Annotated in this window: 56 protein-coding genes and 1 riboswitch (1 of these 57 running past the window's edge); of the genes, 23 read left to right on the forward strand and 33 right to left on the reverse strand. The window is 57.0% G+C overall.

The features are described 5' to 3' along the window. Positions 1-77: 77 nt before the first annotated feature. A complete protein-coding gene (locus BLV81_RS15205; RefSeq protein WP_092357741.1) occupies positions 78-1022 on the reverse strand; it encodes a methyltransferase domain-containing protein in 945 nt (314 codons plus the stop codon). A 345-nt stretch (positions 1023-1367) separates the two neighbouring features. Between BLV81_RS15205 and BLV81_RS15210 the strand changes: the two genes are divergently transcribed. The 3 genes from BLV81_RS15210 to BLV81_RS15220 all read left to right on the forward strand — a co-directional run bounded on the left by BLV81_RS15210 (position 1368) and on the right by BLV81_RS15220 (position 3090). Further along, the gene (locus tag BLV81_RS15210) at positions 1368-1916 is read left to right on the forward strand and encodes a ComF family protein (protein WP_255365243.1); all 549 of its coding nucleotides are present in this window, start codon (positions 1368-1370) and stop codon (positions 1914-1916) included. A gap of 65 nt (positions 1917-1981) precedes the next feature. Beyond that, entirely contained in the window at positions 1982-2464 is a 483-nt protein-coding gene (trmL, locus tag BLV81_RS15215; RefSeq protein ID WP_092357743.1) for a tRNA (uridine(34)/cytosine(34)/5-carboxymethylaminomethyluridine(34)-2'-O)-methyltransferase TrmL, read from the forward strand. A 149-nt stretch (positions 2465-2613) separates the two neighbouring features. Next, entirely contained in the window at positions 2614-3090 is a 477-nt protein-coding gene (locus BLV81_RS15220; RefSeq protein ID WP_092357745.1) for a copper chaperone PCu(A)C, read from the forward strand. Positions 3091-3159: 69 nt separating this feature from the next. Here the strand turns inward: BLV81_RS15220 and rfaE2 are convergent, their stop codons facing one another. From rfaE2 to BLV81_RS15240, 4 genes are all read right to left on the reverse strand, one after another. After that, a complete protein-coding gene (gene rfaE2, locus BLV81_RS15225) occupies positions 3160-3639 on the reverse strand; it encodes a D-glycero-beta-D-manno-heptose 1-phosphate adenylyltransferase (RefSeq protein ID WP_092357747.1) in 480 nt (159 codons plus the stop codon). A 124-nt stretch (positions 3640-3763) separates the two neighbouring features. Next, positions 3764-4624, reverse strand: coding sequence for a ferritin family protein (locus BLV81_RS15230; protein ID WP_092357749.1), 861 nt, complete (start codon positions 4622-4624; stop codon positions 3764-3766). A gap of 253 nt (positions 4625-4877) precedes the next feature. Further along, on the reverse strand, positions 4878-5582 hold the full coding sequence (locus BLV81_RS15235) for a PhaM family polyhydroxyalkanoate granule multifunctional regulatory protein (protein WP_092357751.1): 705 nt from the start codon (positions 5580-5582) through the stop codon (positions 4878-4880). A 49-nt stretch (positions 5583-5631) separates the two neighbouring features. Next, positions 5632-6876: a branched-chain amino acid ABC transporter substrate-binding protein gene (locus BLV81_RS15240; RefSeq protein ID WP_255365265.1), complete on the reverse strand. Its 1245-nt coding sequence runs from the start codon at positions 6874-6876 to the stop codon at positions 5632-5634. Positions 6877-7043: 167 nt separating this feature from the next. Here BLV81_RS15240 and BLV81_RS15245 point away from each other — a divergent pair, with 167 nt between their 5' ends. The 4 genes from BLV81_RS15245 (at position 7044) to BLV81_RS15260 (ending at position 10854) form a co-directional block, all read left to right on the forward strand. Beyond that, entirely contained in the window at positions 7044-8171 is a 1128-nt protein-coding gene (locus BLV81_RS15245) for a DUF3108 domain-containing protein (protein WP_092357755.1), read from the forward strand. A 72-nt stretch (positions 8172-8243) separates the two neighbouring features. Continuing rightward, positions 8244-9005: a DUF3108 domain-containing protein gene (locus tag BLV81_RS15250; RefSeq protein ID WP_092357757.1), complete on the forward strand. Its 762-nt coding sequence runs from the start codon at positions 8244-8246 to the stop codon at positions 9003-9005. A 64-nt stretch (positions 9006-9069) separates the two neighbouring features. Further along, positions 9070-9780 (forward strand): 7-cyano-7-deazaguanine synthase QueC, encoded by a 711-nt coding sequence (gene queC, locus BLV81_RS15255; RefSeq protein ID WP_092357759.1) that lies wholly within the window; start codon positions 9070-9072, stop codon positions 9778-9780. Positions 9781-10227: 447 nt separating this feature from the next. Then, a complete protein-coding gene (locus BLV81_RS15260) occupies positions 10228-10854 on the forward strand; it encodes a M48 family metallopeptidase (protein WP_255365245.1) in 627 nt (208 codons plus the stop codon). An 85-nt stretch (positions 10855-10939) separates the two neighbouring features. Here BLV81_RS15260 and BLV81_RS15265 read toward each other — a convergent pair whose 3' ends face one another. Next, the gene (locus tag BLV81_RS15265) at positions 10940-14575 is read right to left on the reverse strand and encodes an indolepyruvate ferredoxin oxidoreductase family protein (protein WP_092357763.1); all 3636 of its coding nucleotides are present in this window, start codon (positions 14573-14575) and stop codon (positions 10940-10942) included. Positions 14576-14949: 374 nt separating this feature from the next. Continuing rightward, entirely contained in the window at positions 14950-15858 is a 909-nt protein-coding gene (phhA, locus tag BLV81_RS15270; protein WP_092357765.1) for a phenylalanine 4-monooxygenase, read from the reverse strand. 143 nt (positions 15859-16001) lie between these two features. Here phhA and BLV81_RS15275 point away from each other — a divergent pair, with 143 nt between their 5' ends. Continuing rightward, entirely contained in the window at positions 16002-16520 is a 519-nt protein-coding gene (locus BLV81_RS15275) for an Lrp/AsnC family transcriptional regulator (protein WP_092357767.1), read from the forward strand. A 10-nt stretch (positions 16521-16530) separates the two neighbouring features. On the opposite strand, the gene BLV81_RS15280 is transcribed toward BLV81_RS15275, so the two are convergent. From BLV81_RS15280 to BLV81_RS15295, 4 genes are read right to left on the reverse strand one after another with little or no spacing between them, the layout of a single operon-like run. Further along, a complete protein-coding gene (locus BLV81_RS15280) occupies positions 16531-17250 on the reverse strand; it encodes a GNAT family N-acetyltransferase (RefSeq protein WP_092357769.1) in 720 nt (239 codons plus the stop codon). A gap of 36 nt (positions 17251-17286) precedes the next feature. After that, a complete protein-coding gene (locus tag BLV81_RS15285; protein ID WP_092357771.1) occupies positions 17287-18513 on the reverse strand; it encodes a multifunctional CCA addition/repair protein in 1227 nt (408 codons plus the stop codon). A 31-nt stretch (positions 18514-18544) separates the two neighbouring features. Next, positions 18545-19240 carry a glutathione S-transferase family protein gene (locus tag BLV81_RS15290; protein WP_092357773.1) on the reverse strand — a complete coding sequence of 232 codons (696 nt, stop codon included), beginning with the start codon at positions 19238-19240 and terminating at the stop codon, positions 18545-18547. A 57-nt stretch (positions 19241-19297) separates the two neighbouring features. Next, the gene (locus BLV81_RS15295) at positions 19298-21292 is read right to left on the reverse strand and encodes a lytic transglycosylase domain-containing protein (RefSeq protein ID WP_092357775.1); all 1995 of its coding nucleotides are present in this window, start codon (positions 21290-21292) and stop codon (positions 19298-19300) included. A gap of 37 nt (positions 21293-21329) precedes the next feature. On the opposite strand from BLV81_RS15295, the gene BLV81_RS15300 reads away from it, so the two are divergent. Further along, a complete protein-coding gene (locus BLV81_RS15300) occupies positions 21330-21923 on the forward strand; it encodes a 5-formyltetrahydrofolate cyclo-ligase (protein WP_176992858.1) in 594 nt (197 codons plus the stop codon). On the opposite strand, the gene metF is transcribed toward BLV81_RS15300, so the two are convergent. From metF to metK, 5 genes are all read right to left on the reverse strand, one after another. Then, positions 21918-22760 carry a methylenetetrahydrofolate reductase [NAD(P)H] gene (gene metF, locus BLV81_RS15305; protein ID WP_092357779.1) on the reverse strand — a complete coding sequence of 281 codons (843 nt, stop codon included), beginning with the start codon at positions 22758-22760 and terminating at the stop codon, positions 21918-21920. The genes BLV81_RS15300 and metF overlap by 6 nt on opposite strands. Positions 22761-22780: 20 nt before the next feature. Next, on the reverse strand, positions 22781-23125 hold the full coding sequence (locus BLV81_RS15310) for a phage holin family protein (protein WP_041742591.1): 345 nt from the start codon (positions 23123-23125) through the stop codon (positions 22781-22783). Positions 23126-23200: 75 nt separating this feature from the next. Next, positions 23201-24652, reverse strand: coding sequence for an adenosylhomocysteinase (gene ahcY / locus BLV81_RS15315; protein WP_092357781.1), 1452 nt, complete (start codon positions 24650-24652; stop codon positions 23201-23203). Between the two features lie 26 nt (positions 24653-24678). After that, positions 24679-24753, reverse strand: a riboswitch (S-adenosyl-L-homocysteine riboswitch). Positions 24754-24841: 88 nt separating this feature from the next. Next, entirely contained in the window at positions 24842-25933 is a 1092-nt protein-coding gene (locus tag BLV81_RS15320; RefSeq protein WP_092357783.1) for an AI-2E family transporter, read from the reverse strand. 219 nt (positions 25934-26152) lie between these two features. Continuing rightward, positions 26153-27313, reverse strand: a complete 1161-nt coding sequence (gene metK / locus BLV81_RS15325; RefSeq protein ID WP_092357785.1) for a methionine adenosyltransferase — start codon at positions 27311-27313, stop codon at positions 26153-26155. Between the two features lie 305 nt (positions 27314-27618). Between metK and BLV81_RS15330 the strand changes: the two genes are divergently transcribed. From BLV81_RS15330 to dapF, 3 genes are read left to right on the forward strand one after another with little or no spacing between them, the layout of a single operon-like run. After that, complete coding sequence (locus BLV81_RS15330; protein WP_092357787.1) at positions 27619-28482, forward strand: lysophospholipid acyltransferase family protein; 864 nt, start codon at positions 27619-27621, stop codon at positions 28480-28482. Next, a complete protein-coding gene (locus tag BLV81_RS15335; protein WP_092357789.1) occupies positions 28479-29387 on the forward strand; it encodes an LpxL/LpxP family acyltransferase in 909 nt (302 codons plus the stop codon). Before BLV81_RS15330 ends, BLV81_RS15335 begins: the two co-directional genes overlap by 4 nt. Before the next feature lie 24 nt (positions 29388-29411). Then, positions 29412-30266 carry a diaminopimelate epimerase gene (gene dapF / locus BLV81_RS15340; RefSeq protein ID WP_092357790.1) on the forward strand — a complete coding sequence of 285 codons (855 nt, stop codon included), beginning with the start codon at positions 29412-29414 and terminating at the stop codon, positions 30264-30266. Positions 30267-30271: 5 nt separating this feature from the next. Here the strand turns inward: dapF and BLV81_RS15345 are convergent, their stop codons facing one another. Further along, the gene (locus tag BLV81_RS15345) at positions 30272-31876 is read right to left on the reverse strand and encodes a tetratricopeptide repeat protein (RefSeq protein WP_092357792.1); all 1605 of its coding nucleotides are present in this window, start codon (positions 31874-31876) and stop codon (positions 30272-30274) included. A gap of 639 nt (positions 31877-32515) precedes the next feature. Between BLV81_RS15345 and BLV81_RS15350 the strand changes: the two genes are divergently transcribed. The 5 genes from BLV81_RS15350 to BLV81_RS15370 all read left to right on the forward strand — a co-directional run bounded on the left by BLV81_RS15350 (position 32516) and on the right by BLV81_RS15370 (position 37428). Beyond that, entirely contained in the window at positions 32516-33697 is a 1182-nt protein-coding gene (locus BLV81_RS15350) for a porin (protein WP_092357794.1), read from the forward strand. Positions 33698-33881: 184 nt separating this feature from the next. Beyond that, positions 33882-34547 carry a DUF484 family protein gene (locus tag BLV81_RS15355; RefSeq protein ID WP_092357796.1) on the forward strand — a complete coding sequence of 222 codons (666 nt, stop codon included), beginning with the start codon at positions 33882-33884 and terminating at the stop codon, positions 34545-34547. Positions 34548-34567: 20 nt separating this feature from the next. Further along, positions 34568-35551: a tyrosine recombinase XerC gene (gene xerC / locus BLV81_RS15360; RefSeq protein ID WP_092357798.1), complete on the forward strand. Its 984-nt coding sequence runs from the start codon at positions 34568-34570 to the stop codon at positions 35549-35551. A 125-nt stretch (positions 35552-35676) separates the two neighbouring features. Then, the gene (locus BLV81_RS15365; RefSeq protein WP_092357800.1) at positions 35677-36276 is read left to right on the forward strand and encodes a Fur family transcriptional regulator; all 600 of its coding nucleotides are present in this window, start codon (positions 35677-35679) and stop codon (positions 36274-36276) included. A 96-nt stretch (positions 36277-36372) separates the two neighbouring features. Beyond that, a complete protein-coding gene (locus BLV81_RS15370; RefSeq protein WP_092357802.1) occupies positions 36373-37428 on the forward strand; it encodes a CobW family GTP-binding protein in 1056 nt (351 codons plus the stop codon). 25 nt (positions 37429-37453) lie between these two features. Here the strand turns inward: BLV81_RS15370 and BLV81_RS15375 are convergent, their stop codons facing one another. Beyond that, entirely contained in the window at positions 37454-38029 is a 576-nt protein-coding gene (locus BLV81_RS15375) for a hypothetical protein (protein WP_143036346.1), read from the reverse strand. Positions 38030-38048: 19 nt separating this feature from the next. On the opposite strand from BLV81_RS15375, the gene dksA reads away from it, so the two are divergent. From dksA to hslU, 6 genes are all read left to right on the forward strand, one after another. Beyond that, entirely contained in the window at positions 38049-38453 is a 405-nt protein-coding gene (gene dksA / locus BLV81_RS15380) for an RNA polymerase-binding protein DksA (protein ID WP_092358032.1), read from the forward strand. A gap of 197 nt (positions 38454-38650) precedes the next feature. Beyond that, a complete protein-coding gene (locus BLV81_RS15385; RefSeq protein ID WP_092357806.1) occupies positions 38651-39214 on the forward strand; it encodes a hypothetical protein in 564 nt (187 codons plus the stop codon). A gap of 221 nt (positions 39215-39435) precedes the next feature. Further along, entirely contained in the window at positions 39436-39729 is a 294-nt protein-coding gene (locus BLV81_RS23685; RefSeq protein ID WP_143036347.1) for a hypothetical protein, read from the forward strand. Then, on the forward strand, positions 39698-41086 hold the full coding sequence (locus BLV81_RS15390) for an STAS domain-containing protein (RefSeq protein ID WP_092357808.1): 1389 nt from the start codon (positions 39698-39700) through the stop codon (positions 41084-41086). Before BLV81_RS23685 ends, BLV81_RS15390 begins: the two co-directional genes overlap by 32 nt. A 235-nt stretch (positions 41087-41321) precedes the next feature. Beyond that, positions 41322-41858: an ATP-dependent protease subunit HslV gene (hslV, locus tag BLV81_RS15395; RefSeq protein WP_092357810.1), complete on the forward strand. Its 537-nt coding sequence runs from the start codon at positions 41322-41324 to the stop codon at positions 41856-41858. Positions 41859-41967: 109 nt separating this feature from the next. Further along, on the forward strand, positions 41968-43320 hold the full coding sequence (gene hslU, locus BLV81_RS15400; protein WP_092357812.1) for an ATP-dependent protease ATPase subunit HslU: 1353 nt from the start codon (positions 41968-41970) through the stop codon (positions 43318-43320). Between the two features lie 109 nt (positions 43321-43429). Here hslU and BLV81_RS15405 read toward each other — a convergent pair whose 3' ends face one another. The 15 genes from BLV81_RS15405 to BLV81_RS15480 all read right to left on the reverse strand — a co-directional run. Next, entirely contained in the window at positions 43430-43915 is a 486-nt protein-coding gene (locus BLV81_RS15405; RefSeq protein WP_143036348.1) for a hypothetical protein, read from the reverse strand. A gap of 30 nt (positions 43916-43945) precedes the next feature. Further along, positions 43946-44698 (reverse strand): hypothetical protein, encoded by a 753-nt coding sequence (locus BLV81_RS15410; protein WP_143036349.1) that lies wholly within the window; start codon positions 44696-44698, stop codon positions 43946-43948. Between the two features lie 572 nt (positions 44699-45270). Next, positions 45271-45807 (reverse strand): type II secretion system protein N, encoded by a 537-nt coding sequence (locus BLV81_RS15420; RefSeq protein WP_092357820.1) that lies wholly within the window; start codon positions 45805-45807, stop codon positions 45271-45273. Between the two features lie 18 nt (positions 45808-45825). Then, a complete protein-coding gene (gene gspF, locus BLV81_RS15425; protein WP_092357822.1) occupies positions 45826-47046 on the reverse strand; it encodes a type II secretion system inner membrane protein GspF in 1221 nt (406 codons plus the stop codon). A gap of 42 nt (positions 47047-47088) precedes the next feature. Beyond that, positions 47089-48540: a type II secretion system ATPase GspE gene (gene gspE, locus BLV81_RS15430; RefSeq protein WP_176992846.1), complete on the reverse strand. Its 1452-nt coding sequence runs from the start codon at positions 48538-48540 to the stop codon at positions 47089-47091. Continuing rightward, positions 48537-50825 (reverse strand): type II secretion system secretin GspD, encoded by a 2289-nt coding sequence (gene gspD / locus BLV81_RS15435; RefSeq protein ID WP_092357826.1) that lies wholly within the window; start codon positions 50823-50825, stop codon positions 48537-48539. The genes gspE and gspD overlap by 4 nt, the downstream gene beginning before the upstream one ends. Beyond that, positions 50822-51598 carry a type II secretion system protein N gene (locus BLV81_RS15440; RefSeq protein ID WP_092358034.1) on the reverse strand — a complete coding sequence of 259 codons (777 nt, stop codon included), beginning with the start codon at positions 51596-51598 and terminating at the stop codon, positions 50822-50824. The genes gspD and BLV81_RS15440 overlap by 4 nt, the downstream gene beginning before the upstream one ends. 30 nt (positions 51599-51628) lie before the next feature. Next, positions 51629-52168, reverse strand: coding sequence for a type II secretion system protein GspM (gspM, locus tag BLV81_RS15445; RefSeq protein ID WP_176992848.1), 540 nt, complete (start codon positions 52166-52168; stop codon positions 51629-51631). After that, positions 52168-53490, reverse strand: a complete 1323-nt coding sequence (gene gspL / locus BLV81_RS15450) for a type II secretion system protein GspL (RefSeq protein WP_255365250.1) — start codon at positions 53488-53490, stop codon at positions 52168-52170. Before gspL ends, gspM begins: the two co-directional genes overlap by 1 nt. Before the next feature lie 14 nt (positions 53491-53504). Then, positions 53505-54476 (reverse strand): type II secretion system minor pseudopilin GspK, encoded by a 972-nt coding sequence (gene gspK / locus BLV81_RS15455; RefSeq protein WP_255365251.1) that lies wholly within the window; start codon positions 54474-54476, stop codon positions 53505-53507. Further along, complete coding sequence (locus BLV81_RS15460) at positions 54473-55138, reverse strand: PulJ/GspJ family protein (protein WP_255365252.1); 666 nt, start codon at positions 55136-55138, stop codon at positions 54473-54475. The genes gspK and BLV81_RS15460 overlap by 4 nt, the downstream gene beginning before the upstream one ends. After that, entirely contained in the window at positions 55128-55544 is a 417-nt protein-coding gene (gene gspI, locus BLV81_RS15465) for a type II secretion system minor pseudopilin GspI (RefSeq protein WP_092357832.1), read from the reverse strand. The genes BLV81_RS15460 and gspI overlap by 11 nt, the downstream gene beginning before the upstream one ends. Next, positions 55545-56057, reverse strand: coding sequence for a GspH/FimT family pseudopilin (locus BLV81_RS15470; protein WP_255365253.1), 513 nt, complete (start codon positions 56055-56057; stop codon positions 55545-55547). After that, positions 56057-56521 (reverse strand): type II secretion system major pseudopilin GspG, encoded by a 465-nt coding sequence (gspG, locus tag BLV81_RS15475; RefSeq protein WP_176992849.1) that lies wholly within the window; start codon positions 56519-56521, stop codon positions 56057-56059. Before gspG ends, BLV81_RS15470 begins: the two co-directional genes overlap by 1 nt. 216 nt (positions 56522-56737) lie before the next feature. Beyond that, positions 56738-57671, reverse strand: partial view of an NAD(P)H-dependent glycerol-3-phosphate dehydrogenase gene (locus BLV81_RS15480; protein ID WP_092357836.1) — the 3' portion only. 83 nt of this gene lie beyond the right edge of the window; the window shows 934 of its 1017 coding nt (coding positions 84-1017); its start codon lies beyond the right edge, outside the window; it ends in the stop codon at positions 56738-56740.

Consider the following 57671-nt stretch of genomic DNA (forward strand, 5'->3'; position numbering starts at 1 on the left):
CGCGTCGTTCTCAACGGGAGGCGAACTATAGCAACCCTCCCCCGCCCCCGCAAGTACTTTGTTAAAAATATTTCGATTTACTTCTTTTTACCCAAATCCCACTGCACGATAGACTCGCCGCCGCTAGTAGTTTTGGGCACCGGCCGGAATGCATGGCCGTAGATAATTTCAAAGGTGAGCGGCAATTTACCGTCCGGGCGGCGCGTAGCTTCCAGTGCGGCCTTGATGCTAGCCCCGGCGGCGCGTCCTAACAAGCCACGGCCGCGCGTCGCCAATGGGTTACCGCCCCAGGCGCGGACATCGGCCAGCAATTTCTCCACCGTGTCATAAGTCACGGTAATGGTCTCCATATCCATGACCGGCGTCGAGAAGCCGGCATTGACCAGCATGTCGCCAAAATCATGCATATCGACGAACGGTAATACATGCGCGCCATTATCAATGGCCGCAAACGCATTGCGCAGTTCTTTAAAGGTGTCCGGGCCGAAGCAAGAGAACATCAGCAAGCCGTCCACTCTTAATATACGACGCCATTCGGCGAACACGCGATCCGGCTGCGGATGCCAGTGCAGGGCCAGGTTGGACCAGACCAGATCCACCGCGCCCGGCGCCAATGGCAGCTGGGCGAAATCGCCGCACACCAGGGCCGATGCCAGCTCGTCGCTTTTGCCGGTGAATGGCAACCACTTCTTCAACAGGCGATTGACCGATAGCTGCGCCGTCCGACGTTGCTCTTTTGCTATCAGCAGCATGGCGGCGGACGCATCCAGGCCAATAATGGCGGCTTCGCTGAAGCGCTGCTGCAATGTATATATATCCGGGCCGGCGCCACAGCCGGCATCCAGCACCCGTTGCGGCTCAAGTTTCACCAAAGCAAGACGCTCGTGCATGCGGCTGGAAATTTCGCGACGCATGAACTCGGATTCGCGTACCAGCGCAGGCTGTGCAAATAGTTGGCGTACCCGGCGCAAATCGATAGGCGCACTTTGACTAGTTTCGAGAGGAGGGAGTGAGGTAGGCATCGGAATCCGGCAAGTGAGATGAAATGCGATAATCGCCAGTAGTTTACACGCTTGAATGCCTGTAGGCTGGGAGTGCCGCCATCCTTCTCTCCCACACCTGACAAGAACGAGACTCACCCTTTGCCATTTCCCCAGCTACGCCATTGGCCACAACTGCAACTTGCCCGTATCCTGGCGAGCATGCCGTCGTGCTGCGCGTTGTGCAATCAAAGCGGCAAGCGCATTATTTGCGAAGGCTGCAACCAGCATTACTTTTCCGATTGCCCGCCGCGCTGCAGGCAATGTGCGAATCCGCTTCCCCGGCTCAACGGTCCCGGTCCCGGTCCCGCACTATGCGGCAATTGTTTGAAACGACCCCGTGCCTTCGATGCCACCATCGTGGCCTGCGACTATGCGGCGCCAACCGATCAGTTGATTCTCGCGCTAAAATTCGGTGGACGGCTGGCGTTGGCGCCGATGTTTGCACAAATGCTACGCGATGTGATACTGCTCCAGGCAAGCAGCGCTCAACCGACGCTATCGGCGGACTTGCCTGATATCCTGACAGCGGTACCGCTCAGCGCGCAACGGTTGCAGCAGCGCGGTTTCAATCAGGCTTTGGAGATAGCCAAGCCCCTGGCACCTATGCTCGGGCTTAATTTGCAACACGGACTGCTGCTGCGGCAGCGCGACACACCGCCCCAATCTCAAGTGCCGGAACTGGAGCAGCGACGTCGCAACCTGCGCCAGGCGTTTGCCGTGCCGCCTGCAGCCATGCAATACATACACGGCCGCCACATAGGCGTGGTCGACGATGTCATGACCAGCGGCGAGACATTGCACGCACTGGCAACGACGCTACGCCGGCATGGCGCACGGCGCATCACCAATTTCGTGTTCGCCAGGACGCCATAGCTATCCTGGCGATCCATTATCTCGATCTGCCATCTCTATCTGTTACCTATATAAGGAGAATCAAGTTGTTCCATGTCGTATTGGTTGAACCGGAAATCCCGCCGAATACCGGCAACATCATCCGCCTGTGCGCCAATACCGGCGCGCAATTGCATTTGATCGAACCGCTCGGCTTTCCACTGGACGACAGCAAAATGCGCAGGGCCGGCCTGGATTACCACGACTACGCCACCATGCAGGTGCATGCCAACTGGAACGCCTTCGTCGCCAGCATGCGTGCTGCCGGCAACTACCATCCCAGCCGCATGTTTGCCATGACCACGCACGGCTCGACGCCATTTGCCAATCTCCAGTTCCAGGCAGGCGACGTATTTGTGTTTGGCTCGGAGACCCGCGGCCTCGATCCGGCCTTGCGCGAATCATTTGCGGCTTCGCAACGGATCCGCTTGCCGATGCGGCCGGATAATCGCAGCTTGAATCTATCCAATACCGTGGCAGTCGTGGTGTACGAGGCCTGGCGCCAAAATGGTTATAGCGGCGGAGCCTGAGCAGGTTTCCCTTGGTAAAGGAACAATCAGGCCGCGATTGCTATAATCCATCGTCTTGCAAATAGGCATGATGTTTCCCGAGTCGCCCGTGAAAAAACCAGCCCCACTATCTGCCTTTGGCATTTACCTAATTTAATCGAAGGATCATCATGTCTTTACGTTCCATTTCCCTGTTTCTCTGCACTCTCGCTATCAGCGTTACCGCTCATGCCCACGAGTACGACCTCGGCAGCCTGCACATCGGCCATCCCTATGCGCGCGCCACTGTCCCGGGCCAGCCTGGCGGCGGTGCGTTTCTGAGTATCGAGAACAAGGGCAAAGAAGCAGACAAACTGATCGGCGTCAGCTCATCGGTCGCCAAGAGCACTGAGATCCACACCATGGCTATGGATGGCAATCTCATGAAAATGCGCGAAGTCGGCGCGATCGATCTGCCGCCGGCAAGCACCGTCGACATGAAACCGGGCCACGGTTACCACGTCATGCTGATCGGCCTGAACCAGCCATTGAAGGCCGGCGACAAATTCCCGCTGACTCTGACCTTCCAGAAAGCCGGCAAGATCGAAGTGTCGGTAGTCGTCACCGATCTGAGCGGCAAATCAGCCGAAGCGGCGCATCAACATTAAATACAAACGGTTTCTGCAATGAAAAAGCGCGGAATCCGCGCTTTTTCATTGCCCAGCTGATCGTGAAGATCAAGCGCCTTGCCGCACCTTGTCCAGCAATTTGCTGGTCGAACGATCATGGGCAAACGGGATCGCGACTACCTGGCCGCCATACGCCAGTACGGCCTGGCCTTCCGGAATCGCATCCATCTGATAGTCGCCGCCTTTGACGTACACCCCCGGCTGCGCCTCCCGCACCACTTCCAGCGCCGTATCTTCGTCAAATTCGACCACCAGGCTGACCGCTTCCAGCGCCGCCAATACGGCCATGCGGTCGGCACAGATATTGATCGGCCGGTCGTCGCCCTTGCCCAGGCGCTTGACCGAGGCATCGGTATTCACCGCCACCACCAGCGACGCGCCTTGTTCACGCGCCTGCGCCAGATAGGTGACATGGCCGCGATGCAGGATATCGAATACGCCATTGGTCAACACCACCGGCTGCGGCAAAGCAGCAACGCGGGCTTTCAATTCAGCACGGGTACAAAGCTTGGTTTCAAATTTAGGCATGGCGAATATAAAGGGTCACAATGAAAAAGCCGCAATAAAAAAGCCGCAATACTTGCGCTTGCGGCTTGGATTCAATCAATTTGCAGCAGTTACAGGCTACGCTAAAAGCTTAGCGTCGTTCACATCAGACTGCTGGAGCTGGGGCCGATGTCAAGGCCAAGCGGGCGACAACTTCCTTGCGATAGCGGTTCAGTTCTTGCACCGTATCAAAGGTACGCTCAAACAACAACGACATATTGTGCAGGATACGATCGACCACCTTCTTTTCCCAGACGCCGTCGAATTTGATTTGCTCGTCCAGCCAACGCTCCAGCCACTCCGGATCCGGCAGGCGGCTCTGCACCGTATCGTTCGGGAACAACGACTGATTCACGTGCAGATTGGTCGGGTGCAGCGGTTTTTCGGTACGGCGCGCCGAAGCCATCAAGACGCCGATCTTGGCGAATGCGGCAGAAGCGCCGTCACCCACTTCATTTAAAGCCTTCTTCATGTAGCGCAGGTAAGCGCCGCCGTGACGTGCTTCGTCCTGGCTGATGATCTTGTAAATTTGCTTGATCACCGGCTCGGTATGCCAATCGGAGGCGCAACGGTACCAGTGGTTGAGGCGAATCTCGCCGCAGAAATGCATCATCAGCGTTTCCAGCGGCGGCGCCGGGTCGAATTCGAAACGGACCTTGTCCAGCTCCGCTTCAGTCGGCACCAGTTCGGGCCGGAAACGGCGCAGATATTCCATCAACACCAGGGAATGCTTCTGTTCTTCAAAAAACCATACCGACATGAACGCGCAAAAATCGCTGTCGCCGTGGTTATCGCGCAGGAACATCTCGGTTGCAGGCAGCGCCGACCATTCCGTAATCGCATTCATACGAATAGTTTGAGCTTGTTCGTCGGACAGCTGGGTGGCATCAAACTTGTCCCATGGAATATCGGTCTCCATGTTCCAGCGGACTTGTTCAAGCGATTTAAACAGTTCTGGATACAGCATACATACCTTAAGCAAGTGAGTTAACTATTCGATTTTACCAAGAAATTGTTACAAGCCCGTTTTTAAACCGGCAGGCGGCTGTGTTTTTGCCAAAAACCATACTAAAACCATAATAAAATTAAGTTATCACTTAGAGTTTTTCATCCAGGCACCGATCTTTAATCATTGCACTTATCCGGCGCTAGTCAAGCTGGCGAAGTAAGCGCAGCTTGACTAATTGACACTTCCCGCTGGCATGAAAGCAATGCCGCGATTATTTTGAAACAAACTTGGCTTTGCTTGCGCGCGTTGCTGCCTTGCCGCCGGCGACGGAGTTGTTCTTTTTTCCAGCGGGCTTCGACTCTGCGCCGCTGTTTGCCTTGCTACGCGGTTTGACTGCCGGCTTTGCCTGCGCTGGAGTTTTAGTCGGCATGACCATTTTTTCAGCAGCAACCACGCTATCGACTGCTTGCTTGAATTGATTCTGCAATAAATCCCACCACGCATTGGAATTCCCCAACGAGGATTCAGCGGCGTCGCTTGCGGTTGATGGGATTTCAACTGCGGCTTTAGTTTCAGCATCGGCCACCGGCTGCGCGGTTTGGGTTGACGGGGCAGAAGCTTCTTGCGCCGGACTCGTAAATGAAAACGGGAAACCTGACGGCATCGCCCATGCACTCGCTGCAGACTCGGCGCCGCCTTGATTCTGAGCGCTGGTCTGATTGACGGCTGCCATTGCCTGCAACGCAGAAATAGTCGCGCTTTGCACTTCCAGTGCCTGTATGGTGGTGCGCAACATGTTCAGGTTAAGGTTCAGCCAGGATTCGACTGCCTTCAGGTCAGTGATTTTCTTGTTGATTTCTTCCACCGACAGTGTGGGGACAACCATCCCCGGCACGCCCAGGCCGCCCCACATTTTCTTGATGAATTCGAGACTATCCTGCATTGCATCGGCTCCTGGAATATTTGAACTGCTCATCGCACATCTCCTTCAGGGTAATCCACGCGACAGAATAAAATCTCCGGCGTCAGGGGCGCTGCATCTTGCACGTATTGGCTAGGGCCGTCGCTGCCGGCGCCAGGTAACGCTCGGTCTTGAAACCATAGCCGCTACCTTCATTATCAAACCGGATACCGCCATCGGCAAGCTTTTGCATTACGGCGACATACAAGGGTTGTATCAATTGATGATCGCTGGCGCGCATGCTGGCTTCATGGAACTTGCTCTTGTACTGCGCTCCTTCCAGCGCGCGTGCAACGGCACCCGCATCTGTCGTTTGCGCCTTCTCGATTGCGGTCACCAACATGTCGATCATGACATCCATGCGCAAAAACAGATAGTCATCTTTCGGCTGCGGATAACGTTGGCGGAAATTTTGGTAGAACGCATCGCTGGCAGCATTGCCGTCGACAGCGTTCGGATGCCACTCGGCGACGGCGCGCACCGTGCCTACGCCAGCATCGCCGATTGCCGCCGGCGCGCCCAGGCTATTGGCGTAAAAAGTATAGAACTTGAGATGCAGGCCAGCCTCTTTGGCGGCTTTCACCAGCAAGGTCAGGTCGTTGCCCCAATTGCCGGTGACTACCGTATCGGCGCCGCTGGCGCGAATTTTGGCAATGTAGGGGGCAAAATCCTTTACCTTGCCGATCGGATGCAATTCGTCGCCGACAATCCTGATATCCGGCCGTGCCGCCTGCAGCTGTTGACGCGCAGCCTTGGCGACCTGCTGGCCGAAGCTGTAGTCCTGGCCGATCAGGTAAACGCTTTTTGCCTGGCTGTCGCTTTTGATAACATCTACCAGTGCGCGCATGCGCATGTCGGCGTTGGCGTCAAAACGAAAATGCCAGAAACTGCACTTTTCATTGGTCAATGCCGGATCGACTGCCGAATAGTTCAGGAACAAGACACGATTGTCCGGAGTCCGGGCATTGTGTTTGTTGATGGCTTCGACCAGCGCTCCGGCAACTGCAGAGCTATTGCCCTCCAACACGAACGGGATTTTCTGGTCGGTCAATTGCTTGAGCTGCAATAACGCGTCCTCTACCCCTTGTTTGTTATCGAACACGCTCAGGTTCAGGAGATGCCTGCCGTCCGGTAAGCGCACGCCGCCGCGCGCATTGACCTGCTCCACCGCAAACCGGATATTGCGTTCCACGGCTTCACCGGCATTGGCGAAGGGACCCGACATGCCCTCGATCATGCCAAGCCGAATCGGCGCCAACTTGGCCGCTGCCGGTGCGGTAGCCGGAGCGGCAAATGCGATCGGCGTCATGGCGCCCATGGCCAGCGTGCATGCCAGCGAGGTGCTGACGACGTGATGGTATCGATGCTGCATCGGCGACTATTCTTGTTTGATGTAAATGCAATATTTTACGTGGTTTATCGCCGCCGCCCACTCTTGCCCGGATTAATCCCGGCAGATACGTTTACACTATACGAATGTTGTCTTCCTCCGTTCCTCCTTCAATTTCGCGCTATACCTTCTCCAGCCGCCGTCGATGGCTGTGGGTGTTGCTGCTTACGATGCTGCTGCATTTACTCCTGTTTAGCTGGGGTAGCCGCCAATTCAGGGCGCCGCCGGTCAATCGGCCGGACCGTCCAATCATCGCCACTATCGTGCCGCTGCCGCCCGTTGAAAAGCCCGTACTGCTGCCGCAAGCGCCCAACCCGAAACCCGATACGCAAACACGTCCCAAGGCGACGCCAAAACCGCGCCCGGCGCCAGCGCCAGCCGTGGAAGTTCCGGACACACCTATCAGGGAGACTGTTACGCCGCTGGACGACAATGGGCCGACCGGCCCTGCCGCAACCGGCACAGCTGCGGCAGGCGCAGCCACGGCGCCAGCAACTACGCCGGCGGCGCAGGCAGACGCGACGCCTCCTGCCGGCAAGCACTACCAGACCACCCCGCCACCGTCGGCGGAGCTGAAGTACGATGTGGAAGCCTTGCAAAAGGGCCAGAATTATCATGGCGGCGGCAAAATCACCTGGCAAACCGATGGCGGCAGTTACACCATCAACGGCGAGGCCGGTGCTTTGTTCATTACCGTTCTCGATTTCAAGAGCGAAGGCGAAATCAACGGCTTTGGCGTGGCGCCGCTGACTTATACGCAAAAACGTTTCCGCAAGCCCGCCACCCAGACCATTTTTCATCGCGAGCGCAATGCCATCATCTTTTCCTCCTCGCCGAATAGCTACCCGCGCAGCGGCGGCGAACAAGACCGCGCCAGCGTGGTCTGGCAACTGGCCAGCATCGGCCGCGGCGACAGCACGCAATTTTCTCCTGGTGCGGTAATCGACCTGTTTGTCGCGGGCCCGCTGGATGCCGAAACCTGGCGCATGCAAATCATCGGGCAGGAAAAGATCACGGTTGGCGGCGGCGATCTCGATGCCTGGCACGTCATTCGCGTGCCACAGGCAGGTTCTCACGAGCAGCGGCTCGATATCTGGCTGGCGCCGCAACAGGATTGGTATCCCGTCAAACTGCGGTTTACCGAAACCGATGGCGATTATCTGGATATGTCGCTGTCCAAGATGAAACGATTGAATACGGCAGCGGCAAATTGATCTTCCTGCATTACTGAACCACCGAGTCACCGAATCAAGCTTTTTGAAAACAGCATCATTTTTTGGAAAACCATGAAATCATCTTTACTCCGACTATCCATGGCCGCCGCACTTTGCTGCAGCATGCTGACGGCTTCTGCAGCCACCACCGATCATCCTGCGACCAAGTACAAGATAGACCTGCCGCCATCGGCCGACCTGAGTTATGCGATCCAGGCCAAACAAAGCGGCATCACGCTCGGTGGCGAAGGCAGCGTCAACTGGCTGGTGGAGGACAAGCACTTCAGCGTCAAGTCGGAAACCCGCGCCATGCTGCTCGGAAAAATCCTTGAATCTACGAGTGAAGGCGCCATCGACGGCTTTGGCCTGGCGCCTGCCCAATTCGTCAACAAGCGCTTCCGCAGGGAGGCCACCACCACCACTTTCCATCGCGATAGCGGCACCATCGGCTTTTCCGAATCCAGCAGCAGTTATCCCTTGAAAGGCGGCGAGCAGGATCGCACCAGCATCATCTGGCAGCTGATTTCGGTGGCGCGCGCAGCGCCGCAACAGTTCAAGCCGGGGTCGGACTGGACCTTCTTTGTGGCCGGCATGCATGATGCAGAACCATGGACCTTCAAAGTCATCAGCACTGAAAAAATCAAGACGCCGATGGGCGACCTGGACGCTGTCCATATTTTCAAGGCGCCGCCGCCGGACGCCAAGGATCAGCAGCTCGACATCTGGCTGGCGCCTTCTCTGGAATGGTATCCGGTGCGCTTGCGGTTTACCGATCCGAACAAGGATTTTGTCGAACAGACCCTGCAGCAGGTAAACAACAAGGCCAGCAAATAATGTAGCAAATATTGTAGTAACTAAGGCATACAATCTCTTCTTGAATCTTTGGACAGTAAATCATATGACTACACCAAACGGCGCCATCGTCCTGTTTAGCGGCGGCCAGGACTCCACCACCTGCCTGGCATGGGCTCTGGCGCGGTATGAACGCGTGGAGACGATCGGCTTTGATTACGGCCAGCGGCACGCGGTAGAGCTGACGGTACGTCCGGTCCTGCTACAGAAGATCCGCGCCCAGTTTCCGCAATGGGCCGGCAAGCTGGGCGAAGACCACATGATCGACCTGTCGCTGATTTCGAAAATATCGTCGACCGCGATGACGGAAGACGTTGAAATCGTGATGCAGGAAAACGGCTTGCCGAACACCTTTGTGCCAGGCCGCAACCTGCTGTTCATGACGGTAGCGGCGACGGTTGCCTATCGACGCGGCTTGAATGTGCTGGTGGGCGGCATGTGCGAAACCGATTTTTCCGGCTATCCCGATTGCCGCGACGACACCATGAAAGCCTTGCAGGTGGCGCTGAACCTGGGGATGGCGACCCGGCTCAAACTGGAAACGCCGTTGATGTGGATAGACAAGTCCGAGACCTGGAAACTGGCGCAAGACTTGGGTGGCGATGCTCTGGTCGACCTGATCCGGGCCGATACCCACACCTGCTATCTGGGTGAGCGCGGCACGCTGCATGACTGGGGTTATGGCTGCGGCACTTGCCCGGCCTGTGCGCTGCGCGCGCGGGGATACCAGCAATTCAAGCAAAACCCGACCGCTTGAGCCAGTCCCGATAGTTCGCCTGTAAATAAGAATCTCAACAAAAACCTGGCCATCAAGATGTCAGCCTCGAATAAGGGCTGACATTGTCAGGCTGACCGTCCTTGTCCCTCCCCCCATCCTCGATATCAAATTGGCTGGCGTCCCAAGCGCAGTGCAGTTTGCAATTGCGAACAGGAAATATATTTCCCCCATACCAATATATTTATCAAGATGCTAAGTACAATCTGTGCAAGCGCTAATGCCGCGTGAATAATTTATATCACTTAAATCCGGAGAAATTAGATGTCACAGACGGTAGCTTCGCTTCGCACACAAAAAGAAAAAACCTATCAGGCGCTCATGATAGGTTTTGGCATATTGCTTTGGATCGCCATCGGGCTGGCAGTCATAGCATCATGGTCAGATCCCAAATTGGAACGGATGGTGCGTATCTATATTGGATATGCGGTGGCAATTGCTGTTTTTTATTGGATCGCTGCCGCCGTTTATCGCGCATCGGCATTCGGCAACATGATTCTTTTAGGACCGAAGCAATTTCCGGAACTGCACCAGATGGTGGTCGCAGGATCGCAGGAAATCGGATTGTCCGAACCGCCGAAGACGTTTCTGTATAACTCCAACGGCCTCGTCAACGCCTTTGCGCGACGCTTGCTTGGCGGCCGCTATGTATTCCTGACTTCCGCTCTGGTTGAGGCCAATAGCGATGCGCAAGTACGCTTCGTCATAGGTCATGAGCTTGGGCATCATGCCGCCGGACATCTGAATCCCTGGCTCAACACCCTGAAATTGCCAGCTCATATTGTCCCGTTTTTAGGAAAAGCCTATTCCCGCTCGCGCGAATATACCTGCGACAACATTGGCGCTTATTTATCAAAGGATTTCGAGGCGTCGCGCAGCTCGCTGCAGATGCTTGGCTGCGGCTGCCGCCGATTGAATCAGGAGATGAGTTGCGAATCTTTTGTGGAACAAGAAGCGATGGTGCCGCCGGTGTTCGGCTTCCTCAACGAGATTTGCCGCACCCACCCGCGTCTGACACGCCGGGTTGCAGCGATCAAGGAACAGATCAATAGCTGATGACAGGCTAGCGCAGGATAGGTCTTGATGTGCCTATAGACGACACATCAATACCTACCTGCCGCATGTGATTGCAGGCGCTCAATCAAGCTGCAATCGATCGCCCCAACTCCCCCTTCGGTTCAGCTGCAGGGTGATTGAACTGATTGAGCAACTCGGCTTCCTTGGCGCGTGCAGCAGCCAGATGCCGTTCCTTGACATGGCCATAGCCGCGGATTTCCTCAGGGAGGCTGGCGATTGCCACTGCAGCGGCCAGATTATCGGCAGTCAATTGCGATAACAAAGAAGCGATGGTTTCCTTGTAATGCACAATCAGCCCGCGTTCTTCCTTGCGCTCGGCGGTATGACCGAAAATATCCAAGGCGCTGCCGCGCAGGAATTTCAGTTTCGCCAGCAGACCAAAAGCACGCATCATCCAAGGACCGAATTCCTGCTTGATCAGATGGCCGTGCGCATCGTGCTTGGCAAGCAGCGGTGGCGCCAGATGGAATTTAAGCTTGTAGTCGCCTTCAAACATACCCGCAATCTTGGCCTTGAAAGCACCGTCGGTATATAAGCGCGCGACTTCGTACTCATCCTTGTAAGCCATCAGCTTGAACAGATAGGTAGCGACCGCCATGCTCAGCCGATGCGCTGTGCGTCCGCTTTCTGCATGAGGCAATTGCGCTTCGGCTGCCTGCACCTGTTCGACAAAGGTGCGATATTGCTCCGCATATGCGGCATCCTGATAAGACGTCAGGACCGCGACGCGGCGCTTGATCAACACGTCCAGATCAGGTGCGCGTTTGAACTCGATCACCTGCGCCGGCGTATCGCTGAGGCGGGTACGTTTTTCCAGTCCAGCCAAATCGCAAGCAGCCGTGCGGCCCCAGACAAAAGCCTGTTTGTTGAAGGCGACCTGCAAGCCATTCAGTTCGATCGCCCGCATCAGCGATGCTTCCTGCAACGGCACCCAGCCCTTTTGCCAGGCGTAACCGAGCATGAACATATTGGTTGCGATGGCGTCGCCCATCAAGGCGGTAGCGATACGGCCGGCATCGATGAATTCCACACGATCGCTGCCGCAGGCTGCGCGTATATCGTGCTCAGCTGCTGCATCGGGGGACTGCCAATCCGGGTTCTTGATGAAAGCGGCAGTTGGCGTGCGGGTTGAATTGATCGCTGCATAGGTACGTCCTTCGCCCATGCGCGACAAGGCATCGCGGTTGGCGCTGACGATGGCGTCGCAGCCGATTACCAGATCCGCATCGCCGGTGCCGACACGGGTCGAATAGATATCGTCGGGATGATCGGCCAGCCGCACATGCGACATTACTGGGCCGCCCTTTTGCGCCAGGCCGCTCATGTCCAGCACCGAACAGCCTTTGCCTTCGACATGGGCCGCCATCGCCAGGATCTGGCCGATAGTCACCACGCCGGTGCCGCCGATACCGGTGACCAGGATGCCGAACGGTTTTATCGTATTCGGCAAGACCGGCGGCGGCAAGCTGGCAGTCGACGCGGCGGCCGGCGTTGCCGTTACTTTCGCCGGCTTCTTCAAATTACCGCCTTCGACCGTGACGAAACTCGGGCAAAAGCCGGTCACGCAAGAAAAATCCTTGTTGCATGAGGATTGATTGATCTGCCGTTTGCGGCCGAATTCGGTTTCCAGCGGTTCCACCGACAGGCAATTCGATTGCACGCTGCAATCGCCGCAACCTTCGCACACCGCTTCGTTGATCACGGCGCGTTTGGCCGGGTCCGGATATTCATTGCGTTTCCGGCGGCGGCGTTTTTCCGACGCGCAGGTCTGGTCGTAGATCATCGCGGAAGTACCGACCATCTCACGCAATTCGCGCTGCACGGCATCCAGTTCGCTGCGATGGCGGATCGTTACGCCAGGAGCCCAGTTGGTGTCGGCGGCGTATTTGTCCGGCTCGTCAGTCACCACAATAATCGGCGTCACGCCTTCGGCGGCAATCTGGCGAGAAATCATGGCAGGGTCCAGCGGGCCATCGAAGGCCTGGCCGCCGGTCATGGCCACCGCATCGTTAAACAGGATCTTGTAGGTGATGTTCACCTTGGCCGCGACCGAGGCGCGAATCGCCAGCAGGCCGGAATGGAAATAAGTACCGTCGCCCAGGTTGGCAAACACGTGCTTTTCCGAAGTGAACGGCGCCTGGCCGACCCAGGTCACGCCTTCGCCGCCCATATGGGTAAACGTCGACGATTCCCGATCCATCCACAACACCATGTAATGGCAGCCGATGCCTGCCAGGCCACGGCTGCCGTCCGGCAGCTTGGTCGAGGTATTGTGCGGGCAGCCCGAGCAGAAATGCGGAACGCGATCTTTGTTTGGATCGGGCTTGCTGCTGATATTCAGCAACGCTTCCTTGGCTTCCAGATAGGCTACGCGTTGCTGCACGCGTTGCGCCACCGGATGGCCGGCAAAATATTTTGAAATGCGGGTCGCAATCGCTCTGGCGATCTGCGCCGGATTCAATTCATAGGTAGCCGGCAACAGCCAGTCGCCATGGCCTTCACCGCTGCGGTTGCTCCACTCGCCGGTATCGTCGAACTTGCCGACCACGCGTGGGCGCACATCGTCGCGCCAGTTATACAGCTCTTCCTTGACCTGGTATTCCAGGATCTGGCGCTTTTCTTCGACCACCAGGATTTCTTCCAGGCCCTGGGCAAACTCGCGCACGCCTTCCGCTTCCAGCGGCCAGGTCATGCCGATCTTGTACAGGCGAATGCCGATGTCGCGCGCCACGGTTTCATCGATGCCCAGATCGGCCAGGGCCTGGCGCGTATCCAGATACGATTTGCCGGCGGTGATGATGCCGATCTTGGCGCGCGGGCTGTCCCAGATGATCTGGTTCAGCTTGTTCACGCGCGCATAGGCCAGCGCCGCGTACCATTTGTAATTGTTCATCCGCGCTTCCTGGCCCAGCACGGTGTCGGGCAAGCGGATGTTCAAACCATGGCCATCCGGCGGCAGTTCGAAATCGGTCGGCAAGACGATCTTGACGCGGTCCGGATCGAGATCGACCGCGGCGCCGGATTCAACCAGGTCGGTGACGCATTTCATCGATACCCATAGACCGGTATAGCGGCTCATGGCCCAGCCATGCAAGCCGTAATCGAGATATTCCTGTACCGAGGACGGATACAGCACCGGGATGCCGCAGGCTTTCAGGATATGTTCGCTTTGATGGGCGGTAGTCGACGATTTGGCCGCATGATCGTCGCCGGCCAGCACCAGTACGCCGCCATGCTTGGACGTACCGGCCATGTTGGCGTGCTTGAAGACGTCGCCGCAACGGTCGACGCCGGGGCCTTTGCCGTACCACATGCCGAATACGCCGTCGTATTGGGCGCCCGGGAACAGGTTCACCTGCTGCGTACCCCACACACTGGTGGCGGCCAGGTCTTCGTTCATGCCGGGGTGGAACTTGACGTGATGCGCGTCCAGATATTTTTTTGCCTTGGCGGCCGTCATATCGACGCTGCCAAGCGGTGAGCCGCGATAACCGGTAACGAAACCGGCGGTATTCAAACCTGCCAGGGCATCGCGTTGCCGTTGCAACATCGGCAAGCGAATCATGGCCTGTGTGCCCGTCATGAAAGCACGGCCACGCTCCAGCGTATATTTGTCATCCAGGGAAATGCCATCAGCTTCAGACGCTTGCGCCGATTCTGAGGGCAGCAAGGCTTGCGCCGATTTGAGTGGTGCGTTCATTCAGTCTCCGTGCCAAAAATTATGTTTTTGCTTGCACTGCGTGGAGGTTATCCTACGCGGTAAAACGTCTTTGCCTTTTGGGCAAATCGTCCTGTTTTTTTACTACTATCCGTCGCGACGACAGCAGCGCCACATTATCACATGCGGGTAGCTGACTCAATGCACGCCGCAGCAATCGGCCGCGGCGTAGCGGACGTAACAACTGTAACAACTGGTAAATCGAATAGGAATGGGAATCAACTAGGCGTGTAATGGCAACTTGTCTGATGTGGCTGAATACCTCCCCTGGACCAGCCATGTCGGGCATTCCTCCCTCTAGTGTTCCCATTATCACTAGTTTGCGGATTCTGCTCTCCCCGGCAGAATCCGCTTTTTTATTTCAGCGGCAAGTTTGTTTCACCCGGCAGCAGGGTATTCGCCGGCAACGGTTCCAGCGCTTTCAAGCGTTGATATATCGGCGTGAAATCCGGTGCGGTGTCATTGAACAACTGCTGAAAATCGTTAATCACGAAGTAAGTTTCCTGGTAAGAATCGATTTTGTACAAGGTGCGCATCACGCGTTCGACATCGAACGGCAGCCGCAGCGACGTCGGACTGGTCAGGCAATGTTCGATTTCACCACCGGAAGACAAAATCCCGGCGCCATATACGCGCAAGCCTTGCGGGCTCTGGATCAAGCCAAATTCAACCGTGTACCAATACAAACGGGCCAACATACCCAGGCCATCCAGTTTCATCGCCTTTAAGCCGCCCTTGCCGTAGTCCTGCAAATGGTCGGCAAAAATCGGGTTGAACAACAGCGGAACGTGACCGAAGAAATCATGGAACACATCGGGTTCGACGATGTAGTCGAACTCTTCCGGATCGCGCAACCAGACGGTGACCGGGAAGCGGCGGTTTGCCAGATGTTCGAAGAAAATATGATCCGGCACCAGGCCGGGCACCGCCACCAGCGTCCAGCCGGTCGCCTTGGACAGCAAGGCCGAACACTCCTCGAAGCGAGGAATGCCATCGCCGATATTCAGCATTTCCAGGCTTTCGATGAACACGTCGCAAGCCCGCCCCGGGATCAGCTTGGCTTGCCGTTGATACAGGCGGCGCCACAAGGCGTGCTGCTCCGGCGTATAAGCATCCCAGTCTTGCTTGACCACGTATTGGGCGTCGATCTTGCTGTAGTCGCCACGCAATACGGCACCGTCCGATTTCTCGGCGACGGCGGCAAAAAAATCGGCGGTGTTCGAATCGGCGGTGTTCAAGCTTGCTTCCATCACTTTTGCATTCATTTTCTCTATCCTGGACTAAACGCGTTTGCTTCTCTGCTGCCTATAGTATAGGGCCGAGCTGGCGGCAGTTAATTGCAAAATTCGCCTCATACATAAAAATTTGCGCAATAATATAATAAAAATCATTATCTTTAGGGTGACTTATGCCAAAGATTGCAATGGATGCAACAGATCGTAAAATTCTGGCGATCTTGCAGGAGGATGGCCGCCTCAGCAATCAGGAAGTGGCGGAAAGAGTCAACCTGTCGCCGTCGCCGTGCCTGCGCCGTATCAAGCACCTGGAACAGGCTGGCGTGATCCGGCAATACGTGGCGCTGCTGGAGCCGGACAAAATCGGACTGGGCCTGCTGGCTTACATCAATGTGCGCCTGGAAAAACATAGCGATCCGCAGTACCTGAGCGGCACCAAGACGGCGGCACAACACCCAGCCCTGTCGCCGCGCGCCTCATTTTCGGCGGCGGTCGAACAATGGCAGGAGGTAGTCGCCTGCTACGCGATGACCGGTGAGATGGATTTTCTGCTGCGGGTGCATGTGGAAGACATGGCGCATTTTTCGCGCTTCATGATGGAGACCTTGCTGCGCCATCCGGCGGTGCTGGATGTCAAATCAAGTTTTGCTCTGCAACGGATTAAAGATACGACGGCGCTGCCTTTGCTTTAGTCGCACTTAATTAATCACGCTTAATGCCCGGTAAATTGCCCAGCCATTTGAGCGCAGCCCGCAGATTCGCCTTGATGGTGTAATCAAGTGTCGCCACCTGCTCCTGGACAGCTTCTTGCAGCACGCTGGCCGGATTAGCCGGCGGTAATTTCAGATAAGCATCCGCTTCACCGTAATCGCGATGGATCGCCATGCCGGCTTTCTTGGCGATGTGCATCATCACCTTGTTTGAGGACAGGCAGTGCATGTACAAGGTGTCGATATCGACGTTGCGGCAGCGTATCGCGGCGCGTTCGAACAAATGCGTGCCGACTCCCAAGCCACGCGCGGAGGCCGCGACGGAGACGCCGAATTCGGCCACCCGCTCCTTGGTGGTGGAAGCGCTCACCGATGGCAACGCCTCGCGTGGCGCAAATGCCAGATGGCCGACGCCGAGCAAGCGCAATTTGCGGTCGTAGACACCGAATACCGTATCGCGCGTGAAATCGATATTTTCGACATAGCGGCTGACCAGATCATCCGACAATACCGAGCCGAAGCGCAGCAGGCGATCGCCGCTGCTGAGCGCCAGGAAGTGCCGCAGCAAGCGTTTGCGGGCACGGCGCGACAATTCCTTGACGAAAATTGTGGGGCGCGATGCCTTGGTTTTATCCGAGCCGGCGCCGCCGGTGCCGCCGGTTATGCCCGGCACCTGGCTTGCGGAACCCGCTTTGGCATCTGTAGCTGTCATCTTGCTAGCTCTCCTGTCGGATAAGCTTACCTCGGATCATGGTCGTTGCGCTTGCATCGTCTGCTCAACCATCTCGACCCGCGCCGCATGGATGGCCTCGGGTATCCGTTGCGGCTGCTGCTGGAACATGCCGGCGATGACGCCGGCGTTGACCGATTGCGCTGCCTGCAACGCCGCCAGCAGATAGGCGAATTGCGGATAGGGACGTCCCGCGTACCCGGTCCTGCCACGATAATCACACTCGGCGGCGCGCAGCATATCGATAAATCGCTGTGGTTTGCGAAAGGCATCGCACCGCCCCAGCAAATTCACTATGGTGTTCGCGCGCAGCTCGAATGCGCGGCCGACATTGCCGTGCTCACGCGCGGTCATGAGCGCCAGGTCGCGCGCCTCGCCCGGCACTTTGAGGCGCTGGCAAACCCGTTCCACCAATTCCACGCCATACCCCTCGTGACCGTGATGGCTAGGCCAGTCGGCGGCCGGCGTGACGCCCTTGCCCAGATCGTGCATCAGTGCCGCGAAGCGCACCGGCAAGGCGTAGTTTTCACGTGCAGCGGTATCCACCACCATCATCACGTGCACGCCGGTATCGATTTCCGGATGATATTTTTCTGGTTGCGGTATGCCCCACAGGACATCCAGCTCAGGCAGGATGCGCGCCAGCGCACCGCAGGCGCGCAAGACATCAAACATGCGCGACGGCTGCGCTTCCATCAGACCGCGCGCCAATTCCTGCCACACGCGCTCCGGCACCAGCGCATCGACTTCGCCGGCGGCGACCATGCGCTGCATCAAGGCATTGGTCTGCGGCGCCACCGTGAAGTCGGTAAAGCGCGCGGCAAACCGGGCTACGCGCAAGATGCGTACCGGGTCTTCGGCGAAAGCCTCGGAGACATGGCGAAATACGCGGTCCTGCAGATCCTGCCGGCCGTTAAACGGATCTGCCACAGTGCCGTCGTCGGCGCGCGCGATGGCGTTGATCGTCAAGTCGCGGCGCACCAGATCTTGTTCCAGAGTGACGTCGGGATCCGTATGAAACACAAAGCCCTTGTAGCCCGGCGCAGTTTTACGTTCGGTGCGCGCCAGCGCATATTCCTCGTGCGTGTCAGGATGCAGGAACACCGGGAAGTCCTTGCCGACCGGCCGGAAACCTTGCGCCAGCATGTCTTCCGGCGTAGCGCCGACCACCACGTAATCACGGTCTTTTACGGGTAACCCGAGCAACTCGTCGCGTACCGCGCCGCCAACCTCAAAAACTTTCATGGCTGTGATTGAACCTGCTTAGTCTGGCAATTTAATCTGGTAACACTTCAGTTTCCGCCAACGCCTCGCGTATCCAGCGCGCCACGGCGGGATGCGCCTGGACCCGTTCGGCATAAGCTTGCAAGGCTGGCGCCAGCGATACCCCGTAACTGCGGAAACGCATCACCACCGGCGCAAAATAAGCATCGGCAATCGAAAAGGCGCCAAACAAGAATTGATGATGGCCGAATTCGGATAAACAGCTTTCCCAGATTTCGATCACCCTGGCGATGTCAGCCTGGGCGCCGGCAGTACGGCCCTGGCCCGGCTTGTGCGCGCGGATATCCATCGGCATTGCCGAACGCAGGGAGGCGAAACCGGCATGCATTTCAGCGCATATCGAACGGGCAGTGGCGCGCGCCATGGAGTCTTGCGGCCACATGCCCAGATCGGGGAACTGCTCGGCCAGATATTCGCAAATGGCCAGCGAATCCCAGATCGGCCTGTCGCTTACCAACAGAATCGGCACCCGGCCGCTGGCCGAATAGCGTCCGATCTGGTTCGCGGTATCCGCTTGCCGCAGCAGGATCTTGTGCTCCTTGAAGGGAATCCCGAATGCCGTCATCGCCACCCACGGCCGCATCGACCAGGAAGAATAATTCTTGTTGGCGATCACCAGTATCAAGCCATCTGCCCCAGCTTTTTGCAAAGCGGCGGACAGGCTGGGATCAAGTTCTGTGGTTTGCATGGGTGCGCCTAGCATGTGTCCGCCTATTCAACTCCGGATGTCAACATTTTTGCGATATCAAGGCAGCGCCGATTCGACGAAACCCTTGGGCGCGACCGTGCCCAGCCGCGCCTTCAAGGACTGCGGCTTGCCTTCGAACAGGGCTGCATAGTAAGTTGCGTTGGACAGTACATTTTTTACATAGCCGCGGGTTTCGTTAAACGGAATCGACTCCGCAAAAACCGCGCCTTCAACTGTGCCCGGCAAGGTCGAACGCCAGGCGCGCGGCCGGCCAGGGCCGGCATTGTAGGCGGCCGAGGCCAGCGCTTGCGAGCCGTCCAGATCGGATAACACCATGCTCAGATAATTGGTGCCCAGCAGGATATTGGTATTCACATCGGATATCTGGTCGTTGGTAAAACCGTTCAAGCCGATTTTCTTTGCGACCCAGCGTGCTGTCGTCGGCATCACCTGCATCAAGCCGCTGGCGCCGACGTCCGAGCGCGCACTTCTGATGAAGCGCGACTCTTGCCGGATCACGCCATATACCCATGCCATATCAAGCCCCAGATTTTGCGTATTGGCGGTCATGACGTCACGATGAGGAGACGGGAAGCGCTGGTTGAAATCGACTTCGACCTTGGTACGGTCGGAAGTATTCACCATGCGGTCGAGGACATTGTTTTGGCGCGCGAATTCGGCCGCCGTCAGCAATTGACGATCGGTCATTGTGCGCAATTCCCAGTTCCATTCGCGCACGCCTTCAAAGCGCAGATTCATGTCAAAAAACCGCAGCGCACGACGGAAGCCCTGGTTATTTGTCATCGGAGCCAGTTCGGCCGGGCTGAACGCTTGCGTGGAGGAAACCGCGATGATTTTCTGTCCTAATTCTTCCAGCGCCAGTTGACCATAGAAATTGGTCTGGTCGGCGATCGACTGGAATTGCTGCTGCGCTTGCTCAGACTTTCCTTCCGACTGATCGGCCCGCCCCATCCAGTAGATCCAGGTCGGATCGCTGCGTAACGCCGCCGGCATTGCCAGGATAGCGCTACGGACCAGCTTCCAGTCGCCGGCGCGCAAGGCAGAACGGACCCGCCACTGATAAGCATCCGTCGACAACGGCGTATTGCCCGCATTACCTTTGACCTGGCGCCAATAATCGATGGCCTGCGGTTCCAGCTTGAGCGCCGACTGCAGCGCTATCTGCGCCCATGCCAGGGATCGTTCGGAGGATGTCAATTGATCCGCGGATGCGTTCAGCGCGTCGGCCGCCCTGCCTGTATCGTTTTTGGCTACCCGCCCCAAGGCAATGATGAATAACTCATGGTTGTCCCGGCTGGTTCCCGGACCGCGTGCAACCATCAGGGCGTATTTTTCGATGGCCTGCGCCACCTGGGAGTCGTCAGCGTCGATATACGGCGTCATGCGGCGCGCGACGCCGCCAAACCCTGCCTCTACCGCTTGCCGGATCTGGAACCAGACATCATCCGCGGTGAACTGGCCATTTTGCGCCAGCGTGCCAATCAGACCGGTGCAACCCTGGCCGAAATCCTTCGGCGTGGTCAGCAAGGCACGCGCCTCCGCGGCGACATTCTGGCCTTTCAACGCAGCCGAGGTCAGCGCGTAGCATTTCAATTGCGTATCGTCGTCGAGTACGAATTTCGGATATTGTTCGTCGAAAGTGCTCCAGTCGCCGGCCTTGCCCAACTCCAGCAGCCAGTCGTTGCGCAGGCGGTCGGCAATGGCGCTGCCATCGTAACGCGCCAGATATTCGCGAATCTCAGATTGCGGAGCAACCAGGTCTTTGATCAAGGGCTTTAAGCGGTAATAATCGACATACGAAGGAATGTCATAATCACTTAAAGTGGAAGCCAGCAGCGCTGCCTTATCCGTATTGTTCGCACGTGCGGCATCGCGCAAGGCCAGGAAAGCATCGTCCTGACTGGCGTAACTGGCGGGAGCGGCTCCGGTGGCGGCATTATTGGAGCGCTTTTGAGCATAAGCTGCACCTGTCATCACGGCGGAAGAAGCCACAGCGACGGCGATCACAGCAAGCCATTTCTTTTTAAACATGTAACTGCCAACCTTAATTTTACGAAAGCGGATGATGATGTCTAGCATAGCATGTGATGCCAGTGATGCAACGCCAGGCGCGGACAAAACGCTGCTGCGGCGTAGCTTGCTGGCGACACGCAAGTCGATCAGCCCGGCCTGCCGCCAGGATTGGGACGCAGAGCTTGGGCGGCGGGTAATCGCCTGGGCCACGCTGTGGACCGATACACATCCGGACGGCACGCTCGGCGTCTACTGGCCGATCCGCGGCGAACCGGATCTGCGCCCGGCCTATGCCGAACTGGCGGCGCGCGGCATGCGGCTGGCATTGCCGGTAGTGGTCGACAGTGATAGCCCGTTGCGCTTTGTCGGCTGGAATCCGGGTGAGGCCATGGTCAAGGATGGATTCGGTGTCGCCATACCGGCCAGCGATGTAGCGGCCACACCGCAGGCCCTGTTGATTCCCTGCGTCGGCTTCAACATGCACAAAGTACGGCTGGGTTACGGCGGAGGATTTTATGACCGGACGCTGGCGCCGTCGCCGCGTCCGCAGGCAATTGGCATTGCCTATGCCTGCGGGCTGGCCGAATTTGACGGCGCAGCGCATGATGTCGCGCTGGATGCCATCATTACCGAAACAGTGAATTTATAGCTTGAGGCGCTGCCAGATCGCGATAGTCGCAGCCGATTGATTCAGAGTGTAGAAATGCAAACCGGGCGCACCGCCTGCCAGCAGGCGCTCGCAAAGCTGGGTCACCACGTCCAGGCCGAAGGCGCGGATCGAATCCGTGTCGTCGCCGTAGCTGGCGAGCTTGAGGCGAATCCAGCGCGGGATCTCGGTGCCGCACATATCTGAAAAACGCATCAACTGCGAATAATTGGTGATCGGCATGATGCCGGCGATCACCGGTATGGTCGCACCCAGTTTTTGCGCTTCTTCGACAAAGCGGAAATAAGCATCCGCATTGTAGAAATATTGCGTAATGGCGCCGTTGGCGCCGGCTTTCACCTTGCTGACATAACGCTGCACATCGTCTTGCGGCGATTTGGCTTGCGGATGCATTTCAGGATAGGCCGCAACTTCGATATGAAACCAGTCGCCGGTTTCAGCGCGGATGAATTCCACCAGCTCATTGGCATAGCGGAATTCGCCGGAAGAAATATCCATCGCGCCGTAACCGCTGGGCAAATCGCCGCGCAATGCAACCAGGTGCTTGATGCCGTTATCCTTGTACTGCGTCAGAATCGAACGCAGCGATTCGCGCGAACTGCCCAGGCACGACAGATGCGGCGCCGCCTCATGGCCTTCGCGGCGGATCTCGAGCACGGTGTCCAGCGTACCCTTCTGGGTCGAACCGCCGGCGCCGAAGGTGACTGAAAAATACTTGGGGTGCAACTCAGCCAGTTTGGCACGCGTCACCCGCAATTTTTCTGCGCCTTCAGGGGTCTTGGGCGGGAAAAATTCAATGCTGAAATTCTTTTTTGCCATTTTCTGTATCACTCAATCATTCAATTTTTCTTCAACAGCAAAGTAGAGAGTGCCCACGAAACAATGCTGTACAAGATAGCGCCGCCAACCGCCGACCAGAAACTGGCCACGTAGAATCCGCTCACCAGGTGCGACACCAGCCAGAACATCAGGCCGTTGATGATGAAGATGAACAAGCCCAGCGTCAGTAAAGTTGCCGGCAAAGTCAGCAGCAGCAGGATCGGACGAATCAGGGTATTGACGAAACCCAGCACCAGCGCCGCAATCAGCGCCGCACCGAAACTGGCAAACTGCACCGAGTGCATCAAATACGGCACCGCCAGCAAGGCCAGGGTGTTGATCAGCCAGGTAATCAGTAAACGCATCGTGTGTTCCTCTTGGTGATGAAAGAACTGCGGTCGGCACATATATATGTATACGCACCGATCGCAGCCTCGCGATTAGTAGCGGTAGTGTTCCGGCTTATACGGACCGGTTTGCTTGACGCCGATATAAGCGGCCTGCTCTTCGGTCAATACCGACAACTGCGCATTGAGTTTTTTCAACTGCAGGCGCGCGACTTTTTCGTCCAGGTGTTTTGGCAAGGTGTACACGCCGACCGGATAGGCTTTCGTGTTCACGAACAATTCGATCTGAGCGATGGTCTGGTTGGCGAACGAAGAACTCATCACGTACGACGGATGGCCGGTACCGCAACCCAGGTTAACCAGGCGCCCTTCCGCCAGCAGGATGATGCGTTTGCCGTCCGGGAAAATGACGTGGTCGACTTGCGGCTTGATGTTTTCCCAAGTGTACTGCTTCAACGCGGCGACTTCGATTTCGTTATCGAAGTGACCGATGTTGCAGACGATTGCCTGGTCTTTCATTTTTTGCATGTGAGCGTGGGTGATCACATGGTAGTTGCCGGTGCAGGTGACGAAGATGTCGCCATGTTCAGCGGCGTACTCCATGGTCACTACCCGGTAACCTTCCATCGCCGCCTGCAAGGCGCAGATCGGATCGACTTCGGTTACCCAGACTTGCGCCGACAATGCGCGCATGGCTTGCGCCGAACCCTTGCCGACGTCGCCATAACCTGCGATCACGGCAACCTTGCCGGCGATCATGACGTCGGTGGCGCGCTTGATGCCGTCGACCAGCGATTCGCGGCAACCGTACAGATTGTCGAATTTGGATTTGGTGACGGAGTCGTTGACGTTAATTGCCGGGAACGCCAGCTTGCCTTCCTTGTGCATCTGGTACAGGCGATGTACGCCGGTAGTGGTTTCTTCGGTCACGCCCTTGATCTGGGCCAGGCGCGTCGAATACCAGTTGGGCGCCGTCGCCAGCTTTTTCTTGATCGCGTTGAACAGGCAGATCTCTTCTTCGGAGCCTGGATTGTTCAAGACCGAAATGTCTTTTTCTGCACGGGTGCCGAGGTGCAGCAACAGTGTTGCGTCGCCGCCGTCATCCAGGATCATGTTGGCTTGCCCGTCAGCTTGGGAACCCGGCCATTCGAAAATGCGGTGCGTGAAATCCCAGTAATCGTCCAGCGACTCGCCCTTGAAGGCGAACACTGGCGTGCCGGCGGCGGCAATCGCGGCGGCGGCGTGGTCCTGGGTCGAATAGATATTGCAGGATGCCCAGCGTACCTTGGCGCCCAAGGCTTCCAGTGTCTGGATCAGCACCGCGGTCTGGATCGTCATGTGGATCGAACCGGTAATGCGTGCGCCTTTGAGCGGTTGCGCGGCGGCGAATTCTTCGCGGATCGCCATCAGGCCCGGCATTTCGGTTTCGGCGATCTTGATTTCCTTGTCGCCCCAGGCGGACAAGCTGATATCGGCAACCACGTAATCGTGGCTAGTGGAAGTTGTCGAGGAATGTGTAGATGCGTTCATGACTGCGGCGTTCATCACGCCCTCCTTTCGTTAGAAAAAAAGTAACGTGAGCGCAGTTGCAAAATGACTGTACCAAGCCTGGCAGACCATGTCTGTCGCAACGCTCCTTGGATACGAGCCGCTATTTTAAAGCAAAACGGCAGATTTTCGGCTAGCCGAAGCACATATTCCGCTTATCTCGATTGACGAATAACCGGCCGGCCCTCAGACCCAGCCCATTTCGTGCAACTCGCTCTTGATATAAGCATAGTAAATCGGCGCGGCTACCAACCCGGGCAAACCGAAAGCCGCCTCGGCCAGGACCATCATCAGCAGCAACTCCCAGCTGCGGGCGTTGATTTGCGAACCGACAATCCGCGCATTGAGAAAATATTCCAGCTTGTGTATCAGCACCAGGAACACCAGCGCCGCCAATGCCACGTAGACCGATACCGAGAGGGCCACCATGACGATTAGCGTGTTGGAAATCAAGTTGCCGATCACCGGCAGCAAACCCGCCAGAAAAGTGACGATGATCATGGTCTTGGTCAATGGCAGGTGGACGCCGCCGAGCCGCAGCACCACCAGCAGGAAGATCGCCGTCAATATCGTATTCAACAGAGAAATCTTGATCTGGGCGAACACCACGCGATGAAAAGCGTCTGCCAGCAGACGCGCCCGTCCCAGCAATTCGCCGGCCAGCGGCTGCAGCAGCGGCATGGGGTGGGCCGCGTTCAGCGCCACCATGGCGCCCAGCACCATGCCTACCAACACATGCACGAATACCTGTACCGCCTCCTTGCCTGCCAGTTGCACTTCGCCGCTATGGGATTGCAGCCAGTCGCTCATGATTTGCCGGATTTCTTCGATGTCGTCGGGCAGGTATTGCTGCAGCCAGGCCGGCAGTTGGGTACGCGCCTGGTCCACCACCACCAATAATTGGGATTGCAGCACTTGCAGGCGATCGGGACCGCCGTGGAAGAATGCAACCAATCCGAAAATGATCAGCGTCAACAGCCCGATAATAATCGCCGACAGAAACACCACGGAAATCAGATGGGCCCGCTCGCTGGTCAGCCGCCGCTGCACAAATGGGGTCAATGTGCGAACCAGTTCATACACCAGCAGACCGGCCAGCAGCGCCGTCAGCATGTGCAGGCTCATCACCAGGAACAGCGCGGCTAACGCCACCAGCCAGGCCGCCAGGCGAAAGCGTGGCAAGACGGTGATCACCGGACGCGACTGACCAGGATCGGATAGCGCTTCGGGAGCGGACTCAAAAGCGGATTCAGAAGCAGATTTGGGGGCGGAGGCCATGTAGGGGACTTGGTTAAATCGGGCGCAATACATCGAGTGTTGCCGCGGGATCATTCTTTTAGGGAGTCACTGAAGTGGTCAGTGTAGCAAGTCGTTACCATCGTGCAAAGCACGATTCTGGCATCGCCGGTGATTTGGCTTGATTTGGCTTGATTTGGCTTGATTTGGCTTGATTAGGGCCTGGCAGGGAAGCACATCCCTGCCAGGCCTGCACGGTAATTACAGCGCCGCAGCTTTCAGCGCAGCAGCCTTGTCGGTACGTTCCCAGGTGAACTCAGGTTCTTCCCGGCCGAAATGGCCGTAGGCGGCAGTCTTTTGGTAAATCGGACGCAGCAAGTCGAGCATTTGCACGATGCCCTTCGGACGCAGGTCGAAATGTTCGAGCACCAGCTGCGCCAGCTTTTCGTCGCTGATCTTGCCGGTGCCAAAGGTGGTCACCATCACCGAGGTCGGCTTGGCGATGCCGATTGCGTACGATATCTGGATCTGGCAGCGTGAGGCCAGGCCGGCGGCAACGATGTTCTTTGCCACATAACGGCCGGCATAGGCCGCCGAACGGTCCACCTTGGATGGATCCTTGCCGGAGAATGCGCCGCCGCCGTGGGGCGCAGCACCGCCGTAGGTATCGACAATGATCTTGCGCCCGGTCAGGCCGCAATCGCCTTGCGGGCCGCCGATGACGAAACGGCCGGTCGGATTGACCAGGTAACGGGTATTTTGCAGCCATTCCTTCGGCACTACCGGCTTGATGATTTCTTCAATCGCCGCTTCTTCAATCGCCTTGTGCTGCATTTCCGGCGCATGCTGGGTCGACAGCACCACGGTATCTATCGCCACCGGTACGCCATCGACGTATTTCAGCGTAACTTGCGACTTGGCGTCCGGACGCAGCCATGGCAGGCGGCCGTCTTTACGCAATTGCGACTGGCGCTCGACGATTCTGTGGGCGTAATAAATTGCAGCCGGCATCAGTTCCGGCGTTTCGTCGCAGGCGTAACCGAACATCAATCCCTGGTCGCCCGCGCCTTGATCGAGATCGAGGCCCTTGCCTTCATCCACGCCCTGGGCGATATCCGGCGATTGCTTGTCGTAGCCGACCAGCACCGAGCAACTCTTGTAGTCGATGCCGTAGTCGGCATTGTCGTAGCCGATACGTTTGATGGTTTCACGCGCAACGGCGATGTAATCGACATTGGCGAAGGTAGTGACCTCACCCGCCAGTACGACCAGGCCGGTATTGCACAGGGTTTCGGCAGCGACCCGGGCTTGCGGGTCCTGGGTGAAAATTGCGTCGAGAATCGCGTCGGAAATTTGATCCGCGACTTTATCGGGGTGACCTTCGGAAACGGATTCAGAGGTAAAGAGGTATTCATGTGCCATTGCAAGCTCCAACAAAAAAACAAGTGGTGACCATGTCGCAGTCAAACCTGTTGAGCCTGCGACGCTTTAGCGAAATTTGTATGCCGCCTCGCAAGTTGTCTATTAACTCGGCGGATGATGCTAATTGCTACAATTACTATATATTAAGATGATTCCGATGATTTCAATGATTCCTACCGGTAATCTGTCTGCTTTCCAAAAGCGCTGTGCAACGCCGTCCGGTTGTCAAACTATTGTGCTATTTTACGCCTCTTGAAAAAAATCGGCAAAATCCAACCTCTTTTGGCTCTTATCGAGCTCCGCTAATGCTTGTAACGCTCTTTCGCCTGCTCTCGACGCTACCTCTATTTTTCCTACACGCAATAGGGACGCTGGGCGGCTGGCTGGTGTACCTGGCCTCTGGCGCCTATCGCGACAAATTAAAGGACAACCTGTTCCGGGCCGGGTATCAAACGGCTTTGCCGCAAGCCATCAGTGAATCCGGCAAGAGCATGTTCGAGTTGCCGTTTATCTGGTGCGCAGCGCCGCAACGTGTGCTACGTACCGCCGCCATTGAAAACTGGGAGCTGGCGCAGGCAGCGCTGGACGCCAAAACCGGCGTGATTTTCCTGACCCCGCATCTGGGCTGCTTTGAAATCATCGCCCAGGCTATCGCCACCAAGACCCCTCTTACTGCGCTCTATCGGCCGCCCCGCAAAGCCGCTCTTAAACCTTTGATAGAAGGTGCGCGCAGCCGCCACAACCTGCTGCTGGCGCCCGCTAACCTGGCGGGTGTCCGCACCCTGTTCAAGGCACTCAAGAAGGGTCAGGCAATCGGCTTGCTGCCGGATCAGGTGCCGCAGAACGGAGAAGGCATATGGGCCGATTTTTTTGGGCGCCCGGCCTACACCATGACCTTGCCGGCCAAGTTGCAACAAATGAGCGGCGCGCCGATTATCCTGTCTTATGCCGAGCGCCTGCCGTTCGGCCGCGGTTACGTGATCCGCTTTGTGCCGTTCGAAGAAACCCCGGGCCACACCACGGAACAACGCACACTGGCCATCAACCTGGCCATGGAGAAGCTGATCGCACGTTGCCCGGCGCAATATATCTGGAGCTACAACCGTTACAAGACTCCACCCGGAGTCGCGGCACCGCCGGCCCCGGCCGCCCAGGAGCCGCAGGCATGAGGGCCTTGCTCGGTTTGTTGTGGCTGGCGCATTTTTTACCGCTGTGGATTTTGGGCCCGGTTGGCGAAGCCTTGGGCTCATTGCTGTTTATCATCATGAAACCACGGCGGCATATTACGCTGACCAATCTGCGGCTTTGTTTTCCTGACATGCCTGAAGCTGAGCGCGTGGCGCTGGCGCGCCGCCACTTCCAAGCATATTCGCGCAGCGTGCTGGAGCGAAGCGTGTTGTGGTGGGCTTCGGAAAACCGTTTGCGGCGCCTGATCAAGATTGAATCGGATCTGCCGCTCAGCACCTTGCAGGCCGGCCCGACCATTCTGCTGTGCCCGCATTTCGTCTGCCTGGAAATTCCCGGCATCGCCTTGGTGCTGAATTCTTCGACCTCGATTTGCACTATCTATTCGCGCCAGCAAGATGCAGTGATCGATGCGGCGCTGCTGAAAGGACGTTCGCGCTTCCGGCCGGTCAAACTGTTTACCCGCGAGCAAGGCGTCAAACCCATCATCCGGGCAATGCGCGAAGGTTTTCCTTTCATCATGCTGCCGGATATGGATTTCGGCATCAAGGACGCCGAATTCGTAACGTTTTTTGGCGTCCAGGCGGCGACTCTCACGGCCACAGCACGGATTGCCGCTGCGACCAAAGCCAGGGTGGTGCCGATGATCGCAAGCTTTTTACCCGGTTACAAAGGCTGGAAGGTCACCTTTTATCCGGCCTGGGAAAATTATCCGGGCGACGATATGACAGAGGCAACCCGCCGCATGAACGCATTTATCGAAGACCGCATCCTTGAGGCGCCGGCCGAATATTTCTGGGCCCACAAACGCTTCAAGACACGGCCGCCGGGGCAGCCTGATGTTTATTCGGCGCCCGCGCCAGACCATACCGGCAGTGCTGCGCACTAGCTGCGTTTCCAGCATAATGTTCTTATGAAACTCAAATTCACTAAAATGCACGGCGCCGGCAATGATTTCGTCGTGATTGACGCGATACACCAACATGTCGATTTCACTGCGGAGCAATGGCAGCAATTGGGCGACCGCCGCTTTGGCGTGGGCGCAGATCAAATGCTGGTGGTTGAAAAATCGCAGGCAGACGGCGTCGATTTTCGCTATCGGATTTATAACGCCGACGGCGGCGAAGTCGAACAATGCGGCAACGGCGCCCGCGCCTTCGTCAAATTCGTGACCGACAAGGGTCTGACCGGCAAGCGCACGATCAGGGTGGAAACCATGTCCGGCATCATTGAGCCGAGGCTGGAAGACGATGGCCGCATTACGGTCGATATGGGCGCGCCGGTCCTGGCGCCGGCCGCGGTGCCGTTTGACGCCAGTAATCTAAGCAGCCAGGCGATGGGCGAGGATGCGCTCTGGCCGCTGGATATCCAAGGCAAACAAGTCTGGATCTCAGTGGTGTCAATGGGCAATCCGCACGCGGTGCAAGTGGTTGAAGACAGCGAAGCTGCGCCGGTCTTGGTCGACGGCCCGCTGATAGAACATCACCCGCGGTTTCCAAGGCGGGTGAACGCCGGTTTCATGCAGATTATCGATCGCCGCCATATCAAGCTGCGTGTATTCGAGCGCGGCGCCGGCGAAACGCTGGCTTGCGGCACCGGAGCCTGCGCAGCAGTGGTGGCAGGCATTCGACGCGGCTTGCTCGACACCCCGGTCAAGGTGCAAACCCACGGCGGCGAACTGTCGATTGCCTGGGCCGGGAACGGCCAGCCGGTATTGATGACCGGTCCGGCAGTGTCGGTATTCGAGGGCGAGATAGAAATCGGCTGATTTTGTCAGCCGGGCTCGGCTTCCAGCGCCGCTGCCGGCACCGCGGTTTTGAAGCGGTAAAGGCGTTGCCGGTAATTTCCTTCCGGTCCGTCCGGGCCGCAATCGACATCTTCGAACAAACGTGCGATCCGGCTCAGCGCCTGACGCTCGTCGCCGGTCTGGATCTGGATCAGGCGCCGCTTGCTGCGCGCGTACTGGGTGCGGATATCGACCACCAGACAGTGCCCGCAATCGGCCAGATTCAGATCCAGCAACAGCGCTTCCGGCCGGCTCAAGCCGAATAATGTCGCCAATTCGATCCGTGCCGCCAGAAACGGATGCGCCGAAACTTGTTCGCGCGTCAATTGCTGCCTGGCGACCTCGGCCCATGGCGCCGGCTGCGCGCTATCGGCAATTTTTGCCAGCAATCCCGCCGCCTCGCGACTGCCTTGGGCAGCGGCCTTTTGCAGCCAGTACACCGCACGCACGTCGTTAGCGAGTTTCTCCCTGCGCGTGCGCCAGGCGCTCAGGCCGCACTCCAGTTGCGCCGCGCAATGCCCCATTTCAGCGGCATGCTCCAGATGGCGCTGCATATCCACCAGATTGCGTTGGGAAAACTCGGATTTCAGATAAATCCGCGACAAGGCGTACCAGGCATCCGCCAAACCGGCCTCGCCTGCCAGCGTCAGCCAGCGGATGGCTTTTTTGTAGTTGGCCGAACCGCTCCCCACCAGCAAGCGCTCGCCGTCGCTGTTCATGCGGGCATGCCACAGGCCCAGCGCCAGCTGCGCCGCTTTGTCATCGCCATACGCTGCCAGTTCAAGAAACTGCTGCACTTCGGCGGCATCGAAGGTGACGCTGGTCTGCAACACTTGGGCACAGCGCAGCAGTAAAGACAGATTTTCTTCGCCCAGCTGCCGCTCCAGCGTCTCCGACGGCACATTCAATTGCGCCAGGATATCGGCATACTGCTCCGAAAGCGCCCTGGCCAGCGGCAGCGCCCGTTCCAGGAAGACCGGCCAATCGGCATTTTCCCAAGCCAGCTGCGCCAGCGATTGCTGTGCCTGCATCACTCCGGCATCTGCGGCGCGCGCGGTCCACTTTAATGTTGCGTCCTGTTCAGGCTTGGAAGCTGGCTGAATCCCAGCCAATGGCTGGCTTGACACGACCGCGCGATCGGAAGCTTGAGCCGGCACGCTGTCGGCATGCTGGGCCAATAGCCATTGCGCCTCGGCGATGCCGGCATTGGCAGCAGTCTCCAGCACTTTGATGACTTTGCCACGCAGCCCGTGCAACAGGTTCGGATCGCCGCCTTCGCGGCGCAATACCAGTTGCGCCAGCACCAGGCCGGCCTGCATCAGGCCCGCATCAAAAGCGCGCTCATACCAAACGCAAAGTGCCAGCGGGTCACCGACTGCTTGCGCCACTTCAAGCGGAATATGGCTGCCAATCAGCATCCAGGCTTCAGCTTCCTGTTGTTGCGCGGCCCGATCCAGCCAATGCAGCGCCGTCGACAAACTTTGCGGCAAGCCGTTGCCGCCGAATAAATAGCGCTTGCCTAGGGCTAACTGGGCAGCCGCCTGCCCGGCGCGCGCTGCGCGAATAATCGCCAAGTCTTCACGTTTAGCCATAAGTACTCATTACCAAAACGTAAATTATGCTCGATAAATGGATGAAATTTTATTTTTGCTTGATTTTTACGATATGTGGATCTTTTACGCAACATCAACTCCCAGCCGACAAAAAATTTATACGATGACAGCATTGCCCGGCGGCGTCTGAGACAGCGGTGAAAAAATCATGCAACATCGCCCAAACAGCATCAAAAGCCCTTAGTTTCACAAAATTGACGTCAACCGATTTTAAAAAACGAAATCGTCGCTTGATGTGGCACTTATTCGGCTGGCCGGGCCGCCCGAATTGCATCCCATATCCTGCTTTTGAAATAGTCCGGGAGCGGGAAATACAAACCAGGACCTTCACTAGCCTTCGCAAAAAGCCTAGTATTAGTCACGCAATATGTGCAATTACTAAATTGCACACGCAGCAATACTTCTGTTTGCGCAAATCCAGGCCGCTGCAAGCACAGCCAAAGCCCTTCCTTGCTTGTCACAAAAATACAACACAAATAACAATCTTCTTCAATTTCGACCAATTTATAGCGTCACAGGAAACCAAACCGCCAGCATTGCCAGCGAGACCCCTTAATGTTCATCCATCCGGCAAGATGTACGGATCCTTAAGACAGTTTTCTAAATAAAGGACGTCAAATGAAGAAATCACTAATCGCACTGGCCGTACTCGGCGCAATCGCAGGTGCAGCACAAGCTCAAAGCTCCGTAACCATCTACGGTATCGTTGATACTGGCATCGTATACACAAGCAAGGTTTCGACTGGCAAGGGCGCTGACGGCTTCTCCAACGCAAACGGCAGCAAATTCAGCGTTAACTCCGGCATCATCCAAGGTTCGCGTCTGGGTTTCAAAGGCGTTGAAGATCTGGGCGGCGGTCTGAAGGCTCTGTTCCAATTGGAAGCTGGCTTCAACAACGACAACGGCGCATTGAACGGCCAAGACAAGGGCACAACCAACCTGTTCCGTCGTAAATCGGTAGTCGGCCTGGGCGGCAACTTCGGTTCCGTTCTGCTGGGTCGTCAAACTGACATCCTGGACGACGTCAGCCAATGGACTTCGGTTCAAGATTTCGGTGGTGTAACTGGTGCCGTCGGTCACAATCTGGACCGTTTGGAAGGTACACGTACCAACAATTCGATCCGTTATAACACTCCAGATCTGTCTGGTTTCACTGGTAGCCTGATCTATGGCTTCGGCGAAACAGCTGGTAAGACTTCTGCCGGCCAATCGTTCGGTCTGGGCGGTCAGTACGCTAACGGCCCACTGGGTCTGTTCGCTGCTTACTACCAATCGAAACTGGGCGCTACTGCAAGCGATACTGCTGTTCTGAACGGCACATTCCCTAGCGGCAACGTTGGCGATACAGCCTTGAAGACATTCAGCCTCGGTGCTAGCTACCAAGCCGGTCCTGCACGTCTGTACGGTAACTGGTCGCGTACTAAGCAACCTCTGGCAATCAGCTCGACTCTGGGTACCACAGGTGTCCTGCAAGCAAACAGCTTCACAGTTGGCGGCTTCAACAACACCAAGGCTGACATTTTCGAACTGGGCGTGAACTACGCTGTTACTGCACCTCTGCACCTGTTGGCTAGCGTTCAATACAACAAGCTGACATTTGCTGATGCAGGCTCCGCCAAGGGCAAGCTGACCCAAATCAACCTGGGTTCTGACTACTTCCTGTCGAAGCGTACTGACCTGTATGCATTCGTGTCGAACCTGCGCGCTAAAGATGCTATCAATCCAGGCGTCTTCGGTGACAGCACCGGTAGCAACAACAACCAAACAGCAGTTGCTGTTGGTATCCGTCACAAGTTCTAATTTAAGCTGACCGAACCCGCAGCAACAAGCGGGCAAGGTTGCTTGAACAGAGATGTAAAAGGCCCACATGGCTTGCCATGTGGGCTTTTTTTATTGCCTGACGATTGGCGCAAGACTGCAAAGTTGTCACGCACCGGCATAGCGGTGTACTCTTGATCATTCCTTTTCTTCATCATCGACACACATGACCTTCCAACTTGATCCCGATACTATTGCCCAATATCTGATCGACTCTCCGCATTTTTTCGAAGAACACGCCGAACTGCTGGCCAAGATCCGTCTCACCAGCCCTCTGTTAGGCCGGGCCGTGTCGCTGCAAGAGCGGCAAATGGAAGTACTTCGCGAAAAAATCAAGCTGCAGGATTTACGCCTGGCCGACATGGTCCGCAATGCCCAGGAAAACGATGCAAGCGCGCATAAACTGCATAGCTGGACCCGCAGCCTGCTGCTGGCCCGCAACGACGTTGACCTGCCGCACACGCTGATCGATGGCTTGCGCACCGGCTTTGCAGTACCGCAGGCCACCCTGCGGCTGTGGGGCGTCGCCGAAGACTATTCACACACCTGGTTTGCGGCAGCGGCTTCCGAGGACGCCAAGATTTTCGCCAACGGCTTGAGCCTGCCGTTTTGCGGCAGCAATAATGATTTCGAAGCTGCCGCCTGGCTTGAGCAGGATATCCAGTCCATCGCCATGCTGCCGCTACGCAGCAGCGCCAACACCTCGGCAGCCTTCGGCCTGCTGGTGCTGGGTTCTCCTGATCCGCAGCGCTTCAGCGCCGACATGGCGACAGATTTCCTGGTGCAAATTGGCGAGACCGCAAGCGCTGCGCTAGCCTGTCTGCTCGAGTAAGCGCGTCATCCCCTGACATCGTGAGCGGCGACAGCAACCAGGCCTACCTCAGCAGCTATCTGGATAGCCTGGCGGGGCAGCGCCAGCTATCAGCGCATACGATCAGCAACTATGCCCGTGACTTGAAGGAACTGGCGAGCCTGACGCAGGCACTCGGCGACGGCTGGGAGTTTGCCGCCGTCACCCACTTCCACATCCGTAAATTTGCCGCGCAATTGCACTCTCGCGGTTTGAATCCAAGTTCGATTGCGCGCAAACTGTCAGCCTGGCGCGGCTTTTTCGAATGGCTGGCAGAACAGACCACGCTCGCCAGCAATCCGGTCGACGGCGTGAAAGCGCCAAAGCGCGCCAAACCGCTGCCGAAAGCCATGGCCGCCGATGACGCGATTCATCTGGTCGCCAGCGGCAACCCGTTGGCCGATGCCGGATCCAGCATGGCCTTATGCAATCACGCGATGTTTGAATTGCTCTATTCCAGCGGACTGCGGGTCTCGGAACTGGCAGGACTGGACCTGCGCTATCACCGGCAAGCGGGGTATGAATCGGCAGGCTGGATCGACCTTGACGCTGCCGAAGTGACCGTCACAGGAAAAGGCGGCAAGAAACGTAGCGTGCCGGTGGGCAAGCCGGCAATACAAGCGATTGCGGCCTGGCTGCCGCAACGCCAGGCCTTGCTCAAAAATGACCAGGATGACAAGGACGGGCACGCTGCAGCCCTGTTCCTGACCGAACGCGGCACCCGCGTATCGCCGCGCGTGATCCAATTGCGCCTGAAACATCATGCGCAATCGCTCGGCATCGCTAGCAATGTCCATCCCCATGTGCTGCGCCATTCGTTCGCCTCGCACATGCTGCAGGGTTCCGGTGATTTGCGCGCAGTACAGGAATTGCTGGGGCATGCATCGATCGCCGCTACCCAGGTCTACACCTCGCTTGACTTCCAGCGCCTGGCGCAGGTTTATGATGCCGCCCACCCGCGCGCCAAGAAAATCTCGGATACATAAGCTCAGATGCAAGAGCAGCAAGCCATAAATTCTCGGACGGGATGGTTCGAACCACATGTCACATCAAATATGCAACTGAATTGCATTTCAGGCATAATTGGCATCTCACCTACCCATACTGCATTATGAACCCAGGCCCAAAACTGAAATCTGCCGCTACCGTCGCAAGCGCCAAGGGCAACACCCATCAGCATGCGGCGGCATTGGCCGAGGCGCAGTTGCGCGAAGTCGCACTGCGCATCACGCCTGCACGCATCAAGGTCTTGGCGGCCCTGCTGGAGGCCCGTTGCGCTTTTTCGCATCAGGACATGCAGGACCAGTTTACCGAGATGGACCGGGTAACCTTGTATCGCGCCCTCGATTGCCTCACCGATGCCGGCCTGGCGCACAAGATTGCGGGCGACGATCGCGTGTTCCGCTATAGCGCCGGCACCGAGCACGGCGATGCCAGCCCTCATGGCAGCGCGACGCACCAGGCCCAGCATCAGCATGGACATTTCAAATGCACCCGCTGCGCCAAGGTATTTTGCCTGGACGGCAGCGGCGACGCCGGCTTTCTGGACAGCATACTGGCGCTAGGCGACAGCCATGCCAGCACCGCTACGACTCCGGCCAAGCTGCGCAAACAACTGCAACAAGCTTTACAAGACACGCTGGGCAAGGGCTTTCAAGGTCATGAGATCGAACTGACCATCAAAGGCTGGTGCGCCGATTGCGCGCATTAGTTCGCGGCAACCGCCGCAGCCGCAGCCGCAGTTTGCCGATCTGAATTTCCACCCGGTTTTCTATCGTTTTTAGTTTTTATCTTTCCGAATCCCACTATGGCACTCATCCCCACCACGATCCTGACCGGCTTCCTCGGCGCCGGCAAAACCACTCTGCTGAACCGTATCCTGCAACAGCAGCACGGCCATAAAATCGCCGTGATTGAAAATGAATTCGGCCAGGAAAATATCGATAATGAAATCCTGGTGCAGGACAGCACCGAACAAATCGTCGAAATGAACAACGGCTGCATCTGCTGCACCGTGCGCGGCGACCTGATCGTTGCCCTGACCACGCTGGCGCGGCGCCGTGCAGCCGGAGAACTGAACTTCGACCGGGTGATTATCGAAACCACCGGCATGGCCAATCCGGGGCCGGTAGCGCAAACCTTCTTTGTCGACGACGAAGTGGCGATGCACTTCATGCTGGACGCGATTGTCACCGTGGTCGATGCCAAGCATGCGATGTCGCAACTCGATCAGCAGGAAGAAGCGCAACGCCAGGTAGGTTTTGCCGACAAATTGCTGCTCTCCAAAACCGACCTGGCAAGCGCAGAAGAAGTTGCGGCATTGACCGGCCGCCTGAAACGCATCAATCCGCGCGCACCGGTCATTACATTGGATCCGCAACACACGCCGATAGACGAAATCCTGGATATCCGCGGCTTCAACCTCAACGCCAAGCTGGAAATCGACCCCGATTTTTTGGCAACGGAAGAACACGCCCACGAGCACAGCGGCGACGACTGCGATCACCCGTCCCATGGCCATGAGGGCCACGACCATCGCCACGACCATCACCATGCGCATCATGATGATGAAATTGCCGCTTTTGTGTTCAAAAGTGAAAGGCCCTTCGATACTGCGCGCCTGGACGAATTCCTTGGTGGCCTGGTACAAGTTTACGGACCGCGCATGTTGCGCTACAAAGGCGTATTGTTGATGGATGGCGCCGACCGCAAGGTGGTGTTTCAAGGCGTGCATCAGATCATGGGCAGCGATGTCGGCGGCAAATGGGATGCAAATGAGACACGCGGCAGCAAAATGGTCTTCATTGGCAAGAATCTGCCGAAAGACATCTTTATTCGCGGTTTGGAGCAATGTTTGGTATAAACTATGGCAGTTTTGCGCTGGGAAATCACTGGATAGCGGGCCAATCGCATCGTCGCTTGGCTGCTGATTTAAGGGAGAGGACCATGAACCTGACCGTTAAAAAAACCGTTGCCAAGAAGGCGCCGGCCTCGCTAGGCAAATTGACGCCGAAAGCCCGGCCAGCCAGTGCTCCCGCCAGTAAAATAGTTAAAGGCGCAACCGGCAGCACAAAAACAGCTGGAAAAGCAGCAAAAATCTCCACCAGGGCGCCAGTGAAGACTGAATCCCCTGCTGCAACTGCAAGTAAGGCTGCGTCCAAAGTTGCCAAACCCAGCCCCAAACCTGTTGTAAAATCCCTAGCCAAGAAAACGGCGACGGCCAAATCTGTTACCAGCTCCGCTCCGGCGGCAGAGAAGGCAACGCGCAATAAGGTAACGCGTAAGGAAGTAACGCGAAATACAACGGCAAAAGCCGGTAGTTCTGTTACAAAGAAACTGAGTTCCCCAACGGCCAGATCCGACGCTAGCAGCACCAGCAACAAGCCCGCAAGTGCCGGATTAACGGATAAAATTGAAAAAAACGTCGTATCGAAAGCAAGCGAAGTGGCTACTAAAACAACCAAACCAACCTCCGAATCCATTCTGTTGACCGAAGAGCAAATCCTCAAGATGAGCGAAAAGGACTACATGAATGAGGCGCAACTGGCTTTCTTCAAAGCGCGTTTGCAGCAGTTAGAAGTCGACCTGCTCAAGAACGCTGGAGAAACCACTGAGCATTTGCGTGAAACCGTCCTGGTGCCAGATCCGGCAGACCGCGCCACCATCGAAGAAGAACATGCGCTGGAATTGCGTACCCGCGATCGCGAACGCAAATTGCTGAAAAAGGTACAGCAATCGATCGCATCGATTGACGCCGGTGAGTACGGCTGGTGCGAAGAAACCGGAGAACCGATCGGCATTCCACGCTTGCTGGCACGCCCGACCGCAACCTTGTCGCTGGAAGCGCAACAACGCCGCGAACTGAAACAAAAGCTCTACGGCGATTGATCCTCGATAGCGGCCCGGCGGGCTATGGGGGAATTTAAACCAAGGTAGCATTGCAGCCTTGCTTGGTTTTTCTGTAGCCTTCAGCCTGATCCTTGATTGCTGCCCGCTTTCGCCGTCTTTGTTTTCACGCTGCCAGACTCCTGACGTCCACCCAGGTATTCCGCTCAAGACGCCTCCGGCACGCCGCCTTTGCGCCCGTGCTGATATTGGCGATCCTGTTCGCGCAATTGCTGGGGCTGACGCATAGCATCGTCCATGCAGCCTGGGAAAACAAACAATCGACTCAGCTGACGCACATGACGTCGGTAATCGAACGCGCCATCGAAGGCGGTGGCAAAGCACATCACTCTTGTGCCGCATTCGACGACGCCACCCTGGCGGCAACAATCTACTCGGCGCCGCTGACATTACCGCCACTGCCCGGCACACATGTGCTGGCCTTGTGGCAGGCATTCACCTCCCGGGATGCCTCGTGCGCCACCCCGCTCCTGACAGGACGCCTTACCGGCTTCGCTCGTCCCGAAGCAAAGCATTCATCATGCTTGTCCAACGTACTCTGGTTATCCAGCACGGTTCTGTCCGCACTGACCGTTCTCTCGTCTGCAGCATCCGCTGCGCTTACTCAACCCGAAGAAGCGCGCTTCTCTGCCCTGGCGGCCGAAAGCGGTCTGCCAGATACCGTGCCGCGCATCAAATCGACTTCGATCGCCGCGTTCCTGGTGGAAGAGCGCAGCTTCGGCCCGGCGCTGGCCGCAGCTTGATTTTCGGCGTGCGCACCAGGTTCTAAATTTCCGACTTGGAAAACCGGGATTGCAAAGCAAGGAAATCATGCATGTAAAAGCATGCAGGCCGCGCAATCCCGGCCTGCTTTCAAGTATGCATTTATGGGCAAAATATCTATTTTTTACGTTCGACATGCAAATATCACAACATATTTATGTCATAACTTAAGGTGTTCCAGACACACTTCCTGAGTTGCTTTGTGTTACCTTTAGAGGTATCGATTGATCGTGCTTTTTTATTTTTCAGAATAGGTGGAAGCGCGCAAAAACGAGAACAGCATCAAAACAAAAATGTGGCCATAAACATAGCAAAGCAATGGCAAAAAGCGATGATAAAAGCGCATCTGAAAATTTGCGGAACAGGTAGCGGCCAGTTAGCCGTATCTCGCAGCCCGGTTTTCAATAATAATAATCACAGCTACTCATACAGCTTCAACAGCAACTTACTTTCGGGATTGACACGTGGGGATTTTCTCGCTCTTCGGCAAAAATAATCGTCCAAACAGCGCTTCACCGGTGGATGAAAAAGTACCAGCCGCGGCAGACAATCAAACGCCGGTTCTGTTTGGCGAAAACCAGGAGCGGCTGGCCAACTCGACCACGCTGCGCGATGGTACGGCGCGTGCTACGACGTCCATGAAGATCGATGCGATCGAGTCGGAAATGTCGTCCGAATTCGTCCATCTGCCGCCCGCTTCCAAATTGCCTCTCGATGCCAACACGTCGCCGATCACGACTACGCAAGGCCCTAACACCACCCAGATGACGCTGCCGGTGATGAGCAGAACCACCGAATTTCTGGAAGATCAATCGAGAAGCGGCAGCATCGAGGTATCTGTCTCCGATACGCCGGAAGTGATTGAAGAGGCGGCAGTATTATTCGCCAGCGATCAGAGCGACATCGCCGAAGCGCTGCTGTTGAATGCAATTGCCGAAAACAATCTCGGTTCATCGACGCACCTGGTCTGGTGGATGCTGCTGGATCTGTACCAGATCACCGGCAAGCTACAGGAATTCGACAATCTGTCGGTCGATTTTGCCAACAAATTTGAAACTTCGCCGCCGACCTGGATCGATATCTTGACTCTCGACCCGCAGGCAAAGAACCAGGAAAAGCCTGGCACGCTGCCGTCGGTAGCGTTCTCCGGCAAGCTCGACGCCAACATCGGCAAGCAGCTTGAGCGAGCGCAAAAACTGAGCGCCACCCACCCGGCAGTGCGCCTGGAGTTCACCCGGGTCAGCTCGGTCGACCCTATCGGTTGCGGCCTGTTGCTGCGCATGTTGAAAAAACTGCAAAAATCCGGGCTCGACCTGGTACTGGTCGGCGCCAATGAACTGGCCGACAAGATCCGTGAGATCCTGCTTGTCGGACGGCGCGACGAAACCGCCGCCCCATGGCTATTGCTGCTGGAAATCCTGCATCTGCTCAATCTCGAGCAAGCCTACGAAGATGCCAGCATAGATTATTCGATTACGTTTGAAGTCTCGCCGCCGCCTTTTGTAAAACCGCAAGCCAAGGTCATTACCGCCGCCGAAGACAATACCCTGGGTCCCAATACCAGCGCCGGCGGCAACAACAGCTTGCTCATGCCGATACTGATCGAAGGCCGGACCAGCGAGCTGCTGACCAAAATTCAAACCCACGCCAATGCCTGCAGCCCCGCGATCATGGATTGTTCGCGCCTGGTCCGGGTGGACTTCAGCGCAGCCGGCGAACTGCTGAATGGCTTGTCTATGCTCGCCAGCAACGGCAGTGCGATTGAATTTCATAACGTCAACCACCTTGTGACAGCCTTGTTCAAGGTCGTCGGCATACACGAAGTCGCACGTGTGGTATCGCGCAAGAATTAAGTAATTAAACTTGAAGAATTAAGCTTTTAATATAGTCAAATCTCTGCAGTAATAAAAAAACAACGCTAAATCTACGTAATTCAGCGCTTGTAATCACGTCAGCCGTCCCCATTTTTTCGGAACAGTATCGATTTATCATTCGATAGCGAATCACATCATGCGGCACGGGTGCCTAGCGCCCGGCATGAGCGGCCTGACAACGTATTCCGGTCCGCATTTTCTGAGGCTAGCAAAAATGGAACAATTTCACGGCACCACCATCCTTTCAGTACGGCGCGGCAACAGTGTCGCTTTGGGTGGAGATGGTCAGGTAACACTCGGCAATGTCGTAATGAAGGGCACTGCCCGCAAAGTCCGCAAGCTATATCAGGGCAAGGTACTGGTCGGTTTCGCCGGCGGCACGGCCGATGCGTTCACCTTGCTCGATCTGTTTGAGGCAAAACTGGAAAAACACCAGGGTAATCTGATGCGGGCCTCGGTCGACTTGGCCAAGGAATGGCGCACCGACCGCATGTTGCGGCGGCTGGAAGCCATGCTGCTGACGGCCGACCGCGAAACCACGCTGGTCATCACCGGCAACGGCGATGTGCTGGAGCCTACCGATGGCATCGGTGCGATCGGTTCGGGCGGTACTTTCGCCCAATCGGCAGCCAAGGCGCTGCAAGAAAACACCGAGTTGGCGCCGGCTGATATTGTCAAGAAATCGCTGGTGATTGCCGGCGAGCTTTGCATCTATACCAATCAGTCGCACATTATCGAAACCCTGGACTAAGACTTCATCGCAGCTCTGCCCGGCAAGCCAGCGCAAACACTTGCCTGATTCCAAAGAAAATCTGACCCGGCATGGCTTGCGAGCTCACCCATCAAACGCGGAAAAAAACATGAACATGACCCCCCAAGAAATTGTTTCAGAACTGGATAAGCATGTAGTCGGCCAGGATCGCGCCAAGCGTGCGGTGGCGATTGCCTTGCGTAACCGCTGGCGCCGGCAACAGGTCGCCGAACCGCTGCGCCACGAAATCACGCCCAAGAATATTCTGATGATCGGACCTACCGGCGTCGGCAAGACCGAAATCGCACGCCGCCTGGCCAAACTGGCCGATGCGCCATTCATCAAGATCGAAGCCACAAAATTCACCGAGGTCGGTTATGTCGGGCGCGACGTCGACACCATCATCCGCGACCTGATCGACATCGGCATCAAGCAAACCCGCGAGGCCGAAATGCGCAAAGTCCGCACCCGCGCGGAAGATGCCGCAGAAGACCGGATTATCGACATCCTGGTACCGCCTGCACGCGATTTCGGCTTCCACCCTGAGCAGAGTTCCGCAGACGCTGACAGCACTTCGGATAAAGGCGGCAATACCCGCCAGACTTTCCGCAAGCGGCTGCGGGAAGGCCTGCTCGACGACAAGGAAATCGAGATCGAATTGTCGGAAGCGGCATCGCAAATGGAAATCATGGCGCCACCCGGCATGGAAGAAATGACCGAGCAGATCAAATCCATGTTTTCCGGTATTGGCAGCAACCGCAAGAAAAATCGCAAGATCAAGATCAAGGATGCAATGAAAGTCTTGATCGAAGAGGAAGCCGCCAAACTGGTCAACGAAGATGAGCTGAAGCAGAAAGCTATCACCAACGTCGAGCAAAACGGCATTGTGTTTCTTGACGAGATAGACAAGATCGCCACCCGCTCGCAGAACGGCGGCGCCGATGTTTCGCGCGCCGGTGTGCAGCGCGACTTGCTGCCGCTGGTGGAGGGCACCACGGTCAACACCAAGTACGGCATGATCAAAACCGATCACGTCCTGTTTATCGCATCCGGCGCCTTCCATCTGGCGAAACCATCCGATCTGATTCCGGAACTGCAGGGCCGGTTCCCGATCCGGGTCGAACTCGATTCACTGTCTATCAGCGATTTCGAAAGAATCATGACCGGCACCGACGCCTGCCTGACCAAGCAATATGAAGCCTTGCTGGCGACCGAAGGCATAACGCTGGAGTTTGCCAAAGAAGGCGTGCAGCGACTGGCGGAAATCGCTTTCTCGGTCAACGAGAAAACCGAGAATATCGGCGCGCGCCGGCTGTACACGGTGATGGAAAAGCTGCTGGAAGAAATCTCGTTTTCAGCGACTAACGCCAGCGAAAAGGCCATGGTGATCGATGCGGCTTATGTCGATCAGCGGCTGGGAGCGTTGGAGGTGAATGAAGATTTGTCGCGATACGTACTGTAAAACAGCTGGCAGGGTGGAAATCCCTCTCGGATCCCTTCCCTGCTGCCCATCCTACGGAATGCCGTTCTGACATATAAATTCATTTTATGCCAAGCGTTCTTCCAGACTCCTATTTTGGTGGCTTAATATCAAAAAATACCTTGTTATAACCGGATTTTTCCGGTGTGCCATAAATGACAAACACTTCACCTGTTAGCAAAATTTTTTCTTGACTGAAAATGGCGGTAATTAATCCAGATGCATTCGTTTGCAAATCTCGCCCGTCGCCGAGAACATCGTAAAAAGTGGCTGGACTATGGGTAATATCCGTGATCGTCCCATCTGCCTCAATCATTTCAACCTTCAGCTGTAAACTTCGGCCCATCGTGATAGGGACAATGTTCGCGTTGATGATTGCAGTCGCTTGCTCTTCATTTTTAATCAGTCCCTTTTTTTCCATATTTTCCATATCACGCTCCCCCAGAACAAGGCGTTGATGAACGCTGATACGTAGCTCGACATTGGGTTCTGTACCGAGATATTTTGCGGTTGTTTCTGCCCACACCATCGTCGACCACAATAGTAGTATTGCAAAAAAACATCTGGTCGCTTTCATCAATATCTCCTTCATCAACACAATCGACACTCAGCTTTTGGGGCGACTTGCCTGGCACATTTTTCGTATTTCATTCCGCTTTTTTACGATAATGCCATTTGCAACGAGCGTCGGAATAAAGCTATTTTGTTCAGCGACACATTCATGAATATATGTACCTACTTCGTCCCAATCAGCTTCGGTGCCACATCCATTCTCATTGAGCGATTTTTGTAAATCTTGCTGGATATGGTATTTAGCCATCTTGTCTTCGCATCTTTTATCTCTCACGTAGGCTGGAAGAAATTTCGACTGAGAAGCACAGGCCTGCATCACCTCATTCCAACTACCAGACTTGTCCAAAAACGGTTGTACGAAGGCCGGCACGACCTTCGTCAGCCAGGTTGTGTTCTGCATTTGCGGACGGTTGCCACAAGAGTATTTAGCAATACAACGTTGATTTGTGACGAAACCATTGGTTGGGTCATTTGGCGGTTTTGGGATTTTATCGAGCTCTTCCACCATCGCATAACACTGATCACCAGGCTTTACATAGAACAAGCGCACGATGTCTGATGCTTCACACTCCGGAAGTGGCCATTGCCTTTGGAGCCAACCTATAAGCTCATACTTGTTGCGCCCCTCATGTAATGTTTCAGGAGCAGCAAAATGGAAATATTCCATTTCATCGGAAAATTCCCACGAAAAACCAAACTCGTCATCATAAATCATACCGACCATTGCCCAGCCCCCTCGAATATTCGGGCGACTGGAGGCAGTGCCGTTAACAGCGTTTGTACGCAAGACCTCATTTGCAGGCAAAACACTGTTATCTGCTTGCGAGGTAAACTTGAGTTGGAGGCTACATGATTGAGCGATGACGTGGGAGCACGTCAACATTGCGCATGCTATGAACCATACGAGTGATATGTGATGCACACTGTTCCCCTAGAAAATGACAGGACCGAGCTCAGTATGCGATCTAGATCTTTATTTTTAAATAGGGGTTTTCTTGACTTTAAAGAAGCATGTAACTTCCCGCTCCCGAAATCAAAGGATGACGATTAACAGACGCATGAATTCAACCATGAAGCGTAAGTTATATCTCTGCATTATATGAACAGTACAGGGTAAGCATGCTGAAAGAGGTCGACATACACTCTTGCCTCATTGAACTGTACGCGTTCTCTGACGCGACCCAAGTCCTTGCGGATTTTCCTTTGATCTGATTTCAAGAAATGGAGTGGCCGGAAAATTTGCTTCGAACTGAGCCAACCCAGTTGAATAAGATAGATATTTTTTCCCATGTACCACCGAGATAATCGGCATAGGAAATTTGACTTCACGCGTGGGCACAAGTGCCCATCCTACTTGCCTTACTTGTCCTGCACCGGCACCGCCGGTTGTTCCGGCGGCAAATCCTGATTAGGAGCGCCCGGCGCCTGTATCGGCGCGGGGCTGGCCATTCCCGACTTGGAACGCGCATCTTCCGGCAGCATCACGCGCTTCAAAACCCCACCCTCAGACAGCAAGACATAGGTGGCGTGCACTTCCTTGACGCTGGTTCCCGGCAGTAATTCCTTACTCTGCCGCACCGCCTGCGCCGGCTTGCCGTCGGCGCTCAGGATCGCCACGCTGTCCTCGTCTTTTTTTGCGGCCACCACACCCAACAGCTGATAATTGCTGGCAACCGTAACCGTGCCGCGGCCGCCGAACAAACCTGCCGCCAGGGAGACATCGACCTGCGCTTGCTCTGCTTGCGGCGGCGCTGTCACTGCACGCAGTGGCGGCTTGATCAGCTGCATCACCCAGTATGCCGTGCAGGCGCACAACAGCATGAACAGCAGCAGGCTGAGAAATTCCGGCAGACGTTTGCTTTGCCGTCCCAGTTTTTTAGTTAATGGTAGATTCACGTTTTTCCTAACTTTGTCCTAGCGCACTAACTGGTTGATTTCAATAATGGGCATCAGCACTGCCAGCACGATCAGCAGCACCACCACCCCCATCGCCAGAATCAGGGCCGGTTCCAGCAAACCGGCAATGGTCATCGCGCGCCTTTCCAGATCCTGTTCCTGGGCGCTGGCTGCACGCTCCAGCATGGCTGGCAATTCACCGGTCACCTCACCGGCCCGTATCATGTGAATCAGCATCGGCGGGAAATGTTTGTGGGCCGCCAGCGCGCGCGCCAGGCCGACACCTTCGCGCACGCTGGTGGCGGCGGTATCGACCTGCTGCCGCATGGCGACGTTGGACAAGGTATCGCGGCTGGTTTGCAGCGCTTTCAAAATCGGTACGCCGGAGCCGGTAGTAATCGCCAGCGTACTGGCGAAGCGCGCAGTATTCAAGCTGCGTTCGAATTTGCCATACAGCGGCGCACTCAGCAGCCAGGTATGCCAGCGCATCTTGGTGGCGGGATTTTTCAGCGCCGTGCGCCAGCCGTAAAACAGTGCGATCACCGCCAGCAGGACCATCCAGCCATAATTGCGGACGAAATCGGAAGTGGCCAGCATCATCACCGTCAGCATCGGCAGTTTCTGCTTGGTGTTGGCGAAGACTGAAACGATCTGTGGCACCACGTAGGTCAGCAGGAAGATGACGATCACAAACGCCACCACGGTCACGATCGCCGGATAAGTGAATGCCAGCTTCACTTTTTGCACCAGCGAGTTGCGCCGCTCGATGTAGTCGGCCAGCCGCGACAGCACGCGCGACAACTGGCCGATCTGCTCGCCCGAAGCCACCAGCGCCCGATAGATTTCGGCGAAATCGCGCGGATGCGCGGCCAGCGCGGTGGATAGCGAGGCGCCGCCCATCACGTCGGATCGGATCGATGCGATCAGGTCGCGCTGGTAACTGCGTTCGGATTGTTCCAGCAGCGCCGTCAAGGCTTGCTCCAGCGGCAGGCTGGCTTCCAGCAAGCTGGCTAGCTGACGCGTGAACAAGGCGATCTCTACCGTCGACAGATGTTCGCCAAAGCCGCGCCGTTTCAAGTTGCCGGCAGCATCCACCTGCTGCGCAATCGCTTCCACCGTCAGCGGCAGCAAACCTTGGGCGCGCAGCTCGGCACGCGCCATCTTGGCGCTGTCCGCATTCACCACGCCCTTGGTGGTGCTGCCGGCGGTATCTACCGCTTCGTAACGAAATGCTGGCACGCTGCTCCTCTACTGTTCGCTTATTCCTCGGTGATTCTTTAGCTATTCCTTGGTGACCCGCAACAGCTCGGCCTGGGTAGTAACGCCCTCCGTCAGCCAGCGTTCGCCATCCTGGCGCATGGTGAGCATGCCATTGCGCTGCGCCACCTGCTGTATCTCGGCTTCCGACGCCCGGTTGTGGATCTGTGCGGCAATTTCATCGGTCGTCAGCAACAACTCATAGACACCGACCCGGCCTTGATAGCCGGTATGGCCGCATTGCTCGCAACCGACCGCATGCCACAGCTGGCCGTCATGGCGGCGGCAATGAGTACACAGTTTGCGGACCAGGCGCTGCGCCACCACACCCAACAGGGACGACGACAACAGGAATGGCTCGATTCCCATGTCCAGCAATCGGGTCACTGCTGCGGCAGAATCGTTGGTATGCAAGGTCGCCAGCACCAGATGCCCGGTCAGCGACGCCTGCACGGCAATCTGGGCGGTTTCCAGATCGCGGATTTCACCGATCATGATGACATCCGGATCCTGCCGCAAAATCGCCCGCAAGGCTTTGGCAAATGTCATGTCGATGCGCGCATTGACCTGGGTCTGACCAACCCCGGCGAGTTCGTATTCGATCGGATCTTCCACCGTCAGGATATTGGTGCTGCTGGTATTCAAGCGCGACAGCGCAGCGTATAAGGTGGTGGTCTTGCCGGAACCGGTCGGCCCGGTGACCAGCACGATGCCATGCGGCTGTGCGATCAGGCGATCGAACTGCGGCAACACCGCAGGACTCATGCCGAGATGCTGCAGATCGAGCCGGCCGGCTTCCTTGTCCAGCAGCCGCAACACGGCGCGTTCGCCATGACCGGTAGGCAGGGTCGAGACCCGCACATCTACCGGTTTGCCGCCGACGCGCAAAGTGATGCGGCCATCCTGCGGCAAGCGCTTTTCGGCGATATCCAGTTGCGCCATGATCTTGATACGGGAAATCAGCGAGGCATGGACGGCTTTCTTGGGCCGCACCACATCGCGCAAACTGCCGTCGATGCGAAAACGCACCACCGAAATCTGCTCGAACGGTTCGATATGGATGTCCGAAGCGCCCTCGCGTAAAGCCTGGGTCAGCAATACATTGATCATGCGGATCACTGGCGCATCATCCGACGATTCCAGCAGATCCTCGATCGCGGGCATGTCTTGCATCAGCTTGGCGAAATCGAGGTCGGATTCAAATTCGTCCACCACTTGCGCGGCATCGCCGCCGGCGCCGGCATAGGCTTTGGCAATCGCCTCGTCCAGTTCATCGCGCGACAGTTTACGGAATTTGACGCGGCCAAAACGGCGGCTGACTTCGGCAATAGCGCTAGGCTGAGTGGCTTCGGAAATCCACAGTTCCACCGCATTGTCAGCGCCTTTGCCATCCTCGGTACGCTGCGCCAGCAATGAAAAATTGCGGGCAAAAGCGTAAGGCAACAGACGCGTGTCAGTCATTCTGGGGTCGTTCATGGCGCTCTGTCATTCACAAAGCCTGGAGCCGGCGCGGCCACGGGTTTCGGCATCAGCAACTGCGGCTGCTCTGGAGCAGGCTGATGTTGTCCGTCAGGCGCATTTTGCTGCTTGCGCAAGTCGATGAAAGGGCCGCCATCTTCCAGCTTGCTGGTTACCGATGAGCCGAAATCGGTCAGGATGCTGCTGCCTGGCTGCACTTTAATCTGTTGCTTGCGCATGTAATCATAGCGATCTACGGCTAACAGATTGCTGGTCTCTTTGTCGCGAACAATAATCGGACGCAAAAATATCATCAGATTGGTTTTCTCGCGGGACCCGGTCTGGTATTTAAAGAAATTACCAATAAACGGCAAATCGCCCAGCAGCGGCACTTTTTGCACGCCACCCTGGTTGTTATCGCCAATCAAGCCGCCCAAAGCGATGATCTCGCCATCATCAATCACGACATTCGTATCCAAGGAACGTTTGGTCGTCGTCGGGCCGTTGGTATTGCCGGAAGTGCTCGCAACTACCGCAGATACCTCTTGCGAAATTTCCAGACGGACCGTACCGCCCTCTGAAATATGCGGCTTTATCTTCAATGCAGTACCGACGTCCTTGCGATCGATGGTGGTAAACGGACTGCTGGTGCCGGCGCCGGTGGTCAAGGTGGAACCCGTGACAAAAGGTACGTTTTGGCCAACGATGATCTTGGCTTCCTCATTGTCCAAGGTCAGCAAATTCGGCATGGACAGCACATTGCTGCCAGTGGTGGAATTCAAGGCGCTGGCTAGAGCGCCCAAGCCGATTTTGCCGGCAATCTGGCGAAATATACCTAACTGCAGGCCGCTCCCGACATTTGGCAAGGTGGCGGTAGTTCCGGTATTGACGGCCTGGCCGATTGCCGTGTTGAACAGATTATTGCCAACAATCCCAGTGCTGGTGCCAGTGAATCCGGTGCCGCCGCCAACCCGGTAATTGCTGTTTTTATCTCCGCTCAAGGCCAGCCACTGCACGCCGATCTCGCTGGCTGCACTATCCGTGACTTCGACGATCAGGGCCTCCACATACACCTGGGCGCGACGTGTGTCGAGCTGGTCGATCACTCCACGAATATTGCGGTATACCGGTTCGCTGGCGGTAATGATCAGGGTATTGGTGGATTCGTCTGCCTGGATAAAGCCCGCGGCACCGCTACCGCTGCCGCCAGTCTGAGATGACGCATCGGAAGACGGCGACGGCGAAGTCGGCGCGGTCGAATTCCCGGTGTTGAGCGCTCCGCCAGTGCCCGAACCTTGCAGCATGCCGCCGGAACCGCCGCTGGAACTCTTGCTGGATTGGCTGGAGACTGGGGCCGAAGCATCCTGCGACACAATCGCGCGCAAGGTTTTAGCCAGCTTGCCGGCGTCGGCGTTTTTCAGATAAACCACATGCACATTGCCGGCGCTGGCGGTCGGCTGATCGAGCTTGGCGATCAGCGACTTGGCCAGGTTTGCCCGTCCTACGGACGGCGCCCGGATAACTACTGAATTGGTCCTGGAGTCGGCCATGATCATGGTGCGGGCACCGTCACCGGCGCCGGGTGCGCCGGAGCCGGAATCGAGTAATTTGCTCGCCATCACCGCAATATCGCTGGCCACCGCATACCGTACCGGGATCACATCCAGATCGCTGACCGCCGGCACGTCGAGGGCGGCAATCATTTTTCCCAGACGCTGCAGATTTTCCGCGTAGTCGGTCACCACCAGCGTGTTATTGCCGGGGTTGGCATTGATGGTGTTGTTAGGCGAAATCAACGGCCGCAATACCGGCAGGATATTGGTAGCCGATTCGTAGTTCAGCGAAAAGATCTGGGTTGCAATCTGATCTCCCCTGACGCTGGCCGGCCGGGTCGGCGCCACCTGCAGTTTGGCGTCCGCTTCCGGCACCACTTTGACGAAACCGTCGCCGCGTACTACCGCATACCCTTGCAAACGCAAGGTCGAGGCCAGCAAATCGAAAGCCTGGGATTTACTCAACGGCTTTTCCGAAACCAGGTTGATGCTACCCTTGACGCGCGGATCAACGATGAAAGTGGTATTGGTGTACTGGCCGACGGCCTTGATCACGGATTCGATGTCGGCGCCGACGAAATTCATCACGGCCTGGTCGCTCATGCCGCCAGCGGCATTGTTGCCGCTTCCCGGCACCGGCTGTATCGGCTGTCCTGCAACGGCAGTAGCGCAGGTCAGCAGGGCGATGGCCGCAGCGCCGCGCCAGTTGCTTGTGCTTGAAAGTAGTGCGAAATACATTTTATCTTTCATGATTTGAACTCTAGTCCGATAATATTTCTGCCATTCATCTGACGCCGTTGCCCGAGTAAACTCAGTAAAGTCGCCAACTTTTCCTCTTGCCCCGCCGCCGCTTCCGCAGTACCCGAAAACTGTAAGTGACCGTCTTGCAATCTGCCGCTACCGTTCAACAGCATCGCCCCGTCCAGCGTCGCCAGCGTCAGGGTCGCCAGGCGCCCCTGCCAGTCGAACCGCATGCGATAACTGCCGAGCGGCTTGACCGGCGACAAGCGCGACGCCATCGCTAGCAGGTCGAGTGTCATGACACCGCTTAAATCGACGCCGCCGCCGTTGCGAGCCAGCGTCAATTGCTGCCAGCCCAGCTTCATCTGGCCCGACGGCTGCAAGGTGTTCAAGGGCGCACCCAGCGCCGCCAAACGCTCAGCCGGCAAAGCCATGCTGGACGGACTGATGGTCCATGTACTCCAGCTGCCGCGAATACTGACCACGTTCGACAGCGCTTCCGCGTTCTCCATTGTCGCCTCGACCCGCCCTACTAACACCAGCGGCGACAGGCGCCAGGCAAACCGCCCCGGCAATAAAGCCGTCACCGCATCTTTGCCGCTTGGCGCGGCCCCGATAAAGGCCGAACCTCGCCACAACGAGCCTTGCGCATCGCCCAGCGTGAGCCTGCCGCCGGTACGACTTTCCACCAGCGGCGCCAGCCACGCAGCCGGCAAAAAAGCCGAGATTGTGATCAGCACGCTCAAGAGCGCCGTTGCCGCCCACATCAATACTCTGCTCAAACCGCGCATCAAATTTCCCGCATCCGGCGATTACTCATGCTTTTGCTGCCACAAGGTGACCGTGGCATTCACAACACCCGGTTGCGCGTTCGCTCCGCCCGCTGCACTGACGTTGGCGTCCACGACTTGCCAATGCGCGTTTTTTTGAGCATCGTCGAGCCAGTCTAGCAAACCGGCGAACGCCACCGCCGACAATTGAACCTTCGCCATATCGCCGCTGAGCACCACGCTTTGCGGGGTCAAACCCTTGCTTTTCAATGCTGTCTCAACCGCCTCTTTGCTGAGTTGCGAGGCTGGCCGCCCGGCCTGCTGGCCAGACAGCGAGATTGCCTTGGCCGTCAGGGCTTGCAATTCGGCGGCTTGCTGGCGCAGCGCCGGCAAGTCCTTTTGCAAGCGAGCACGCCCGCTCAGCGCCGGATCCAGCAAGAGCAGATAAATCGCGGCGCTCAACATCAATGCTCCGGCGGCAGCCAGCAAGCGCCGTTCGCGCTGGTTCCTCTGCGCCCAATAGAGGCTGGCCGGCGTGCTGATTTTTTGCCAGGTTTGCTGTATCGGATTACTTGTCGACATTACTTTCGGCTCCCGATTTGCCATACGCCGGTAGCCGGCTTGCTCAGCGTTAATTGACTGCTCTCCAGCGCACTCTTGACTTGCGCTTCCGCCCCGTCGGCATCGGCGGCATTTTTCAAACGCACCAGCAAATGGTGGTCGCGATATTCCAGGCTGCTGATTGCCGTGCTGTCGGCACTCTGCGGCGATCCGGCCCAGGCTGCGCCGAAGGCAGCTGACAGCGCCAGGAAATCATCGGCCGCAAGCTGGCCGCCATCGCGTTGTGCGGCAGCGATTTTTTGCCTGGCCTGGGCGATCGGATCGATGATCACGGTTTCTTTCGGGAAGGCCGCACGATAGCCTTGCATCATGCCGGCGCGCAGGCTGGCGGCTTCGTGCCGCATGCGCAACCAGTCGTAATTCAGGCTAAGCACATTCACCAGCAACAAAGCCGCCGCCAATCCCAGCGGCCAGCGCCAACGGCGCCAGCTGAACTCGGTGCCGGCCGCGCTTGCTGTCAGGCCGTTCATCAAATCCATGCCACTACGCGGCAGTTCCTCTGCGCCGGCAATCCAGTGCGACCAGTCGTCGGCCAGCACCGTGATTTTTCCTTGCCCTTGCTCAAGGTCCTGAAGGTCTTGATATAGCGCCAGGCTGGATTGCGGCACGTACAGGGTGATTGGCTGCTGCGGCAGGATCGCCGCGATGCTGTCCAGCACCTCCTGCGCTACCGACTGTCCCGAAGCCGGCGATAAAGACCAGCCTATGCCCTGCTCTGCGGCGATGCGCAATGCGACATCGATATCGCCGCCGTGATCGGTAATGGCGGCGACTGCCGTATCCGGCACCCCCAAGGGCAGGCACAGCTGGGCCGGCCATGCTTGCAGATTGCGGGCGCCCAGCGCCAGCAGGGTTTTCACCAGCAACTCCAGCCAGTCTCTTTGCACCACTGCGATCAGGCGTAGCTTATTTGCAACCTTATCCGCAGCCTGCGCAACACCACCGCCGGCGGCACCATTGCGCTTGCGGCCGACGACGATCACGCAGTCGAAAGGATCGACCAGCAGTTGTTCTTCCACCAGATTCGGCAACGCCATTTTCAGCTTGGCGTCGGATAGCGGCGGCACATGCAGTTGCAACAAATTGACGTCGGCAGCGGCCAGTATCAACACCACACGCGCGGCAGCGGCGATGGCTTCCGCCAAGCCGGATAATTGTTCAACTCCCTGCCGTTCAATGCGGCCGCTATCGGCAACCAGCGCGAAGCGGCAATCGGGCATGGCGACCGCCGCCGCGCTATCGAGCGTGGCCCTGGCGGGTAAGCGAATAAATAAGGTACTCAAAACGCGTCTTCCATTTATTGTTCTCTAATCCACACGATTTCGCTGCTAGCACGGTTGTTGGCGGGGCGTCGTATCAAGGATACGGTATTAAGGGCTGCGCGCCCCATGCGAATCTTGCCGTACACCAAAAAAAAGTTGCTGGCTGGTCCTATTTTTGCAGTTGGCGAGAATGTTTTGTTCAGCCGCTCTCCCATCCGCATCTGCACATTGTCCCGAAATGGAGCCGTACGCCGCATCTCTATCACCGTATTGGCCTCGGCCAACGATAAATTGTCGAAACAGGCAGCCAGCACTTCCGCTGATGCTGTATTGGCATTGATCGGGGTAGCGGCACCGGTCGGAGGCAGAACCACGACATAATCTTGCAATTTACGTACGATATCCGGCGTAATGCCAGGCACCGCCAGCAAGTCGTCCACTTGCAGCATAGGCAAAGTGCCGCTGCCGGACTTGGCTGCAGTCTGCTGTCCGGCGGGAGCAGTGACGGGTTGACTGTCGGCGATGGCTTGGGCGACGGCCGTGGCCAGGCTGGTCGGCAGCCGCAAATAACCCAGCAGGCGTTTGAACCCTGCCACCTCATCCGCAACCGGTTGGCCATTGAGACTCAGGTTATTCAGGTTGTAGCGCGACTGGGCATCGATAATGCTGCCGGAAAGGATGGCGTCACCGGCGTCGCCGGCAGATGGTCCATTTTCGGCATATTGATCGAGGCGAGTGTCAGCCAGGGGCGTGGCCCACGGCTGGCCCAGGTGGTCATAGTTGAACTGCCTGGCGCTGGCGCGCAAGATCATGCTGGCCCAATCCAGCGCCCCGCGCATGATCCAGTCTTTCTGCAATTGCAGGCGCTGGTTCTCAATCGAACGTACCTGCACTTGCTGTTGCCAAAACAAGCTGGCGACGATGGTTACCGCCAATGTCGTCAGCAGCAAGGCCGTCACCACCGCGACACCGCGCTGCGCGCATCGCATCCGCAGCGGTTTGCTCATGACGCCCCCAACAGGAAAGTCTTGACCATGGTGCTGTCGTGGCCGCGCAGTTGCAAGGCAACTTGCAAGCCGGTCCAATGGTTGGCGTTGGTGTTGACGCTGCTGGTGTCCTGGCTGCCGGCCGCGGCGGCGGCTGACGGCCGCCAGCCTTGGCCATCGCTGCCCCACAATTGCATCTGCATGCTGCCGATATCGGATTGCAACAGCACCGACTGGCTATTGGCGCTGCCGTCAGCAGAGTCATCGATGGCGCTCTGCCACATGGCATCGAGCACCTTCAGGTCGCGCGTCGGCGCCGATTCCTGCCGCCTTAGCTGGCCGTTGCGTAAACGGTAATCGACTATCTGGACGCGCGTCGGCTGCTGCTCCGCAAACACCAGCCGCACCATCAACAGGCGGCCCGCTGTCGCCAGCAGGGTGGGACGTGCCGACATCAGGCTGATGGGCGCGATTTGCGCGCAATCGCTTTGCAGTTGCGCAAACGTCAATTGCATGCCGCGCGTTTGCTCCATTTCGCTGGTCAACGCAACGCGCGACCGTACAATGCCGTCAAGGCCGCGCCAGCCGAGTATCGCCACCATCGCCAGGATGGTGATCGCGATAATCATTTCGACCAGGGTAAACCCGGACGCATTTTTTCCGGGCATGCTGCTAGCGCGCATTCGGCACCACCTGCGACAGGTTGACTATGCGTCGCTCCGAATCAGCGTTATCGAACACCGATACCTCAACCCGCCGAAAGTAGGGGTTGGGCGTACCGGATACATGTTCTTCGCAATGCAAAGGCAAGTCGCCTTGCGGGCATTCGAAGGAACGATCGCCGATCACCGGCCATTCATGCCCGAGACGGATTTGCGTCAGCCGGTTTTCTGCCGACCAGGTCGCCATCATGGCGGCGCGCAAGCCGTTGCTGTTTTGCGTCAGGCTGCCGACCGCCCGCAAGCTGGCGCCCAGCGCGGTGCCTACAATGACCAGCGCCACCAGCACTTCCAGCAGGGTGAAACCGGCATCATGGCTAGCATGAGGACGAACATGACGACGGCCGGGAAGCACGCGCAGGATAGACATTTATTCGACCGAGAAATGACCGATGCCGTCGGCGCGAATGATGACGCTGTCGTCGCCGTTGGCCAAGGTTAGCGCAAATGGTTTGTCGACCGGCTCGCGGCCGAATGTAATGCGCAGCGTATTCGGTGCTGCCGTCTCGGTCGGCTCCGGACTCATGGCAAGCTGCATCGGCGCCCGCTTGAAATCACGTTGCCGCAACATGTCGTCCTGGGCCAAAGGCTGCCAGCCGTTTTCTTCACGCACCAGGAAACGGTAGCTATTGGCGTCGGCTTCGAAAGCGGTAGGACGATTGCGCAAGATGGCTTCCTCACGCGTCAATTGCAGCAGCAAGGCGATCCGTTGCGCATCGTTCTGTATTACCTGGCGATCGCTATGGAAAGCGTTGAGCGAGACAACGCCCAGGGTGATGCCGGCAATGACTATCACTACCAGCAACTCCAGCAGCGTAAAACCATTGCGCGTAACGGTAGCGGCTTTGAACTGGCGCAATTTGCGATGCGCCATTGCAAACATTACAGACTCCACGAGCCGATGTCGGCGTCGTTGCCTTCACCGCCCGGCTGACCATCTGCACCATATGAGAATACGTCCACTTCGCCCTTGATGCCAGGCGACAGGTATTGATAGGGACTGCCCCAAGGATCTTTGGGCAGTTTGTCGATATAGCCACCGCTTTTCCAGCCATTGGCGGCCGGGCCGCTGGTCGGTTTGCTGACCAGCGCCTGCAGACCTTGTTCGGTGGTCGGGTAACGCTGGTTGTCCAGTTTGTAGAGCTTGAGCGCTTGCATCAAAGTGCCGATGTCCTGGCGTGCCGCTTGAATCCGCGCATCGTCGGTACGCCCCATCAGCTTGGGCACGACCAAAGCAGCCAGAATCCCCATGATCACCACCACCACCATGATTTCAATCAGCGTGAATCCGCGTTGCACGGCAAGCGTGGAGCGGCGTCGAACGGCAGGGAACATAGTGCTATGCATTTCTTTCCTTATCAAAAAACCATGAGCATGTTTGGAAAGGGCGATTATATGCCGCAATCCTTGCTTACAAGCATGATAAATACACTTAATTCCGTTTGGCGTATCCATCCGGGTTTTGTCACCGGCCTGACACAAAGAAATGATACTACTCAAATACGCAGGACGACATTGCATCGTCGTGCTTAATTCGTAGACAGCGTCGGCCCAGCGGATGATTCAGACAGCCTCTTCACGCGGATTGCGCGATAACAGCAGTTCCATCACCGTCCGCACCGAATCGCCGTCGAACAAGACTCCGGCCACCGCGTTAGTGATCGGCATCTCAACCCCGCACTCCTGCGCCAAGGCGCGCACGGCGGCCGCACAACGCACGCCTTCGGCGACATGGCCGAGTTCGGTCACGATGGATGCCAGCGGTTTGCCTTGCGCCAGGCCTAGCCCTACCCTGCGATTGCGCGACAGATCGCCGGTACAGGTCAAGATCAAATCGCCGACGCCGGATAAGCCCATGAAGGTTTCGCTACGGCCGCCCAGTGCGACGCCAAGCCGCGTAATTTCTGCCAGGCCGCGGGTAATCAAGGCTGCGCGCGCATTTAAGCCGAGGCCGAGACCGTCGGCGACGCCGGTGGCGATCGCCAGGATATTCTTGACCGCACCGCCGACTTCGACGCCGACCAGGTCGTCGGTCGAATAGACGCGGATATTCCCGCCGTGAACCGCTGCCACCACCTGCTCGCACAAGCCCGCATGGACACTGGCCACCGACAAGGCGCAAGGCAAGCCGCGTGCGACTTCCTGCGCAAAAGACGGACCGGACAACGCCGCTGCCGGAATCGCATCACCCAGCACCTGGCGCACAATCTGATGCGGCAGCAAACGGGTGTTTTCTTCGAAACCCTTGCACAGCCAGACGATATTGGGAATAGGGAAAGCCTGCAGCTGCTGGGCCAGTTCGCGCAAACCCGCAACTGAAGAAGCGACAATCAGCAATGCCTCCCTCTGGCTCGCCTTGGCATCGGTAGTCACGTGCGCGATTGCCTGCGCAAAATCGGCGCTGACAGTCAGCGTGTCAGGCAAGGCAAAACCGGGGAGGTAGGCTGTATTTTCGCGCTGCGCAGCTACCGCCGCCATAGTCTCCGGATTACGTCCC

The sequence above is a fragment of the Collimonas sp. OK242 genome, assembly GCF_900107095.1.
In the GTDB taxonomy this organism is placed as follows: Bacteria; Pseudomonadota; Gammaproteobacteria; order Burkholderiales; family Burkholderiaceae_D; genus Collimonas.

Coding starts and splice junctions, on each gene's coding strand:
- BLV81_RS15205 (WP_092357741.1), bottom strand. CDS start 1,022: ATGCCTACCTCACTCCCTCCTCTCGAAACTAGTCAAAGTGCGCCTATC.
- BLV81_RS15220 (WP_092357745.1), top strand. CDS start 2,614: ATGTCTTTACGTTCCATTTCCCTGTTTCTCTGCACTCTCGCTATCAGC.
- rfaE2 (WP_092357747.1), bottom strand. CDS start 3,639: ATGCCTAAATTTGAAACCAAGCTTTGTACCCGTGCTGAATTGAAAGCC.
- BLV81_RS15230 (WP_092357749.1), bottom strand. CDS start 4,624: ATGCTGTATCCAGAACTGTTTAAATCGCTTGAACAAGTCCGCTGGAAC.
- BLV81_RS15235 (WP_092357751.1), bottom strand. CDS start 5,582: ATGAGCAGTTCAAATATTCCAGGAGCCGATGCAATGCAGGATAGTCTC.
- BLV81_RS15240 (WP_255365265.1), bottom strand. CDS start 6,876: ATGACGCCGATCGCATTTGCCGCTCCGGCTACCGCACCGGCAGCGGCC.
- BLV81_RS15245 (WP_092357755.1), top strand. CDS start 7,044: ATGTTGTCTTCCTCCGTTCCTCCTTCAATTTCGCGCTATACCTTCTCC.
- BLV81_RS15250 (WP_092357757.1), top strand. CDS start 8,244: ATGAAATCATCTTTACTCCGACTATCCATGGCCGCCGCACTTTGCTGC.
- queC (WP_092357759.1), top strand. CDS start 9,070: ATGACTACACCAAACGGCGCCATCGTCCTGTTTAGCGGCGGCCAGGAC.
- BLV81_RS15265 (WP_092357763.1), bottom strand. CDS start 14,575: ATGAACGCACCACTCAAATCGGCGCAAGCCTTGCTGCCCTCAGAATCG.
- phhA (WP_092357765.1), bottom strand. CDS start 15,858: ATGAATGCAAAAGTGATGGAAGCAAGCTTGAACACCGCCGATTCGAAC.
- BLV81_RS15275 (WP_092357767.1), top strand. CDS start 16,002: ATGCCAAAGATTGCAATGGATGCAACAGATCGTAAAATTCTGGCGATC.
- BLV81_RS15280 (WP_092357769.1), bottom strand. CDS start 17,250: ATGACAGCTACAGATGCCAAAGCGGGTTCCGCAAGCCAGGTGCCGGGC.
- BLV81_RS15285 (WP_092357771.1), bottom strand. CDS start 18,513: ATGAAAGTTTTTGAGGTTGGCGGCGCGGTACGCGACGAGTTGCTCGGG.
- BLV81_RS15290 (WP_092357773.1), bottom strand. CDS start 19,240: ATGCAAACCACAGAACTTGATCCCAGCCTGTCCGCCGCTTTGCAAAAA.
- BLV81_RS15295 (WP_092357775.1), bottom strand. CDS start 21,292: ATGTTTAAAAAGAAATGGCTTGCTGTGATCGCCGTCGCTGTGGCTTCT.
- BLV81_RS15300 (WP_176992858.1), top strand. CDS start 21,330: ATGTCTAGCATAGCATGTGATGCCAGTGATGCAACGCCAGGCGCGGAC.
- metF (WP_092357779.1), bottom strand. CDS start 22,760: ATGGCAAAAAAGAATTTCAGCATTGAATTTTTCCCGCCCAAGACCCCT.
- BLV81_RS15310 (WP_041742591.1), bottom strand. CDS start 23,125: ATGCGTTTACTGATTACCTGGCTGATCAACACCCTGGCCTTGCTGGCG.
- ahcY (WP_092357781.1), bottom strand. CDS start 24,652: ATGAACGCCGCAGTCATGAACGCATCTACACATTCCTCGACAACTTCC.
- BLV81_RS15320 (WP_092357783.1), bottom strand. CDS start 25,933: ATGGCCTCCGCCCCCAAATCTGCTTCTGAATCCGCTTTTGAGTCCGCT.
- metK (WP_092357785.1), bottom strand. CDS start 27,313: ATGGCACATGAATACCTCTTTACCTCTGAATCCGTTTCCGAAGGTCAC.
- BLV81_RS15330 (WP_092357787.1), top strand. CDS start 27,619: ATGCTTGTAACGCTCTTTCGCCTGCTCTCGACGCTACCTCTATTTTTC.
- BLV81_RS15335 (WP_092357789.1), top strand. CDS start 28,479: ATGAGGGCCTTGCTCGGTTTGTTGTGGCTGGCGCATTTTTTACCGCTG.
- dapF (WP_092357790.1), top strand. CDS start 29,412: ATGAAACTCAAATTCACTAAAATGCACGGCGCCGGCAATGATTTCGTC.
- BLV81_RS15345 (WP_092357792.1), bottom strand. CDS start 31,876: ATGGCTAAACGTGAAGACTTGGCGATTATTCGCGCAGCGCGCGCCGGG.
- BLV81_RS15350 (WP_092357794.1), top strand. CDS start 32,516: ATGAAGAAATCACTAATCGCACTGGCCGTACTCGGCGCAATCGCAGGT.
- BLV81_RS15355 (WP_092357796.1), top strand. CDS start 33,882: ATGACCTTCCAACTTGATCCCGATACTATTGCCCAATATCTGATCGAC.
- BLV81_RS15365 (WP_092357800.1), top strand. CDS start 35,677: ATGAACCCAGGCCCAAAACTGAAATCTGCCGCTACCGTCGCAAGCGCC.
- BLV81_RS15370 (WP_092357802.1), top strand. CDS start 36,373: ATGGCACTCATCCCCACCACGATCCTGACCGGCTTCCTCGGCGCCGGC.
- hslV (WP_092357810.1), top strand. CDS start 41,322: ATGGAACAATTTCACGGCACCACCATCCTTTCAGTACGGCGCGGCAAC.
- hslU (WP_092357812.1), top strand. CDS start 41,968: ATGAACATGACCCCCCAAGAAATTGTTTCAGAACTGGATAAGCATGTA.
- BLV81_RS15405 (WP_143036348.1), bottom strand. CDS start 43,915: ATGAAAGCGACCAGATGTTTTTTTGCAATACTACTATTGTGGTCGACG.
- gspE (WP_176992846.1), bottom strand. CDS start 48,540: ATGAACGACCCCAGAATGACTGACACGCGTCTGTTGCCTTACGCTTTT.
- gspD (WP_092357826.1), bottom strand. CDS start 50,825: ATGAAAGATAAAATGTATTTCGCACTACTTTCAAGCACAAGCAACTGG.
- gspM (WP_176992848.1), bottom strand. CDS start 52,168: ATGTCGACAAGTAATCCGATACAGCAAACCTGGCAAAAAATCAGCACG.
- gspK (WP_255365251.1), bottom strand. CDS start 54,476: ATGAGCAAACCGCTGCGGATGCGATGCGCGCAGCGCGGTGTCGCGGTG.
- BLV81_RS15460 (WP_255365252.1), bottom strand. CDS start 55,138: ATGCGCGCTAGCAGCATGCCCGGAAAAAATGCGTCCGGGTTTACCCTG.
- gspI (WP_092357832.1), bottom strand. CDS start 55,544: ATGTCTATCCTGCGCGTGCTTCCCGGCCGTCGTCATGTTCGTCCTCAT.
- BLV81_RS15470 (WP_255365253.1), bottom strand. CDS start 56,057: ATGTTTGCAATGGCGCATCGCAAATTGCGCCAGTTCAAAGCCGCTACC.
- gspG (WP_176992849.1), bottom strand. CDS start 56,521: ATGCATAGCACTATGTTCCCTGCCGTTCGACGCCGCTCCACGCTTGCC.